Source organism: Streptomyces sp. NPDC000878 (assembly GCF_053599695.1).
This window is the reverse complement of sequence record NZ_JBSFMT010000082.1, coordinates 1-43,877: the sequence shown is the minus strand read 5'-3', so window position 1 is coordinate 43,877 and position 43,877 is coordinate 1. Positions and strand designations below refer to the sequence as shown.

Sequence of the window (43,877 nt, the reverse complement as noted above, 5' to 3'; positions counted from 1 at the left end):
CCGGACGGGCTGGGTATTCAGCCCGTCCGGCGTTTGAGGACGAGCGCGTTCTAGCGCGATACCGGGGTTCGGGGGCGGAGCCCCCGAGGATGGGAACGGGTAGGGGCGGCGGGGGCGAAGAAACCCTCCTAGCTCAGCCCGAACGTCGTCACTACCGCCGCATGGTCCGAAGGCCAGGCGTTGCCGGCCACCTCGGGCCACACCCGCACCGTGCCGCTCACGACCACCCGGGAATCCAGCACCCTCAACCCCCTCCCCCCGTACAGCACGAAGTCGATCCGGTCCTGCGGCTCCGGCCGCCCACTGCCGTCCTCGTGCTCGACATGAACCGGCGACCACGTGTGACCGGGGTCATGGACCGGGTCCGGGTGGACCTCCCGGTACGAGTCGCACAGCCCCGCCTCCTCCGCCGCCTTCGTCACCGGCCACTCCACCCCCGGCCAGTCCAGATGCGAGGGCGTGTTGAAGTCCCCGACGAGCACGACGGGCGTGTCGTCGTCCGCGACGGAGTCGGAGTCGGCGATCCGGCGCAGGATCTCTCGCATCTGTTCCAGCCGCCCGCCTTCGTGGGCGATCAGCTCAGCCGCCGGCAGCCCGCCGAAGCGAGCCTCGTAGGGCCCGTACGGCGCACAGTCGAGGTGGACGCTCCAGACGTCCACCTCCAGCCCTCCGTCCAGCCGGATCCGCGCCCCCGTGGCCCCGTAGAAGCCGACGTCGGGGTCACCGAGACCGGCGGTGATCGGGTACCGGCTGATGACGCCGAGGTTGTCGCCCGCCCGATGGTGGTACCAGCCGAGGGCGTCGGCGAGTTCCGCCGCCGAGTTCCCGTACGTCTCCTGGAGGCCGACCACGTCGGCGCCCGTCTCGGCGATCACCTTGAGCTGCTTCTCGCGGTGGTCGTCGACCTTCGTGCCGCCGTACCAGAGGTTCCAGCTCATCACCCGGAGTTCACGGGTGACCAGGGCGCTCAGCTGCGCCACCGTGACCCCGGCCAGGCTGCTCAGTACCGTCCGGCCGGGCACCGCCTCGATCGGCGCGAGCGACGGCACGGCGAGCACGGCGCAGCCCGCCGCCTCGGCCGAGGTGACGCCGGTCTCGGTGTCCTCGACGGCCACGCAGGCGGCCGGGTCGACACCCAGGGCACGGCAGGCGGCGAGGTACGGATCGGGGGCGGGCTTGGTGTGCTCGGTGTCGTCGGCGGTCACGGAGACCGCGAAGCGGGCGGCTCCCAGCGCTTCGAGCACGGTGTCGGCGACGGCCCGGGGGGAGGCGGTCACCATCGCGGTGGGTACGCCGGCCCGGGCGAGCGCGTCGAGCAGGTCGAGCGCGCCGGGGCGGGGCACGATGCCGGTGCGGACACGGGCCGCGAACTCCCGGTGCAGTTCGGCGGCGAGTCGCCCGGCATCCGTGCCCGTGGCGGCGGCCAGCCAGTCGGCCGTGTGCTCGACGGGCCGGCCGAGCACCTCCGGCTGGTCCGCCACGGTCAGCGGTCTCCCGGCGACCTGCTCCACCGCCTCCCACCACAGCCGTTCGGTGTCGACGAGCGTGCCGTCCATGTCGAACAGAACGGCTTGGAGGGGAAGGTGGGGTGGGTGGGGGATGTGGGGGGTCACGTTTCTCTCTCTCGAAAACTCACAGACTCACGGGCTCACGAATCCACGGCCTCATGGGTTCACGGCCTCATGCGTTCACGGACGGGCGGTTCGCGCGCTCCGCCACCAGCACCGCCCGCTCCGGCAGCGACACGCGTACGGCGGCCCCCGCCCCCAGCGGGCCCGCCTCGTGCGCCGGCAGGTCCGCCTTCACCTCGGTGCCGTCCACGAGCCGTACGGTGATCCGGGTGACCGCGCCGAGGAACGCCGTGGCCACGACCCGCGCGTCGCCCTCGGCATCGGCCTCGACCCGAACAGCCTCGGGCCGGACCAGCACATCGACCTCGACGGCGTCCGGCGCCGCGCCGTCGACCGGGAGCCGCTGCCCGAGCACCTCGACCGAGCCGTCGGACAGACGCCCCGGAATCCGGCTCATCGTGCCGACGAACTCGGCGACGAAGGCGGTGGCGGGCCTGCCGTACAACTCGGCGGGAGCGGCGCACTGTTCGAGTCGCCCGGACCGCATCACGGCGACCCGGTCGGCCATGGACAGCGCCTCCTCCTGATCGTGCGTCACGAACAGGGTGGTGATGCCGAGTTCCTGCTGAAGTCGACGTATCTCCTCGCGCAGGTTCAGCCGTACCTTGGCGTCCAGCGCGGACAGCGGTTCGTCGAGGAGCAGTACGCGCGGGCGCAGGGCGAGCGCGCGGGCCAGGGCGACGCGCTGCTGCTGGCCGCCGGAGAGCTGGTGCGGGAACCGCTCGCCCTTGTCGCCGAGCCCGACCAGGTAGAGCAACTCGTTCGCGCGGAACCGCCGTTCGGCCTTGTTCACCTTACTCATCCGCAGCCCGAAGGCCACGTTGTCAAGGGCGCTGAGGTGCGGGAAGAGGCTGTACGACTGGAAGACCATGCCGGCGTCACGGCGATGGGCCGGGACATGCGTGATGTCCTCGCCGTCGATCAACACCTCGCCGGAGTCGGGGTGTTCGAACCCGGCGAGCATGCGCAGCGCGGTGGTCTTGCCGCAGCCGGACGGGCCGAGCAGGGCGAGGAGTTCACCCGGCTGCACGGTCAGGTCGAGTCCGTCGAGGGCTACGGTCGGGCCGAACTCCCTTCTCAGACCCCGGAATTCGACGGTCGCGGCGTTGTCCGACGTGCTGGCCTTCTCAAGTGTGGTGGCAGTCATGGTTCAACCCCGGGGAGCGGTTCGGGAACGCCCGCCGAGCCCGGCGAGCGCGAGGAGGAGGGCCCAGGTGACGAGCAGGCTGAGCACGGAGACGGCGACGGACAGCTGGGCCTGCGAGCCGCCGACGCTGTAGATCCACACGGCGAACGGCTGGTAGCCGAGGATCTGGGCCACCGTGAACTCGCCCAGCACCAGGGCCAGCGTGAGGAAGGAGGCGTTGAGCAGCGCCCCGCGCAGGTTGGGCAGCACGGCCGTCACCAGTGCCTGCACCGGGCTCGCACCGCAGCTGCGGGCGGCCTCGACCAGGGTGCGGACGTCGATCGCGCGCAGCCCGGCGTCCAGCGCCCGATGGACGAAGGGCAACGCCATCACGACGTACGCGAGGACGAGGACGACCGGGAAGTCGGGGTTCTGGATGGCGACGAAGGTCTGGAACAGGGGCGTACGGGAAAGGTGTTCGGGGCCCCACTTGAGGACGGTCGAGATCCCGGCGACGAACGCGATCGGCGGGACGACCAGCGGCAGCGAGCAGATCACCTCGACGATCGGCCGCAGCCGGGGTGCGCCGAGCCGCAGGGCGACCATCGCGGGCACCATCAGCAGCAGGACCACGGCGATGGTGGCGGCGCCCAGTTCGAGGGAGAGCACCAGGCCGGGGAGGAAGCCGTCGGCGCCGACGATCTCGCCGTACGCGTCGAAGGTGATGCCCTCGCCCGGTACGTCGACCGTGAAGATCACGGACGCGGCGAGCGGGACGAGGAAGTAGACCCCGGCGAAGGCCAGGACCGCCCAGCGCCACAGGTTCAGGCGAGCCATCGCGCGCTCCTCCGTTGCAGGGGCAGGTACACGGCCATGACCAGGCCCGCGATCAGGACCATGTCGAGGCTGAGGGCGAGGGCCACGTTCTCCTGGCCGACCAGCACGTTGCCCGAAATGGCGTCGGCGATCTGGAGGGTGACCAGCGGGACCGAACTGCCCACCATGGCCGCGGCGGTGGCGTACGCGGCGAAGGCGCTGCCGAAGAGCAGCACGAACCCGCCGAGCAGCGAGGGCAACAGCACGGGCAGGCCTACGTGCTGCCAGTACTGGACGTTGGTGGCCCCGTTGTTGCGCGCGGCCTCGCGCCACTGGGAGCGGAGTCCGTCGAGCGCGGGCGTGATCGTGAGGACCATCAGCGGGATGAGGAAGTACAGGTAGACGATCACCAGTCCCCAGAAGCTGTAGAGGCTCCAGCCCTTGTCCGTCAGGCCCAAGTGCCGGGTCAGCACACCGGAGTTGCCGAGGGTGGCGACGAAGGCGAAGGCCAGCGGCACCCCGCCGAAGTTGGCGAGGACCCCGGACGCGGTGAGCACGGCCTCGCGCAACGCCCGGAACCGGGAGGTCACCACGGCCTGGGCGAGCAGCAGTCCGAGGACGGTCGCGAGGAGCGCCGACACCGCGGACAGCTTGACGCTGCCGATCAGCGCGGTGAAATAGGCGCCCTGGAGGGAGTCGGTCAGATTGGCCGTGGTGTACGAAGTGGCGCCGGTGGCCTGGTTCTTGACGGTGAAGGCGCCGTTCAGCATGGCCAGGGCGGGTACCCCGAAGGCGACCGCGACGAAGGCGAGCAGCGGGAGTACGGCGAGCCAGCCGGGGGCGCGGCGCCGCCGCTTCACTGAAGCGGCGGGCGCCACGTCGACCCGCGTGAGGGTGGCGGTCATCCGGAGACGGCCTTGCCCCAGCCCTCGGCCAGTACGGTCTTGGCCTTGGCCTGCTGGGCCTCGGTCGGGAAGGCGGGCGTTCCGGAGACCTCCGGGAGCGCGGCGGCGGCGGTCTTGTCGATCGTGCCGGCCTTCTCCATGGCGGTCATCAGGGCCGGGCGGGCGAAGCCCTTGAGCCACAGGTTCTGGCCCTCGGCGCTGTAGAGGTACTCCTGCCACAGGCGGGCAGCCGCCGGATGCGGGGCGTCCTTGTTGATGGCCTGGGAGTAGTACTGGGAGAACTTGCCGTCCTCCGGGACCGAGACCTGCCAGTCGAGGCCCTTGGACTTGAACTCCTCGGCGTACCCGGCGTTGAGGTAGTCCCAGTCGATGCTGATCGGCGTCTCGCCCTTCTCGACGGTGGCCGGGGTCGACTCGACGGGCGTGTAGTTGCCGTTCTTCTTCAGCTTGGCGAAGAAGTCGAGGCCGGGCTGGATGTCGTCGAAGGAGCCGCCGCTGGCGAGTGCCGCCGCGTACACCCCGCCGAACGCCGAACCGGACTTGGTGGGGTTGCCGTTGAGGGCGACCTGGCCCTTGTACTGCGGCTTGAGCAGATCCGCGAAGGTCTTCGGACAGCTCGTCACGCGCTTGGCGTCGCAGCCGATGGATATGTAGCCGCCGTAGTCGTTGAACCACTGCCCCTCCGGGTCCTTCTGACCCTCGGGAATGTCGGCGAAGGAGGCGACCTTGTAGGGCGCGAGCAGCCCCTGCTGAGCGGCGCTCAACGCGAACGAACTACCCAGGTCGAGAACGTCGGGAGCCCGGTCCTGCCCCTTCCGCGAGGTGACGGCGTTGATCTCGTCCTGGCTCGACCCGTCGGGGCTCTCCACCTCGATCTTGATGCCGTACTTCTTCTGGAAACCGTCGATCAGGGCTCCGTAGTTGGCCCAGTCGCGGGGCAGGGCGATCGCATGCAGCGTGCCCTCCTTCTTGGCGGCGGTGACCAGTTCGGCCATGCCACCGAAGTCGGCGGCGGAGGTCGCGGTGGCGGCGCTCCTGCCGTCCGCGGTGGTCGACGTGTCGTCGGGGGCCGCGCCGCAGGCGCTCAGGGCGAGCGCGGCGACGACGGCGAGGGCGCCGCCGCGGACGGCTGTTCTCGGCAGGGACACGATCACGGTCTCTCCAGGGGTGCGCACGAGGGGTGAGGAAGTGCGGAGAACTTGTCTGAACAAGTTGGCTTCAGTAGGACTTCCGCTGGTGTCACGCCCGTAAACACTGGCGAAACACTGACCACCGACTCCCTGCACGTTTCCGGCGCGCCCGGACCGGTCGTGGATGTCGATTAGGCTGGTCACGCTGTGCACAGCGACGAACCCAGAGGGGAAGCATGACGGCGCGACACGAGGAGATCGCCGATGAGCTGCGCCGGGCGATCGACCGCGAGCAGTACACGGTCGGCAGCCGCCTGCCCCCGGAGACGGAACTCGCCGCCCACTACGGCGTGGCCCGCGGCACGATCCGCCAGGCGGTCGCGGCCCTGACGTCCGAGGGGCTGATCGGTTCCCGTCAGGGCGCCCGCCGGGTGGTCCTGGCCAGCCGCCGCAGCCAGACCTTCGAGGAACTGCGCAGCTTCGCCCAGTGGGCCCGCGCGATGGGCCGGGAGGCAACGGGCCGGGTGGTGCACCAGGAGTACCGCCCGGCGACGACGGAGGACGCGATCCGCCTCCAACTACGCGAGAAGGAGCGGGTGTTGTACGTCCTGCGTGTACGCGGCCTGGACGGCGAACCGGTCCTCCTGGAACGCACGGTCTACGCCGACTGGATCGCCCCGTCCGTGGAGTCCATCGAACCGGACTGCCCCTCGGTCACCCAACGCCTCTTCGAGGACACGGGGTTGGTCTTCGCATACGGCGAACACGTCATCGACGCGGTGGCGGCCGGCGCCCAGGACGCCGAACTCCTGGACATCCGCCGCACGAGCCCCCTCCTACGCGTCCGCCGAGTGACAACAACGCGAGAAGGCCGCCCAGTCGAATGGTCCGACGACCGCTACAGAGGCGACGCGGTCAGCTTCAGCGTCCACAACTCGATAGCGAACAACGCCCTGGCGAGGAGCGCCCCAAAGGGGCGCGGGGAACTGCGCGACAAGCCACAACGAACCCGCACCCGCCACCAAACCCCCGAGGCACCTAAGTAGGCGACCCAGAAGAAAACCTCCGCAGCAAGGGCGACAGCACCAACACAGACTTCGTCCGCTCAACAAACGGCTCCCCCGCAATACGCTCAAGCACCCGCTCGAAGTGCCGCATATCAGAGGCAAAAACCTGCACCACCGCATCCGCCTCCCCCGTCACGGTAGAAGCAGCCACCACCTCCTGATACCGCTCCAGCCCCCGCTGAATCGTCTCCGGCGAGGTGTTCCGCCGGCAGTAGATCTCGACGAACCCCTCCGTCTTCCACCCCAGCGCCGCCGGATCCACCCGCACGGTGAACCCGGTGATCGCCCCGCTCTCCCGCAACCGGTCCACGCGCCGTTTCACCGCGGGCGCGGACAGCCCGACCAGCTGCCCGATGTCCGCGTAGGAGCGACGCGCGTCCTCGGCGAGGGCGTGCACGATGCGTTCGTCGAGATCGTTCAGCACAGCGGGTTCATCACTTTTCAGATGGTGCGGGCACTTCGAATCGGGGGCGGCGGTAGCCGTAAAGGAAGTAGAACACGAGCCCGGCCTGGAGCCACTCGGTCGAGTGAAGACACCGAGAGCGGCGAACCCCCCGCCGACGGCCACGCGTGTTGGCGTACGGATACGGCCGGACGGCTTCGGCCGGGGAGGAGCAGGAACTTGCCGCGGCAGACACCCGAGTCGTTGTTCATGGGCAGAGCGGAAGAACTGAGGAAGATACGAAACCGGCTGGACGCGGCGGCCGAAGGCGCACCCCAGTTCGTCCTCGTCGACGGTCCCGCCGGGATCGGCAAGACCTCATTGGCCCGGCGCTTCCTGTCCGGTGCCGCCACGGACTGCCATGTCGTACAGGCCGGCGGCGACGAACTCGAGACGGAACTCGCGTACGGACTCGTCGCGCAGCTGGTGCCACAACTGCCCGCTGCCGCCGAGGCGTTGCGGGAGCCGGCCCTCGGCACACCCCACAGCCCCGCCGCACAGGACCCGATCGCTGTCGGCGCCCTGTTGCTCGACGCCCTGGGGCAGCTCCAGGGGCGAGCGCCGGTGGTGCTGCTGCTCGACGATCTCCACTGGGCGGACACGCCCTCGCTGCACGCACTCACCTTCGTGCTGCGGCGGCTGCGCAAGGACCGGGTCCTGGCGCTGCTGGTGACGCGCGACGTGAACGATCCTCGGCTCCCGCAGGGCCTGCACCGCATCCTCCACGACGAGGCCACGCTCCAGCTGACGCTGGAGGGCCTCGGCCTCTCGGACATCGTCGCGCTCCATGCGGCCCTGGGCTCGTCGGCCCTTTCCCGCCGGGCGGTCGCCCGGCTGCGGGAGCACACGCACGGAAACCCGCTGCACACGAAGGCACTCCTCCAGCAGTTTCCCGCGGCCGTCCTCGACGGCAACACCGTCCTGCCCGCCCCTCGCAGATACGAGCGGCTGGTCGCGGCGCAGCTGGCGCGGTGCAGTGCTCCGGCGCGCCACCTGGTCGAAGCCGCCAGTGTCCTCGGCATGTCCGGTCCTCTGCATCAGGCCGCCGAGGTGGGCGCCGTACCGGACGCGCTGGGCGCGCTGGTGGAGGCGATGAGACACGAACTGCTGGAAGAGGATCCCGCCGGCGCCATGCCCAGGGTCGGCTTCCCGCATCCGCTGCTGCGGGCGGCCGTGTACCGGGGGCTGGATCCGGCCGAGCGCTCCCGCCTGCACCAGCTGGCCGCCGCCTGCTCGGACGATCCGTACGCCGCGCTCCAGCACCGGGTGCACGCCGCCGTCGCGCCGGACGGGGACCTCGCCGAGGAACTCGTGCGGCTCGCGGCACAGCAGGCGGAGAAGGGAACCTGGGCGGCTGCCGCGTCCGCGTCGACGACCGCTGCCCGGCTGTCCACGCGGGCCGGCCTGCGCGAGCGCTGCCTGATCCAGGCCGTCGAGTACCGTCTGCTCGCCGGTGATGTCAGCCAGGCCGCCGAACTCGAACCGACGCTCCATGACATGCCACCCGGCGCCGAACAGCAGTACGTCCTGGGCCATCTCGCCCTCACCACGGGGCGACTGGACGAAGCGCGCCGCAGGCTCGCCGCCTGCTGGGAGAGCGGCGACGCGACCACGGGAGCCGAGACCCTGCGCAAGGCCGCCGAGCAGATGGCCTGGCTGTGCCTGATCCAGGGCGACGCGGCCGGCATTGTCGGCTGGGCGCGTCGCGGGCTCGATCTCCCACCCGCGAGACGGTCGTCCTTCCTGCGCGACTCCCTCGCCATCGGGCTGGCGATCTCCGGCGACTACGACGAAGGCATGCGGTCCCTCGCCCATCTCCCGCTCTCGGGGCCTCGTACCACCCCGGAGCAACTGGACGGTCTGCTCGCGCGGGGCATGCTCCAGCTGTGGAACGGAGAGCTGAGTGAGGCCCGCCGGGATCTGGAGCAGACGTTCTCCTCGCACCGGCGCGGCGGACTGCCGTACGCGGCTCTCGTGGCACTGGGCTTCCTCACCGACACCGAATACCGGGCCGGGCTCTGGGACGAAGCCATCGCGCACGGCACTCAGGCCGTCTCGCTGGCCGAGGACACCGACCAGATATCCATCCTGGCGGTGGTCCACGCCTGTACGGCGTTCCCCCTGGCCGGCCGGGGCGACTTCGAGGCCGCCGAAGCACACGCCAGGACGGCGATGCGACACGCCCAGGTACTCGGTGACGTCAATGACGCCGCCTTCGCCGCGACGGCACTCGCCCTCGTACACACCGGCCGCGGGGACGACGAGCGCGCGGTCGCCGAACTGACTCCGTTCCTGAGTCCGGAGATCGTCCACCGCAGTGGCCTCGACGAGGTCGGGATCGTCGCCTGGCGGCCTGTTCTGGCCGAGTCCCTGACCCGCCTGGGGCGCACGGACGAGGCTCTCGACGTGCTCGTCCCGTACGAGATCCGCGCTGCCGAGCGGCGCCGCCGGCTGGAACAGGCGTCAGCCTCGCGTTGCCGGGGCCTGCTGGAGGAGGCGTACGGCAACCAGGAGGCGGCGGACCAGGCATTCCGGGCGGGGTTGCGCCACTGCGCGGAGGGAGAGCAGGGCAGGCAGGGAGAACAGTGCTGGGAGGAAGCGCTGCTCCACCTCTCCTACGGAACGTTTCTGCGCCGCGTCGGCCAGCGTGGGAAGGCGGTGGCCGAGCTTCAGGCCGCGCACCGGACCTTCCTTCGGCTGCAGGCCGCATCGCATCTCGAACGGTGCGCCCGGGAGCTGGCGGGCTGTGGCCGCCCGGCAGCGCGCCCCGGCGCCCGTCGGGCCGGGCTCACCGCGCAGGAGCTGACCGTCGCCAGGCTCGCCATGCGGGGCCTGTCGAACCGCGGGATCGCAAGGGAGCTGGTCCTCAGCGTCAAGACGATCGAGTACCACCTCGCCAACGCCTACGCGAAACTCGGCATCACCTCGCGGACGGGGCTGTTCGGCAAGCTGGGCGGTGAGAGCTGACGCCGGGTCCCGCCGCACACCCCAGGGGTGAATCCCCGGGTTTTCACCAGGGTGCCCGCAGCCGTTCCTCCGTAGCGTGCAGAGCAGATGAAACCCGCGCCGAACAGGGCGTTTCTGATCTGTAGGGGGGGATCGTGCGACTTTCCGTGCCGGTCTCGGCATCCAGGTTCTTCGGCGCCTTGATGCTGGGCCTGACCCTAGCGGCGACCAGTGGTTGCTCCTCACCGGAGCCTCCGGAACCGCCCGACCCTCCGGAAACCAGGCAAGCCGAGCCCCTGACGGAGTGGTCCGTTCCCGACAGCGTGGTGGGCGTCTGGTGCGGCGGTGCGAACGACACCCCGGACGGTCACTGGACGTACGCCTTCACCTCGGGGGGCGAAGTCGGGGCGAGGAACGCGACCAACAGCTTCTACGGGCATGTCGTCACCCAGGGAGACGTCATGACCTTCTACGTGGAGGGCAGCGACCCCTTCCAGTCCTCATGGGCCGTGGGCTACGAGGAGGCGCTCGGCGTCAATCTTCTCTACCTCGACGAGTACAGCTACTACCCGGGATCCTGCGACTCCTAGGTCGACGGCAGCAGAACGCCGCCGCGAACGGCCCTTGTTGTCCCGACGGGGGGGACAACAGGGGCCGTGGGCAGGTGAGTCGGCTCAGTTCCAGCTGGCGTGGAGCGGCTTGCCCTCCGCGTAGCCGGCCGCGCTCTGGATGCCGACGATGGCCTTCTCGGCGAACTCCTCCAGGGAGTTGGCGCCGGCATAGGTGCAGGAGGAGCGGACGCCCGCGATGATCGAGTCGATCAGGTCCTCGACGCCCGGGCGGGCCGGGTCGAGGAACATCCGGGACGTCGAGATGCCCTCCTCGAACAGCGCCTTGCGGGCCCGGTCGTACGCGGACTCCTCCGACGTACGGTTGCGCACCGCACGCGCGGACGCCATGCCGAACGACTCCTTGTAGAGGTGCCCGGCGGCGTCCTGCTGGAGGTCGCCCGGGGACTCGTACGTCCCCGCGAACCAGGAGCCGACCATGACGTTGGACGCACCGGCGGCCAGCGCCATCGCGACGTCACGGGGGTGGCGTACACCGCCGTCCGCCCAGACGTGCTTGCCGTACTTCTTCGCCTCGGCCGCGCACTCCAGGACTGCCGAGAACTGCGGCCGGCCCACGCCCGTCATCATGCGGGTGGTACACATGGCGCCCGGTCCGACGCCGACCTTGATGATGTCGGCGCCCGCCTCGATCAGGTCCTTGACGCCCTCGGCGGCGACGATGTTGCCGGCCGCGATCGGGACGTGCGGGTCGAGGTCGCGGACCAGCTTGATGGCGCTGAGCATCGACTCCTGGTGACCGTGCGCGGTGTCGATGACGAGCGTGTCGACGCCCGCGTCGAGCAGTTGCTGCGCCTTGCCGGCCACATCGCCGTTGATGCCGACGGCCGCGGCGATCCGCAGCCTGCCGTTCACATCCGTGGCCGGCGTGTAGAGGGTGGCACGCAGAGCGCCCTTGCGGGTGAGGATGCCGGCGAGCCTGCCGTCGGCGTCGACAGCGGGCGCGTACCGGCGGTTGGCGGCGTCGAGGCGGTTGAAGGCCTCGCGCGGGTCGATGCCGGCGTCGAGGAGGAGCAGGTCCTTCGACATGACCTCGGAGAGCTGGGTGAAGCGGTCCACACCGGACAGGTCGGTGTCGGTGACCACACCGACCGGCCGCTGCTCGGCGTCGACGACCACACCCGCGTTGTGCGCCCGCTTGGGGAGCAGGGCGAGGGCGTCGGCGACGGTCTGGTGGGGGGCCAGCACGATCGGCGTGTCCAGCACGAGGTGACGGCTCTTCACCCAGGAGACGACGTCAGTGACGACCTCGATCGGGATGTCCTGCGGGATGACGACGAGCCCGCCGCGCCGTGCGACCGTCTCGGCCATCCGGCGGCCCGCGATGGCGGTCATGTTGGCGACGACCAGCGGGATCGTCGTGCCCGTGCCGTCCGGGGAGCTGAGGTCCACGGCCTGCCGGGAGCCGACGGAGGAGCGGCTCGGGACCATGAAGACGTCGTCGTACGTCAGGTCGTACGGGGGCTGGATGTCGTTGAGGAAACGCACGTGCTGCACATCCCGGTCGATCAGAGGTGGCCCCCGGACAGGACAGCCAGGGGGAAGAGCACGTACCTCATTGTCCCATGCCGGTGACCTGAAACCGCCTGGTCGGATCGTCCAGACGGTTCGTGGGACCGCTCGTGCCATCCTCCGACGGCCCGTGCCACAGGTGGGTTCACGCGAGCACCATCACCACCGCAAGACCCGTCTCCGTCTCCCGCCAGGTCGCGGCGGCGTCGGCGAAGATCTCCTGGAGCGTCTTCCACTCCTCGGGCCGGGCCGCCGCGTACGCCTGCCAGTTCCGGACGAGGAGGAGCCGGCCGCGGGTCGCCGGCCACCACTCCAGGTCGCCGAGGCAGTCCGCGAGGGCGTCCCAGTTCGCGCCGAAGTGGTCCGGGAACCGCAGCGCGGTGGCGCAGGCCGTCATCAGCCCGGCCTTGTCCGTGACGTCGGCGAGGTCGAGGTCGGCGGTCTCCCAGCCGGCCTCGCGGGCGGCTTCGAGCGCGCCCTCGGCCGGCAGGGCGGCGGGCCAGGACAGGACACCGGCGGGCGTGCTGCCGGCGAGTACCGGAACCAGCGGGTGGTCGGTCATCTCAGCACCGCCATGAGGAGTCGCGAAGGATCGGAGTGATCATCGCTGTAGTAGATCCCACCGCCCCGCCCCATGACAACGAGAACGCCGCCGACACCCGCCCAACAGGACACGTTGATCGCCGGGTCGTTCAATGAAGGTGACCGGCCAGTCTCCGGCGGGAGCCGCGCATGTCAGCACCGACAGCAACGCCAGCAGCAGCATCGGGTGGACGCAAGGACACGCGTGGGAGACTGCGCCGGCTGGGCGAGTGGTGTGCCCGCCACTTCGTGATCGTCATCGTGGCGTGGCTGGTCGTGCTCGCCGCGCTCCAGGTGCTCAACCGTTCCTTCGGCGGCGACTACTCCGACAACTTCTCCCTGTCCGGGGTCCAGTCGCAGGAGGGCCTGGACGTACTGAAGAAGCACGATCCGGCGGCCGGCGGCTACAGCAGCCAGATCGTCCTGCGGGACACGTCCAAACCGCTGACCTCCTACTCCTCACAGATGTCCCAGACGGTCACCGACCTGCAGAAACTCCCGCACGTCCTGTCCGTCCAGAACCCGCTGCCGCCGCCGGGCTCACAACCCCAGTCCACCGGCAAGCAGAACGTCGGCCCGCTCTCCAGCGACGCGAAGACCGGTTACGTCACCATCCGCTTCGACGTCCAGCCGTCCACCCTCCAGGACGACTACCTCGACGGCGTCGACAAATCGGTTCAGCCGCTGCGGTCGGCCGGAGTCGAGGTCGAGTACGGCGGTCCGCTGGGCGAGCTGGCCCGGCCCGCCGCCGACGACCGGGTCAGCGAGCTGATCGGGTTCGCGGTGGCCATCGTCGTCCTGCTGGTCGGCTTCGGCAGCGTGCTCGCCGCCGGCCTCCCCCTGCTGACCGCGCTGATCAGCGTGATCGGGGGCCTCGCCTGCCTCGGGCTGCTCGCCTCGGCGTTCACCTTCGCCACGGTCTCCCCCACGCTGGCCACGATGATCGGCCTCGGCGTGGGCATCGACTACGCGCTGTTCCTGATCACCCGGCACCGGCAGAACCTGATGGACGGCGACGATCCGGTCCGGGCGGCAGGGCGGGCCAACGCCACCAGCGGGCGGGCCGTCCTGGTCTCCGGGTGCACGGTGATCGTCGCGCTGGCCGGGCTGTCCGTCTCCGGTGTCAGTTTCATCGCCAAGCTGGGCGTGGCCGCCGCCGTGACGGTGGTCTCCGCGGTCGCGGGCGCCCTCACGCTGGTCCCGGCACTGCTGGGGCTCATCGGCCGCCGTCTCGACCGCTACCGGGTGCGCCGCCCGGTAGCCGAGGCCTCGGCCGGCGCTGCCGAGGGACAGGGTGTCTGGCACCGCTACGCCCAGCGCGTCGAGCGGCGCCCCTGGTGGTTCCTGGCCGGCGGAGTCGTGACAGTCCTCGTGCTGGCGATCCCGGTGCTGTCCATCCAGCTCGGCCACATCGGGGACGGCGCCGATCCGAAGTCGTTCACGGACCGGCGGGCGTACGACATCATGGCCCAGTCGTTCGGGCCCGGCTCCAACGGCCCGCTGGCCGTCGTCATCGACCAGACGAAGGTCCCCTCCGACCAGCGCTCCGACCTCGCCTCGAAGGCGGGCAAGGCGCTGACGGACGTACAGGGCGCCGCGACCGCCACCCCGCTCACCGCGACCAAGGACGGCGACGTCCTGGTCAGCACGGTCTACTCCAAGTCGTCGCCGCAGAGCGAGACCACCACCGACCTGACCAACCGCCTGGTCGACGAGACCCTCCCGCAGGCCGTCTCCGGAACGGCGGCGCACGGCTACGTCACCGGCACGACCGCCGCCCAGGTCGACTTCCGTGACATCGTCGCGAGCCGTCTCCCACTGATCATCGGCGTGGTCGTCGCCCTCGCCTTCCTGATCATCCTGGTCGTCTTCCGGGGCCTGCTGGTGGCGTTGAAGGCGGCGGCGCTCAACGTCCTGTCGATCGCGGCCTCGTACGGCGTCGTCGTGGCCGTCTTCCAGTGGGGCTGGGGCGGGCCCGCGCTGGGGGTGAACGGCAAGGTGCCCATCGAGAGCTATGTGCCGATGATGATGTTCGCGATCATCTTCGGGCTCAGCATGGACTACGAGATCTTCCTGCTCTCCCGCGTCCACGAGGCCTGGCTGCGCACCGGCGACGCCCGGGCATCGGTGGCCCACGCCCTGGAGATCACCGCCCGGGTGATCACCTGCGCGGCCCTGATCATGGTGAGCGTCTTCGCCGCGTTCGTCGTGAGCGACAACGTCGTGGTGAAGATGCTCGGCCTGGGGCTCGCCGTGAGTGTGCTCATCGACGCGACGGTCGTACGTCTGCTGCTGGTGCCGGCGGTCATGACGCTGCTGGGCAGACACGCCTGGTGGACACCCCGCCGGCTCGACCGGATGCTGCCGCACGTGGACCCGGAGGGCGAGGAACGCGACTGAGGGCGCCCCCTCGGACGGAACAGAGCGGTGCCCGGGCTCCGAAAGGAACCCGGGCACCGCCCACACCTTCACATCCCGTCAGATTCCGTCCGGGTCCGCCCTGTTGAGCGACGGCTTCGGTGTCGGACCCGCCGTCAGCAAGTAGTCCGCAGCCGAGGTGTCCGTCACCAGGCTGGTGACCAGCCCGGAACGCAGCACCGCGTCGATCGCCGGCGCCTTGCGCTGCCCGCCCGCGATGGCGACGACCTCGGGGACCCGGCGGAGCTGGTCGGTCTTGACCGTGATGCACCGCTCCCCCAGATCCCGGCCGACCCGGCGCCCGTCGGCGTCGAAGAGGTGCGCGGACATCTCGGCGGCGACACCGAGGGAGGCGTAGTGGCCGCGTTCCTCGTCGCTGAGCATGTCGTGCACCGTCGAGATACCGGCCTCCCAGGAGCCGATGGAGACACAGGCGACCGTGACCTTGTCGAAGTACTCGAAGGCGCGGGCGATCCCGGTCTGGCTGCGCAGCGCGGCGGCGGTGGCCGCGTCGGGCAGCAGCATCGGGGCGTAGATGGGGTGGGCGTCGCCGCCGGACACCTGGGCGGCGCGCCGGACCGCCTCGACCGAGCCGCGCTCGGCGGTTCCGGCGTCGTACACACCCGTCAACTGGACCACCGTGCAGGGCGGCAGCCGGTCGAGGGCCGCCGCCATGTGAATGGTGGACCGGCCCCAGGCGAGGCCGAGCACATCGCCTTCGTTCACCAGTTCGCCCAGCAGATCGGCGGCCACTTCACCGAGGTTCTCGGGATCGGGCGACTCCTCGGCATCGGCCGGGGACTCGACGACGACCGCGTGCCTGAGGCCGTACCGGGCACGCAACGCGTCCGAGCGCTCCGCGTCCAGTTCGGCGGGGACACGGATCTCGATCCGCACCAGATCCCGTTCGAGAGCGGTCTCCAGGACCCGGGCCACCTTGAAGCGGCTGACGCCGAACTCCTCGGCGATCTGGATCTTGGACTTGCCCTCTAGGTAGAAGCGGCGGGCCATGGCCGCCGCCTGCACCAGCTCAGCGGGTCCCATCCGCATGGCTGACCGGCCCGCCGACATACCCGACACGGCGATCTCCTCACTGCTCTTCACATCGCTGCTGTTCACATTCTCGATTCGCCGTTCATCCTGTCAGATCCCGCGTGCTTGATCTGCCCAGAAGTACGTCGTTCACGTTCCCGTGGCTCAGTGGTCGCACGCCCAGCTCGCACCGGCGGTGGCCGTCTGCGCCTGGGTGCGTAGTGCACGTACCGCCTCGGCCGGGTCCGTGGCGCCGTAGACGGCCGATCCGGCGACGAAGACGTCCGCGCCGGCCTCGGCGCAGCGCTCGATGGTGGAAGCGGAGACTCCGCCGTCGACCTGAAGCCACAGCTCAAGACCGTGCTTGCTGATCAACTCGCGGGTGCGGCGAATCTTGGGGAGCATGATGTCGAGGAACGCCTGGCCGCCGAAACCCGGCTCGACCGTCATGATCAGCAGCATGTCGAGTTCGGGGAGCAGGTCCTCGTACGGCTCGATCGGGGTCGCGGGCTTGAGGGCCATGGAGGCCCGGGCACCCTTGGCCCGGATCTCACGGGCGAGCCGTACCGGAGCGGCGGCGGCCTCGACATGGAAGGTGACGGAACCGGCCCCCGCTTCCACGTACTGCGGCGCCCATCGATCGGGGTCCTCGATCATCAGGTGGCAGTCCAGCGGAGTGTCCGTCGCCCGCGCCAGGGACTCTACGACCGGCACACCGAGCGTGAGGTTCGGTACGAAATGGTTGTCCATCACATCGACATGAAGCCAGTCGGCGCCTTCCACCGCCCTCGCCTCGTCGGCGAGTCGGGCGAAGTCGGCGGACAGGATACTTGGGTTGATCTGCGCGGCCATACCCCAAGCCTGCCATGCCCTCCGGGGGTTGTGCGGTTGGGTCCGTCGTGGGATGGGTTGAGTGGAGTCTGCGGGTGGTCTGTGGCTGGTCGCGCCCACGCGGCGGAGCCGCAAATGTCACAGCCCCGCGCCCCTAGGCAAATCCAGCTGAGGTTGCGATGAATCGGAACCGTGGGATCGCTTATCTCGTTTGTGGGCGGCGGGCCAAGTGGCTCGTGTTGGTGTTGTGGCTCGTGGTGCTGTTTTTGACCGCGCCGTTTGCGCAGAAGCTCACCGATGCCCAGGACAATGACGCTGCCTCCTGGCTGCCGGGGTCGGCGGAGTCGACCCAGGTTCTGCATCTGTCCGAGGATTTCAGGCCGGAACAGATTCCCGCGGTGGTTGTGTATGCGCGGGAGAGTGGCCTTACGGCGGCGGACCGGGTCCGGATCGTCGAGGCCAAGGCGGAGATCGAGCAGCTGCGGGACCACGGGATCCGGGGTGCGGAGACGCGGGGGCCGATGTACGACCGGGCCGTCGATCCGCGGGCCGCGCAGATCTTCGTCCCCATCACGATGGACGAGAAGGGCTGGGAGCGGATCGCGCCCGCCGTCGACTCCATCCGGGACGCCGCCGGTACCGGTGCGGCGGGGCTGGCCGTGCACATCACGGGTCCCGGCGGTACGTCGGCGGACTTCTCGGAGGCCTTCGAGGGCATCGACTCGACGTTGCTGCTCGCGGCGATGGGCGTGGTCGTCGTCATGCTCCTGCTCACCTACCGCAGCCCCACCCTGTTGCTGGTGCCGCTGCTCAGCGTGGTCGTCGCCCTGTTCACCGCGCAGGCACTGATCTACTTCCTCGCCGAACACGCGGGCCTGACGGTGAACGGCCAGAGCGCCGGCATTCTCACCGTGCTGGTGTTCGGCGCGGGGACGGACTACGCCCTGCTCCTGGTCGCCCGTTACCGGGAGGAGCTGCGTCGGCACGAAGACCGCCACGAGGCGATGGCGCTTGCCCTGCACCGCGCGGGCCCCGCCGTCATCGCGTCCGGTGCGACGGTCGTCCTCAGCATGCTGGTGCTGCTGGCCGCCGAGATGAACTCGACGCGCGGCCTCGGCCCGGTGGCGGCGATCGGGGTGGCGGTGGCCCTGCTGGTCATGATCACGCTCTTCCCCGCCCTGCTGGTGATCTGCGGGCGCTGGATCTTCTGGCCGGTGATCCCGCACAACGGCTCGCCCGACCCGACCGAACGCGGTCTGTGGGCCCGGATGGGCCGGGGCATCGCCGTTCGCCCGCGCATGATCTGGGGCATCACGGCGGCGGCGCTGATCGCCTGCTCGTTCGGCCTGATGCAGCTGCGCGCCGAGGGCCTGAGCAACGCCGACGCGTTCACCGACAAGCCGGACTCGATCGTCGGCCAGGAGGTGTCCGCACGCTACTTCCCGGCGGGCAGCGGCGATCCGCTCGTCATCATCAGCAACCAGGACCAGGCCCGTCAGGTGGGCCAGGCGGTCGCCGAGACACGCGGGGTCGTGCCCACCTCTCTCGGCCTGCCCGAGGGCACGAAACCCGCCTTCGAGGGCAAGGTGCTGTTCGAGGCCACGATGACCGCCCCCGCGGACAGCGAGGCCGCGAAACAGACCGTCGAGCGGGTCCGGGACGCCGTGCACGCGGTGCCGGACGCGGACGCCCAGGTGGGCGGCGGTACGGCGGCCCTGCTGGACATGGACAAGGCGACCACGCACGACAACATCCTGATCATCCCGCTGGTCCTGCTGGTGGTCCTGCTGATCCTGTGCGCGCTGCTCCGCGCCCTGGTCGCACCCCTCCTGCTCATCGGCACGGTGGTGCTGTCCTTCGCGGCGGCGCTGGGCATCAGCGCGCTCGCCTTCCGCCACCTGTTCGACTACGCGGGCGAGTCGACGGACTTCCCGCTCTTCGTCTTCGTGTTCCTGGTGGCGCTGGGCATCGACTACAACATCTTCCTGACCACCCGGATCCGCGAGGAGGCGGCCCGCCAGGGCACCCGCAAGGGCGTGGTGACGGGCCTGTCGACGACGGGCGCGGTCATCACCTCGGCGGGCCTGGTCCTGGCCGGCACCTTCGCGGCCCTGGGCACGCTGCCCATGGTGGCGTTCGCGGAGATCGGCTTCGCGGTGGCCCTGGGCGTGGTCCTGGACACGTTCGTGGTCCGGTCGGTGCTGGTCCCGGCCCTGTTCCTGGACGTGGGCCCGAAGGTGTGGTGGCCGCACCGGCTGGCCCGGGAGGACAGCACACCGACGGCACCGGATTCCGCTGTGGATTCATGACTTGATGTCTCAAGTTATGGTGCGTGGATGAGTGACGACGAGCCCCGCTGGCTGAACACGGAGGAAAGCGAGGCGTGGATGGCCCTCGCCCGTGCCCTGGTGCGGCTCCCGACGGCGTTGGACACGCAGCTCCAGCAGGACGCGGGGATCAGTCACTTCGAGTACCAGGTGCTGGCCGGGCTCTCCATGGCGCCGGAGGACAACCTGCGGATGAGCGAACTGGCTCTCTTCGCGGACGGGTCGCTCTCCCGTCTGTCCCATGTGGTCAAGCGGCTGGAGCAGCGGGAGTGGGTCTACCGCGTCCCGGATCCCGACGACGGCCGCTACACCCGCGCGATCCTCACCGACAAGGGCCGACAGAAGGTCGTCGAGGCCGCCCCCGGTCATGTCGCCGAGGTGCGCCGCCTGGTCTTCGAACCGCTGACCAAGGCCCAGCAGCGGCAGCTGCGGGAGATCGGCCGCCGTATCAACAACGCCATCGGCCCCGAGGACACCTGCCCCGACCAGGGCTGAGGGCTGGGGACTGAGAGCTGGGGGGCGAGGCCCGAGACCCGAGGCCCGAGAAGCGATCAGCCGATCTGGACGGATCGTTTCGCCATGCCGAGCCAGAAGCCCTCGATGACGCTGCGCTGGGTCTCCAGTTCGTCGAGTCCGGCTCCGAGGGTGACGAACAGAGGCGCCAGATGGTCGCTGCGCGGGTGGGCGAGCCGGCTCGACGGTGCCTTGCGCTCGAAGTCCAGCAAGCCGTCGATGTCGTGGGCGCCCAGGACCTCGCGGCCCCAGTCGTCGAACTCGGCCATCGCCGAGTGGACCCGGTTCTCCATGCTCATGGCACGCAGATTGTGGGTGAAGAATCCGCTGCCCATGATGAGCACGCCCTCGTCGCGCAGCGGGGCGAGCCTGCGGCCCATGTCCAGCAGCCGGCGCGGGTCGAGAGTGGGCAGGGAGATCTGCAGGACCGGGACGTCGGCGTCGGGGTACATCTCCCTCAGCGGCACATACGCCCCGTGGTCGAGTCCGCGATCGGGAAAGTCCTGCGTCGGCGCGCCCGTGGTGCGCAGCAACTTGCGCACCCTCTCCGCCAGTTCCGGGGCGCCGGGCGAGGGATAGGTGACCTGGTAGTACTGCTCGGGGAAGCCGTAGAAGTCGTAGATCAACGGGACCGTGACGGTGGCGCCGATCGCGAGCGGCGCGTCCTCCCAGTGCGCCGAGATCATCAGAACGGCCTTCGGCTTCGGCAGCTCGTCCGACCACGCGGCCAGCTGGGCGGGCCAGACGGGGTCGTCCGCCAGCAGCGGGGCGCCGTGCGACACATAGATCGCGGGCATTCGTTCGTCGGTCGTGCCGGTCATGAGCTGAAACGTAGAACCAATTACTTGAAGCGTCAAGTGATCCGACTTGACGCTTCAAGTGATCGAGCAGGAGGAGGAAACGTCCATGCATCGGCGGTCCTCGTCCATGGCGGACTGCACCCGACCGGCTGAAGCTGGGGCCCAGACGAGGACCGAGGGGCGGTTCCTCGTCCTTCGACACACATGCGACACCCAGGAGAAAGCCATGGCACACATCACCCGCAGGGGACTCATCGGCGCCGCGGCGGTCGGCGTTCCCGCACTCGCCGTCCCCGCACTCGCCACTCCGGCGGTCGCCGCGTCACCCAGGTCGTCGAGTCGCCGGAGCAGGTTCCAGCTGGAGTTGGCGAACACGAAGGACTTCCACATCGCGGACTTCGTCGCCTGGAACAACAAGGACATGGACATGCAGCGGCACTACCACGCCGCCGATGTCGTCGTGGAGTGGGGCGGGGTACGCACCGAGGGCGTCGAGCCGCACATCGAGGCCATGCACCAGTTCCAGGTGGAGGCCCCCGACGCCCTCGTCGTCACCCACCGGCCCAATGTGGCGCGGGGCGACTGGACTGCCACCATCGGCGGCATTCCCGCCATGGGGGTCCGTATGGCCACCGTCGCCCAGTGGCGGGGCGGCCAGATCGTCCGCGAGATCCTCTTCATGCGGGAGCTGTCCGCCGAGGAGACACCCCGGCCGGCCGCGCGCCCCTCGCTCACTCTCACCAACCCCGACGACGAGGGTCTCCGCCGCGCCGCCGGCGTGTATCCGGGCTGGAGCTGTGTCGTCCACGGCACCGCCCTCGGCGGGCGGACGGTCACCTTCGCCAGGCGGGACAGGGGTCTGGTCGTCGAACAGTACGTCTTCGCGGAGTGAGCCTCGTCGGCACCGACGCGTGGCGCCGTACCGTGGTCGTACCGTCGGCCGCCGCGGCCGACGGCCGATCGCAGGAGCACCCCGTCTTGACCGCCGAGCCGCAGTCCGCCGTACCCTCCTCCGCGCCCTCCATACCCTCCACGCCTTCGCACAGCCGTTCCATCCGTTCCAGCCGTCACGGCCGCCAACTGCCGGTCGACCACATGCCGGTGACCCACCCGACGCTCCACGTGACGCTGTTCGAGAACGCCAGCTTCGTCTGCACGGCGTGTCCCGTCCCCAGCCCGCACCGGCACGCGTTCCACGAGCTGATCTGGACGGAGAGCGGCACCGGCCATCACCTCCTGGACGGCGAGCGCTCGGTCGTCGGCCCGAACACGGTGATGCTCGTCGAGCGCGGCCAGGTCCACCACTTCGAGCAGGGGCAGAACCTGTCCGGCGCGATCGTCTGCTTCGGCGACGAGCTGCTGCACGACGGCCCGGCCTCCTCCGCGAACCTCAAGTGGCTGTTCACAGGGAGCGCCGTCCCGGCCATCGAGGTACCCACGGAGGACGTGGCACGCGTCGGCTCCGTGATCCACGCACTCGCCGAGGAGACCCGACGGCCGACGGACATCCGCAGCGCCGACGTGCACCGCCATCTGCTGTTGTCCCTGCTCCTGTGGGTCGAGCGCTGGCACGAGCACCACCGGCCGCACGAACACGGGCAGGACGAGTCCGACGTCGTGTTCCACCGGCGCTTCCGGAAAGTACTCGAGCGCGACTTCACCCGGCATCACGAAGTCGGCCACTACGCCGACGAGTTGGGGGTCACTCCCGGAGCCCTGTGGCGCACGCTGTCACGCGCCACGGGCAGCCCGCCGCGGGTACTGATCACCGAGCGGGTGATGCTGGAGGCCGCGCGCCTCCTGCGTTTCACCGAGCTGACCGTCGGCGAGATCGCCGCCCGGATCGGCGTCAACGACCCGCTCTATCTGTCCCGCGCCTTCAAACGCCACTACGGCGAATCACCACTCGCCTACCGCGACCGGCTCCCCCGGTAACCCCGCCCTGCCGGGTCACCCGGTCCGGCGGATGAGCGCCAGATACATGGCGTCGGTCCCGTGCAGATGCGGCCACAGCTGTACGTCGGGTCCGTCGCCGAGGTCGGTCACGCCCTCCAACAGGGGCCGGGCGTCGAGGAGTTCGGCGTGCGGGTGCTGCTTGAGCACGTCGTCGACGACGGCCCGGGTCTCGGCGAGGTGCGGCGAGCAGGTGGCGTAGCCGACGACCCCGCCGACGCGGACCGACTCCAGCGCGGTGGTGAGCAGCGCGCGCTGCAGCGGCGCGAAGCCCTCCAGGTCCTCGGGCCGTCGCCGCCAGCGCGCCTCGGGCCGCCTGCGCAGCGCCCCGAGTCCCGTGCACGGCACGTCCATCAGCACCCGGTCGAAACTGCCGGCCCGCCACGGCGGCCGGGTCCCGTCGCCAACAACGACCTGGTACGGCCCGGGATTGCCGGCCAGCGCCTTCGCGACCAGCCCGGCCCGGTGCGGCTGCTTCTCGGAGGCGAGCAGCAGCGCGCCCCGCTCGGCGGCGAGGGCGGCGAGCAGCGCGGCCTTGCCGCCGGGCCCCGCACACCCGTCGAGCCAGGCCTTGTCGGGCCCGTCGAGCGGAGCGTTGGCCAAGGCAAGTGCGACAAGCTGACTGCCCTCGTCCTGCACGCCCGCACGCCCGTCCCGTACGGCGTCGATGGCCCCGGGTTCCCCGCCTTCGGCGAGCCGCACGGCGTACGGCGACCAGGTCCCCGGCACCGCGGCCTCCTCGCGGAGCAGCTCCTCGGTAGTGGACCGTCCGGGCCGGGCGACGAGGGTGACCTCGGGCCGCTCGTTGTCGGCGGCGAGCAGCTCCTCGATCCCGGCGCGGCCACCGCCCAGGGAGTCCCACAGGGCGGAGACGACCCACCGGGGGTGCGAGTGCACGACGGCCAGGTGATCCTCGGGATCCTCGTCGTAGGGCGGCGCGACCCGCTCGATCCAGCTGTCGAGATCGTGCTGGGCGACCTTGCGCAGCACGGCGTTCACGAACTTGGCCCGCCCGTCGCCGAGCACGACCCGGGCCAGTTCGACGGAGGCGGACACGGCGGCGTGCGTGGGAATCCGCGTCCCGAGCAGCTGATGCACCCCGAGGCTCAGTACGTCGAGCACCGGCGGATCAACCTCACGCAGGGGCCGGTCGACGCACTCACTGATGACGGCGTCGTAGGTCCCCTGCCGACGCAGCGTCCCGTACACCAGCTCGGTCGCGAGAGCCGCGTCCCGCCCGTCGAAGTCCCCCTTCGCCCGGGCCGCCCGCAACAGCGGCGGCAGCACCAGGTTGGCGTACGCGTCCCGCTCGTCCACGGCCCTGAGCGCCTCGAAGGCGAGGATGCGGACGGGGTCCTTCTGGGGCCGACGGTAGGGCTTGCCGGGCTTGCCGGACTTCTGAGGCCGACGGGGCTGCTCGCTCACGAAAAAGGTGCTCCGGATATGGGAAAAGGGTGCGGTTTCCAGCGTACGTCGTGCGGGATGGGCCCGGATCTCGCACGCGATGCGTGGGAACGGGCCGCGGGGGCCGGCTCAGGCGCCGCCGAGCACCTCGCCGTCGGCGATCCGCACGCCGCGTGCCCAGTCGGCGGCGCGCATCGGCTTCTTCCCCTGGGCCTGCACCCACAGCAGCTCGACGGCGTACGACCCGGTACCGACGTACACGTTGTTCTTGCCGACGGAGAGCACGCCGGGCGCGAGATCGGTGCGCTCGGGGACGGGCGTGACGTGGATGAGCTTGAGCCGCTCGCCCCGGAACACCGTCCAGGCGCCGGGCGCGGGAGTGCATCCGCGCACGATCCGGTCGGCCCGGAGGGCGGGCACGGACCAGTCGACATGGGCGTCCTCGACGGTGATCTTCGGCGCGAGGGTGATGCCGTCGGCGGGCTGCGGTACGGCCTTCAGGGTGCCGTCCTCGATGCCGTCCATGGTCGCGGCCAGCAGCCCGGAGCCGGCGAAGGCGAGCCGGGTCAGCAGGTCGCCGCTGGTGTCGGTGGGCCGGATCGTCTCGGTCACCGTGCCGTAGACGGGCCCGGAGTCGAGGCCCTCCTCGATGAGGAAGGTGGAGGCACCGGTGATCTCGTCCCCGGCCATGATCGAGTGCTGCACGGGCGCGGCGCCACGCCAGGCGGGCAGCAGCGAGAAGTGCAGGTTGACCCAGCCGTGGGCGGGGATGTCGAGGGCGACGCGGGGCAGCAGGGCTCCGTAGGCGACGACGGGACAGCAGTCGGGCTCGATCTCCCGGAGCCTCGCGAGGAACGCCTCGTCCCTGGGCCTGGCGGGCTTCAGCACCTCGATCCCGGCCTCCTCGGCCCGCTGGGCCACGGGACTGGCGACCAGCCTCCGCCCCCGTCCGGCAGGAGCGTCGGGCCGGGTGACGACGGCGACCACTTCATGCCGTTCCGACCCGATCAGGGCATCCAGAGCGGGAACGGCGACCTCGGGGGTACCAGCGAAGACAAGCTTCATGGGTGGGCGTGGGCCTCTCGGACGGGTTTCTGCGGCAGCGCACCAGTCTATGACCGCACTCCCCAGGGGGCGTACGCATATGCCCCTACGCCCCCGCAGCGTGACCACTCACGCAAAATCGCGTTGGTCAAGAAAGAGTTGACCACAGGGGCCGCGCTTCGGACGGCCCGATCCTTTTCAACGCCGGTTCGAGAGGCTTGTTCATGGCCGACCACGCAACCCACGACGCCCAGGCTCGGGCCAGCCTGCACTTGCTGGTGCGGGACATCGAGCGGGTCCGCCGGCAGGTGGACGCACTGCGCACCCTCACCGCCCAGTTGGGCAATGTCTACCGCCCGCGCCGCTCCGGCCCCTCCACGGGCTTCGTCGTCTACGGACGCGCCCCCGCCCCGACCGTCCGCCTCGCCCAGGAACTGCGGGACAGCGTCGAAACCCTGGTCACGGCCGCCGTGGACTTCGACCGCTCACTCGGTTTCTCGTGGGACGCGGTGGGCTCCGCGCTCGGGGTCACCAAGCAGGCCGTCCACCGCCGTTACGGCGCCCGCCGCGCCGCCGCCCAGGCAGCGGCCGACGCCGAGCGCGCCACGGAGACCTCAGGCACCCGCGCGGTAGGCGTAGCCACGGTCACCGGCGTAGGCACCGCCCTCCCCACGGTCCCGACGGTCCCCGCGGCCCGCTCGATGCCGACCCAGCCGACGGCAGGCAGCCCAACCCTGCGCGACGAGGTACGCCCGACGGCCTTCCCGGGCCCCCGAAACGGCTGACCCGAACCACCACCCCACCCCACACCTCTGCCCTCCCGACCGCACCCGGGAGGGCAGAGGCATGCGAGCGCCACGACGCCCTGATCCGACCCACACCTCATATGACGCCGAGCAACCGCAAGCTTTTCAGGGACGCGGCGAACTGCACGCCCTTCGAGACCCCGGGACCGCGGGCCTTTCAGGGGCACGACGAACCGCACGCCCTTGAAGACCCCGGGACCGCAGGTCTTTCAGGGCCGCGGGGAGCCGCATTTCCTTGAAGACACCGGGACCGCAGATCTTTTAGGGGCGCGGGGAACTGCGCGACAAGCCCCACCGGCCCGCAGCCGAAGGACCCACCCCTCACCCAATATCAGGCGGATCAATCCGCACCCACACACTCTCCTCCCCACCCCGCCCCGCCCGAGCCATCCGTGCAGCCTGTGCCGCCTTCAGGGCAGCTGCCAGGGCAGCCCCGCTACCCGGCGGGACCCGGACCAGCGCCCGCTCCCACTGCTCCCCGGGGGGCGGCGCCCCCGCCCGTCGTGGCCGCCCCACCGCAGTCACAGGCAGCGGCACCGGCCCCAGCACCTCGGCGTCGCCCGGCAGTTCGGCCGCGCCAAGGAAGCCGGCGACAGCCTCCGCAGTCCCGGAAACGGACGCCATCCGGGACACCGGCGGAAACCCCAACTCGGCACGCTCCGCCAGCTCCCGCACCGCATGCCCCACGGGATCCCACCGCACCAGCGCCTGCACCGGCCGCAGGGTGGGCTCGGCGACCACGACGACCGTGCCCCCCGGCGCCCCCTCCCCCCGCAGCCCCTGCCCCCGTACGAGCGCCGCGGCGGCCATCCACCGCCGCAACGCGTCCTCCCCGGCGCGCAGATCGGGCCGCCCGAGCATCGCCCAGCCGTCCAGCAGCAGAGCCGCCGCATACCCGCCCTCGGCGACGGGCTCGGCGCCGGGTGTGCTGACGACCAGCGCGGGCGCCCCCGGCACCGTGTCCAGCACATGTTCACGCCCCGACGTCCGCACCGGCACGGCCGGAAACGCCCGCCCCAGTTCCTCGGCGGTCCGCCGGGCGCCCACGATCTGCGCCCGCAGCCGGAACCCGCCGCACTCCGGACAGTGCCAGCCGGTCTCCTCCCGCCCGCACCACACACACCACGGCGCCCCGGCGTCCCGCGCCTCCAACGGCCCGGCACAGTGCCGGCACCGAGCGGGTTCCCGGCAGCGGGCGCAGGCCAGCCGCGGTACGTATCCCCGCCGTGGCACCTGTACCAGCACCGGCCCGTGCTTCAGCCCGTCCCGCACCACCTGCCAGGCGAGGCTCGGCAGCCGTGCGGCCCGGGCGGCCTCGTCCCGGGCGAGATCCCCGTCCCCCACGGTCCGTACGAGCGGAGCGGCCCCCCGCACCTGCTCCCGCCCGGCGACCAGCGGCCGGGCCCAGCCGCTCTCGACAAGCTGCGCGGCCTCCACCGTGCAGCTCCAACTCCCGAGCAGAAAGGCGCACTTGTCCTGCGCGGCCCGCAGCAACAGCACCTCGCGCGCATGCGGCTGCGGGGCGTGCGGCTCGCTGTGGCTGTCGTCCCCGTCGTCCCAGAGCGCGACGAGCCCCAGATCCCGGACGGGCGCGAACATGGCCGCCCGGGTCCCGACCACGGCCCGTACGGCCCCCCGCCGCACGGCGAGCCACTCCCGGTACCGCTTCTCCGGCCCGGCGTCGGCGGTGAGCACGGCGTGCCGCCCCTCCCCCAGCAGGGCGGTCAGCGCAGCGTCGACCCGCGCGACGGCCCGCCCGTCCGGCAGGACGACGAGCGCCCCGCGCCCGGATGCGAGGGTCGCGCCGACGGCCCGCGCCAACTCCCCGCTCCACTCCGGCCCGGGCAGCGCGTTCCACACCGCACGCGGCGCACCCCCGGAGGCGAGCGCCTCAAGAAACGCACCCCCTCGCTCGTACCGCCCCCAGGACCCGGCATCCGGCGCCCCGCCCACGGGCAGAGCCGCCGGAGAGGCCGCCTTCTCGGCCCTGGCGTTCCTCGGGGGCACAGCCAGTTGCAGCACATCGGCGAGGCTCCCGGCGTACCGGTCGGCAACGGCCCGAGCCAGCGAAAGCAATTCCTCACTCAGCACCACCTCGGGGGACACGACCTGTGCCAGCGCGGCCAGCGGCCCCGAGTAGTCGGACTCGGCAAGCCTCTCGACGAGAAACCCGTCGATGAGCCCCCCGCCCTCGCGCCGCCCGTCCCGCACCCGATGCCGCCCGGCCCCGAACCGGACCCGCACCCGCACCCCGGGCTGTGCCTCGGCGTCCAGCTCCTCGGGCACGGCATAGTCGAAGTACCGGTCGAGATGCAGCACACCCTTGTCGACCAGCACCCGCGCGACGGGCAGCTCCTTGGCCAGAGCGGCCCCCCGCCAGGTCCGCGGCTTGGCCCGCGGCGCCTTGGCCTGCCGCACACTCTCCCGAATCAACGCAAGCTGCTCGGGCGGCGCACCGTCGGCACCCCGGGCCTCGTCGGCCCCGCCACTCCCCTGCCCGTTCTCGCTGCTCACGCTTGCATTTTTACCAAACACCACTGACAACGGGCGGCGCCCGAACTCCCGGTACGAGCCCCACGAACCCGCACCCGGAGACAAACACGCCGAAGCCCGGCGCCCCTACGGGACACCGGGCCTCAACAACCAAGCAGTTACCGGCCCTACAGGCCCACGGCCTTCCGCAGCGCCTCCACCCGGTCCGTCCGCTCCCACGTGAAGTCGGGCAGCTCACGGCCGAAGTGACCGTACGCCGCCGTCTGGGCGTAGATCGGGCGGAGCAGGTCGAGGTCGCGGATGATCGCGGCCGGGCGAAGGTCGAAGACCGTCGTGATCGCGGCCTCGATCTTCTCGGCGTCGACCTTGGCCGTGCCGAAGGTCTCCACGAACAGGCCGACCGGCTCGGCCTTGCCGATCGCGTACGCGACCTGGACCTCGCAGCGCGAGGCGAGGCCCGCGGCGACGACGTTCTTCGCGACCCAGCGCATCGCGTAGGCCGCGGAGCGGTCGACCTTGGACGGGTCCTTGCCGGAGAAGGCACCGCCACCGTGGCGGGCCATGCCGCCGTAGGTGTCGATGATGATCTTGCGGCCGGTGAGGCCCGCGTCGCCCATCGGGCCGCCGATCTCGAAGCGGCCGGTGGGGTTGACCAGCAGGCGGTAGCCCTCGGTCTCCAGCTTGATGCCGTCGTCGAGGAGCGCCTTCAGCTCGACCTCGACCACGAACTCGCGGATGTCGGGGGCGAGCAGGGAGTCCAGGTCGATGTCGCTCGCGTGCTGCGAGGAGACGACGACGGTGTCCAGACGGACCGCCTTGTCGCCGTCGTACTCGATGGTGACCTGGGTCTTGCCGTCGGGGCGCAGGTACGGGATCGTCCCGTTCTTGCGGACCTCGGACAGGCGGCGCGAGAGACGGTGCGCGAGGTGGATCGGGAGCGGCATCAACTCCGGGGTCTCGTCCGTCGCGTAGCCGAACATCAGGCCCTGGTCGCCGGCGCCCTGCTTGTCGAGCTCGTCCTCATCGCCTTCGACGCGGTTCTCGTACGCCGTGTCCACGCCCTGCGCGATGTCCGGCGACTGCGAGCCGATCGACACCGACACACCGCAGGAGGCGCCGTCGAAGCCCTTCTTCGAGGAGTCGTAACCGATCTCCAGGATCTTGTCGCGCACCAGTTGCGGGATGGGCGCGTAGGCCTTGGTGGTGACCTCGCCGGCCACATGTACCAGGCCGGTGGTGATCAGCGTCTCGACGGCGACGCGGGACGTGGGGTCTTCGCGCAGAAGCGCGTCGAGAATGGTGTCGCTGATCTGGTCAGCGATCTTGTCGGGGTGACCTTCGGTCACGGACTCCGAGGTGAAAAGGCGACGGGACACAACGCTCCCTGTGGTTGCAGCGGCTGCTGGCTGATCATTGGCGGACGGCTCGGGAGCTGCGCCCGGTGCCGTCCAAGAACAGTTTATCGGTCGCACTCGGCCAACGGCCCCTCCGTCTCGCCTCTCGGAAGCGCTGTGACCTGCGGCACGGGCATTCTGCCCAATCATGAGGGCTGTACGCCAGGGTCGCCACGTCCCGAAGTGCGAGGTGGGAGGGGCAGTCGAGGGGATACAGGCGGATACGGAGGGACACGAGGGATCTGTGCGATCCGCGCCGCCCGAATGAACCAGTCCCTTGAAGCCAGTCACTTGAACCAGTCACTTCAGGCGACCGGCGACCAGATCCCACACTATGTCGGCCAACGCCTCCTTCGGCCCGTGCGGCACCGGGGTCTCGCTGCCGTCGGCACCCAGCACGACGGCCTCGTTCTCCTCGGAACCGAAGGTTCGGCGCTCCCCCACCTCGTTCACGACCAGCAGGTCGCATCCCTTGCGCCGCAGCTTCGTACGGCCGTTGGCGAGGACGTCGTCCGTCTCGGCCGCGAAGCCGACGACCACCTGGCCGGCTCTGGCGCGGTCGGCCGAGATCTCCGCGAGAATGTCCGGATTCCGGACCAGGACGACGGGCTCCGGGTCCGCACCGTCCTTTTTCTTGATCTTTCCGGCCGCGTAGACCGCCGGGCGGAAGTCGGCGACCGCTGCGGCCATCACCACGGCGTCGGCGTCCCCGACCGCCTTCAGCACGGCCTCGCGCAGTTGGACGGCGGTCCCCACGGGTACGACGTCCACCCCCGCCGGGTCCGGCAGGCCGGTGTTCGCGGCGATCAGGGTGACCCTGGCGCCCCGCGCGGCGGCCGTCCGGGCGAGGGCGTATCCCTGTTTGCCGGAGGAGCGGTTGCCGAGGAAGCGGACGGGGTCGAGGGGTTCGCGGGTGCCGCCGGCGCTGACGACGACGTGTCGGCCGACCAGGTCGGGTTCCGTCACCCCCCGGGCCAGCACACGGCGGCACACCTCGAAGATCTCGGCCGGTTCGGGCAGCCGCCCCTTGCCCGTGTCGACGCCGGTCAGGCGCCCTACGGCCGGTTCGATGACGAGGGCGCCACGGCGGCGCAGTGTCGCCACGTTCTCCTGGGTGGCCGGGTTTTCCCACATCTCCGTGTGCATGGCGGGGGCGAAGACGACGGGACACCGGGCGGTGAGGAGGGTGTTGGTCAGCAGGTCGTCGGCGAGGCCGTGGGCCGCCTTCGCGAGCATGTCGGCCGTCGCCGGGGCCACGATCACCAGGTCGGCCTGCTGGCCGATGCGGACGTGCGGGACCTCCTGGACGTCGTCCCAGACCTCCGTCGAGACGGGGTGGCCGGAGAGCGCGGACCAGGTGGCGGCGCCGACGAAGTGCAGGGCCGAGGCGGTGGGCACGACCCGGACGTCGTGCCCCGACTCCGTCAGTCTCCGCAGCAGCTCACAGGCCTTGTACGCGGCGATACCCCCGCTGACCCCCAGTACGACCTTCGGCTTGCCCACCGGGCCTCCCCTGACTCGATACGCGACTCGACGCACAACTCGGCACCCGTACACCGCGGCTCCCCGGCGTACGCGTCTATGACACACCACAGGCCCGACAGTCGCGCTGTCGGGCCTGTGGATAAGTGAACCGAAAGTTGAAAATACTACTGCGCGGGGCCCTCAACGGCCTCGGACGTCAGCAGACCCGCGTTGATCTCACGCAGGGCGATCGAGAGCGGCTTCTCGTGGACGTGGGTGTCGACCAGCGGACCGACGTACTCAAGGAGGCCCTCGCCGAGCTGCGAGTAGTACGCGTTGATCTGGCGGGCACGCTTGGCCGCGTAGATCACCAGGCTGTACTTCGAGTCGGTGGCTTCGAGGAGCTCGTCGATCGGAGGGTTGATGATGCCCTCGGGCGTGGAGATGGAAGAGGACACGCTCTGCCTTCCGAAAGGTGGGATGGGATCGAAAACGATCACACAACTTCCATCAAGGCTAGCAGCTCGCGCGCTACATCCTCGACGGAGGTGTTGACCAGGGTCTCGTCGAACTCCGGCTCGGCAGCCAGTTCGATCTTGGCCGCGTCCAGGCGGCGTTCGATCACCTCGGGCGGTTCGGTGCCCCGCCCGGTCAGTCGGCGCACCAGCTCCTCCCAGGAGGGAGGAGCCAGGAACACCAGCAGGGCGTCAGCCATGGACTCACGGACCTGCCGGGCGCCCTGGAGGTCGATCTCCAGGAGGACCGACTCGCCGGACTCCAGTCGCTCCAGCACGGCCGCACGCGGCGTGCCGTAACGGTTGCCGGCGAATTCGGCCCACTCGAGAAGCTCGCCATTGGCGATCAGCTTGTCCATCTCCTCGTCGGTGACGAAGAAGTAGTGGACGCCGTGCTTCTCGCCGGGGCGTGGCCTGCGGGTCGTCGCCGACACCGAGAGCCAGACCTCGGGGTGTGCCTTGCGCATATGGGCGACGACCGTGCTCTTGCCGACCCCCGAAGGGCCGGAGAGCACGGTCAGCCGCGGACGTACGTCCGGGGGCTCGGGGGTCGTCCCCCGGAATGTTGCAGCCATGCGGCGATTATTCCAGGAATCCCGGGGTGCCAGGACTCAGGAGCCGGTGCTGCCGAACTCGCGCTCCAGGGAGGCGATCTGGTTGGACCCGAGGCCTCGCACTCGGCGGCTCTCGGAGATACCGAGTCGCTCCATGATCTGCTTGGCGCGGACCTTGCCCACGCCCGGAAGCGATTCGAGCAGGGCGGAGACCTTCATCTTGCCGATGACGTCGTTCTCCTGGCCCGACTTGATGACCTCGTGAAGGGAGGCGCCGGAGTGCTTGAGTCGATTCTTGACCTCGGCCCGCTCCCGGCGAGCCGCGGCGGCCTTTTCGAGCGCGGCTGCGCGCTGTTCAGGGGTAAGGGGCGGAAGAGCCACGCCTACGTCACCTCGGATGTCGAACTGTCGGATACGGACCGGTGAGGAAGCTGGTTGCCCCTCACCTGGTGAGCTACGAACAACACACTCGCTCGTTGGCTCTGGTCGGAGACTAGCGGCCAAGGCCGCCAGAGTCAGCGAGAACAGCGGAAAAGTCCTGGTCAGCCTTCGGCAGGTCGGATATTTCAGGCATACTGCCCCTGATTTGAGAAAGTATTCAGTCTCAAGGCGGCCCGGAGCCACTCATCGGAGGACTCCGCCGAACTGTGCGAATGCTCAGGTCGCGGCCACTGCGGCCCGGATCTCGTCGGCGAACCGGTCCGACGCGTCCCGCAGCGCGACGAGTTCGGGACCGTGACGCAGAACACCTCGGCTGATGTTCGGAACCACGTTGCACAGGGCAGCCCCGAACACCCCGGGAAGGTCGGCCGGGCTCGCCCCCTGGGCACCGACTCCGGGTGCCAGGAGAGGTCCGTTGATGTCGAGGTCGTAGGACGAGAGGTCACCGAGCGTGGCCCCGACGACCGCGCCGAAGGAACCCATGGGCCGCTCCCCCGCGTTCTCCGCGGCGAGGTACGCCAGCATGGTCGCGCCGACGTTCAGCCCGTCCTCGCGGACCGCGTGCTGCACCTGGCCGCCCTCGGGGTTTGAGGTCAGCGCCAGCACGAACAGGCCGGCGCCGCTCTCCCGTGCCAGATCGACGGCCGGCTTCAGCGAGCCGTAGCCGAGATACGGCGAGACGGTGAGCGCGTCCGAGAACAGCGGGGCGCCCTTCTCCAGGAAGGCGGCGGCGTACGCGGCCATGGTGGAGCCGATGTCACCGCGCTTGGCGTCCATCACGACCAGGGCACCGGCCTCCCGCGCCTCCTGGACCGTCTTCTCCAGTACGGCGACCCCGCGCGACCCGAACCGCTCGAAGAACGCGCTCTGCGGCTTGAGCACCGCGACCCGCCCGGCCAGCGCCTCGACGACGGTACGGCTGAACCGCTCCAGGCCGACGACGTCGTCGTTCAGCCCCCAGTCGAGGAGCAGCGAGGAGTGCGGGTCGATGCCGACGCAGAGCGGCCCACGCTCGTCCATGGCGCGCCGCAGCCGGGCGCCGAAGGGTTCCAGAACCGTCATGCCGTCTTCTTCCTGACGTCGGCGCCGACCGCGTCGGCGAGCGTGGCGTACGGGCTCGTACGGAGGCGGGCGGCGAGCCCCTTGTGGATGGCCCGGCCCCAGAAGGGGCCCTCGTAGACGAAGGCGCTGTAGCCCTGTACGAGGGTGGCACCGGCGAGGATGCGCTGCCAGGCGTCCTCGGCGTTCTCGACGCCGCCGACGCCCACCAGGGTGATCCGGTCGCCCACGCGCGCGTAGAGGCGGCGCAGCACCTCCAGGGAGCGCGCCTTCAGGGGTGCGCCGGAGAGGCCGCCGGTCTCCTTCACCAGGGTGGGGTCGGAGGCCAGGCCGAGTCCCTCGCGCGCGATGGTGGTGTTCGTGGCGATGATCCCGTCCAGGCCCAGCTCGACGGCGAGGTCGGCGACTGCGTCCACGTCCTCGTCGGCGAGGTCGGGCGCGATCTTCACCAGCAGCGGGACACGGCGCGAGGTCACCGTACGGTCGGCGGCCTCGCGGACGGCGCTGAGCAGCGGGCGCAGCGCCTCGGTGGCCTGGAGGTTGCGCAGGCCGGGCGTGTTGGGCGAGCTGACGTTGACGACGAGGTAGTCGGCGTACGCGGCGAGCCGCTCGGTCGACTTCACGTAGTCGGCGACGGCCTCGTCCTCGGGGACGACCTTGGTCTTGCCGATGTTGACGCCGACGACGGTCCGGAAGACCGCCTCACGGCTCTCCAGACGGGCCGCCACGGCCAGCGAACCCTCGTTGTTGAACCCCATGCGGTTGATGAGCGCGCGGTCCAGCACAAGGCGGAACAGCCGCTTCTTGGGGTTGCCGGGCTGCGGCTCGCCCGTGACGGTGCCGATCTCGACGTGGTCGAAGCCGAGCATCGACATCCCGTCGATCGCGACCGCGTTCTTGTCGAAGCCGGCCGCGAGCCCGAAGGGCCCGTGCATCCGCAGCCCGAAGGCCTCGGTACGCAGTTCCTCGTACCGGGGCGCGAGGGCGGCGGCGACGAAGGTCCGCAGGACGGGGACGCGCACGGCGAGGCGGATCCAGCGGAAGGCCAGGTAATGGGCCTTTTCGGGGTCCATCCGTGTGAAGACCAGACGGAAGAAAAGCTTGTACATGGGCATGTCCTCGAAACAGCCTCTCTAGGAGGCCTCATGAAGAGGGGGACACCGTTTCCGGTGTCCCCCTCAGGGCTGCTAGTCGCGGGCCGCGGTCAGATGTTCGGCGTGTTCCTGGAGTGAACGCACGCCCACGTCACCGTGGTTGAGGGCGTCGATGCCCTGGACGGCCGCGGCGAGCGCCTGGACGGTCGTCAGGCACGGCACCGAGCGCGCCACGGCCGCCGTACGGATCTCGTAGCCGTCGAGGCGGCCTCCGGTGCCGTACGGGGTGTTGACGATGAGGTCGACCTCGCCGTCGTGGATGAGCTGGACGATGGTCTTCTCACCGTTCGGACCGGTGCCCTCGTTCTGCTTGCGGACGACCTTCGCGTTGAGGCCGTTGCGCCTCAGGACCTCGGCCGTGCCGGAGGTGGCGAGCAGCTCGAAGCCGTGGGCGACCAGTTCACGCGCCGGGAAGATCATCGAACGCTTGTCCCGGTTGGCGACCGAGATGAAGGCGCGCCCCTTGGTCGGCAGCGGGCCGTAGGCCCCCGCCTGCGACTTGGCGTACGCCGTGCCGAAGACGGAGTCGATGCCCATGACCTCGCCGGTGGACCGCATCTCGGGGCCGAGCACGGTGTCGACGCCCCGCCCGGACGTGTCCCGGAAGCGGTTCCAGGGCATGACGGCCTCCTTGACGGAGATCGGCGCGTCCAGCGGCAGTTCGCCGCCGTCACCGGTCGCCGGCAGCAGTCCCTCGGCCCGCAGTTCGGCGACGGTCGCGCCGAGCGAGATCCGGGCGGCAGCCTTCGCGAGCGGCACCGCGGTCGCCTTCGAGGTGAAGGGGACGGTACGGGACGCGCGCGGGTTGGCCTCCAGGACGTAGAGGATGTCGCCGGCCAGCGCGAACTGGATGTTGATCAGACCGCGGACGCCCACCCCGCGCGCGATGGCCTCGGTCGAGGCCCGCAGCCGCTTGATGTCGAAGCCGCCGAGTGTGATCGGGGGCAGGGCGCACGCCGAGTCGCCGGAGTGGATGCCGGCCTCCTCGATGTGCTCCATGACGCCGCCGAGGTACAGCTCCTCGCCGTCGTACAGCGCGTCGACGTCGATCTCGATCGCGTCGTCGAGGAAGCGGTCGACCAGGACCGGCCGGGAGGGGCTGATCTCGGTCGACTCGGCGATGTAGGACGACAGCCGGGTCTCGTCGTACACGATCTCCATGCCGCGTCCGCCGAGGACGTACGACGGGCGTACGAGGACCGGGTAGCCGATCTCGTCGGCGATGGCCTTGGCCTCGGCGAAAGTGGTCGCCGTGCCGTGCTTGGGGGCCGGGAGGCCCGCCTCCGCGAGGACGCGGCCGAAGGCGCCCCGGTCCTCGGCGGCGTGGATGGCCTCGGGCGGGGTGCCCACGACCGGTACGCCGTTGTCCTTGAGGGCCTGCGCGAGGCCCAGCGGGGTCTGGCCGCCGAGCTGGACGATCACGCCCGCGATCGGGCCGGCCAGGGACTCCGCGTGGACGATCTCCAGCACGTCTTCGAGCGTCAGCGGCTCGAAGTACAGGCGGTCGGAGGTGTCGTAGTCCGTGGAGACGGTCTCGGGGTTGCAGTTGACCATCACGGTCTCGTAGCCGGCGTCGCTCAGCGCGAAGGAGGCGTGGACGCAGGAGTAGTCGAACTCGATGCCCTGGCCGATGCGGTTGGGGCCGGAGCCGAGGATGATGACGGCCGGCTTCTCCCGGCTCGCCACCTCGGTCTCCTCGTCGTACGAGGAGTAGAAGTACGGCGTCTTGGCCGCGAACTCGGCGGCGCAGGTGTCGACCGTCTTGTACACGGGGCGCACGCCCAGCGCGTGCCGCACCTCGCGCACGACGTCCTCGCGCAGGCCCCGGATCTCGCCGATCTGCTGGTCGGAGAAGCCGTGCCGCTTGGCCTCGGCCAGGAGTTCGGGGTTCAGCCGCTCCGCCTCGGCCAGCTCGTCCGCGATCTCCTTGATCAGGAACAGCTGGTCGACGAACCACGGGTCGATCTTCGTGGCGTCGAAGACCTCCTCGGGCGTGGCGCCCGCGCGGATGGCCTGCATGACGGTGTTGATGCGCCCGTCGGTCGGCCGGACGGCCTCGGCCAGCAGCTCGGCCTTGTCGCCGGGCTCGCCGACGAAGGTGAACTGGCTGCCCTTCTTCTCCAGCGACCGCAGCGCCTTCTGGAGGGCCTCGGTGAAGTTGCGGCCGATGGCCATGGCCTCGCCGACCGACTTCATGGTGGTCGTCAGCGTGGAGTCGGCGCTCGGGAACTTCTCGAAGGCGAACCGCGGGGCCTTCACGACGACGTAGTCGAGCGTCGGTTCGAAGGAGGCCGGGGTCTTCTCCGTGATGTCGTTCGGGATCTCGTCGAGGGTGTAGCCGACGGCCAGCTTGGCGGCGATCTTGGCGATCGGGAAGCCGGTCGCCTTCGACGCGAGGGCCGAGGAACGCGACACACGCGGGTTCATCTCGATGACGATGATGCGGCCGTCGTCCGGGTTGACCGCGAACTGGATGTTGCAGCCACCGGTGTCGACGCCGACCTCGCGGATGATCGCGATGCCGATGTCGCGCAGGCGCTGGTACTCGCGGTCGGTCAGCGTCATCGAGGGCGCCACGGTGATCGAGTCACCGGTGTGCACGCCCATGGGGTCGAAGTTCTCGATGGAACAGACGACGACGACGTTGTCGTTCTTGTCGCGCATCAGCTCCAGCTCGTACTCCTTCCAGCCGAGGATGGACTCCTCCAGGAGCACCTCGGTGGTGGGAGACAGGGTCAGGCCCTGGCCGGCGATGCGGCGCAGCTCCTCCTCGTCGTGCGCGAAGCCGGAGCCGGCGCCGCCCATGGTGAAGGAGGGCCGGACGACGACGGGGTAGCCGCCGAGCGTCTCGACGCCCGCGATGACGTCGTCCATGGTGTGGCAGATGACCGAGCGGGCGGACTCGCCGTGCCCGATCTTCGCGCGGACGGCCTCGACGACGCCCTTGAAGAGGTCGCGGTCCTCGCCCTTGTTGATCGCCTCGACGTTGGCGCCGATCAGCTCGACGCCGTACTTCTCCAGCACACCCTGCTCGTGCATGGAGATCGCGGTGTTCAGGGCCGTCTGGCCGCCCAGGGTGGGCAGGAGGGCGTCCGGGCGCTCCTTGGCGATGATCTTCTCGACGAACTCCGGGGTGATCGGCTCGACGTAGGTGGCGTCGGCGATCTCCGGGTCGGTCATGATCGTCGCCGGGTTGGAGTTGACCAGGATGACCCTGAGCCCCTCGGCGCGCAGGATGCGGCACGCCTGGGTGCCGGAGTAGTCGAACTCGGCGGCCTGCCCGATGACGATCGGGCCGGAGCCGATGACCAGGACGGACTGGATATCGGTGCGCTTAGGCACGCTGGCCCTCCATCAGGACTGTGTCCATCAAGGACGTGAAGCGGTCGAACAGGTAGGCGGCGTCATGCGGACCCGCTGCCGCTTCGGGGTGGTACTGGACACTGAACGCGGGCCGGTCGAGCAGTTGGAGCCCTTCCACGACCTGGTCGTTCAGACAGACGTGCGAGACCTCGGCGCGCCCGAACGGCGTCTCGGAGACCTTGTCGAGCGGCGCGTCCACGGCGAAGCCGTGGTTGTGTGCGGTGACCTCGACCTTGCCGGTCGTACGGTCCTGCACGGGCTGGTTGATGCCCCGGTGGCCGTACTTCAGCTTGTACGTGCCGAAGCCGAGCGCCCGTCCCAGGATCTGGTTGCCGAAGCAGATGCCGAAGAGCGGCGTACCGCGCTCCAGGACGGCTTGCATGACGGAGACAGGGTGGTCGGCGGTCGCGGGGTCACCGGGTCCGTTGGAGAAGAAGACTCCGTCGGGATTGACGGCGTACACGTCCTCCACGGTCGCCGTGGCGGGCAGCACGTGCACCTCGATGCCGCGCTCGGCCATCCGGTGCGGGGTCATGCCCTTGATGCCGAGGTCGACGGCGGCGACGGTGTACTTCTTGGTGCCGATCGCGGGGACGACGTACGCCTCCTTGGTGGCGACTTCGGCGGAGAGGTCGGCACCCGTCATCTCGGGGGCCTGGCGCACCTCGGCGAGCATGGTGCCCTCGTCGGGCAGCGCGTTGCCGGAGAAGATGCCGACGCGCATGGCACCGCGCTCGCGCAGATGACGCGTCAACGCGCGCGTGTCGATGCCGGAGATGCCGACGACGCCCTGCGCCCGGAGCTCGTCGTCCAGGGAGCGCCGGGAGCGCCAGTTGGAGGGCACGCGCGCGGGGTCCCGTACGACATAGCCCGCGACCCAGATGCGCTGCGACTCGGGGTCCTCGTCGTTGACGCCGGTGTTGCCGATGTGCGGAGCGGTCATCACGACCACCTGACGGTGGTACGACGGGTCGGTGAGGGTCTCCTGGTAGCCGGTCATACCGGTCGAGAAGACGGCCTCTCCGAAGGTCACCCCCACGGCCCCGTAGGCACGGCCGCGGAAGATCCGGCCGTCCTCCAGGACGAGTACGGCGGGAGCCGCCTTGTGCCTCTGTGAGGCGGCTCCCTTGATGGAGGTCGTCATCGTGCGCCTTCCGTTTCCGTCTTGTTGATCATCTGGTTCAGGGTGCGGACCCATTCGTTGTGCTCGGCCGCGGTGTCGGAGCGGAACCCGGAGTCGATCAGCCGTTGGCCGTGCGCCCAGGTGACGACCAGCAGGCCGCCCTCGGTGAGGACCTTGCCCGCGATGCCCTTGTCGAGCCGGGCCTCGCGCAGGGCCTCCAGGGGGACGAAGAAGTCGGCCGCCCCGGGGCGTACGACGTCCAGTCCCGCGTCCGTCAGCGTCAGCTCGACCCGGCTGCGGCTGCCGAGGCCGTGCGCCACGATGCGGTCCAGCCACTGCCCCGCGGTGGTGGAGCCGTGGTAGCGCCCGCTCATCGTCAGTCTCGCCTCGCCGGGCTCATCGGGCGCGGCGGGCAGCTCGGGCAGGTCGCCCTGGAGCGTGCCGCGCCACTTCCAGCCCTCGCGCATCAGCCAGTAGATGAGCGCGACGAAGAGCGCGAGCCCGACCAGCCAGCCCACGCGGGCGGCCCAGTCGGTCACCTCGGCCGACTTCTGTTCGGCGGCGATGTAGGTCAAATCCGGCAGTGATGTCACGCGAGCTTCCCGTCGACGAGCGTGGCCTTGCCCCGGAGCCACGTGTGCGTGACACGGCCCGGCAGCTCACGGCCCTCGTACGGGGTGTTGCGGCTGCGGGAGGCGAAGCCCGCGGGGTCCACGGACCCACGGTATGCCGTGTCGACGAGCGTGAGGTTGGCGGGCTCACCTGCCGAGACGGGGCGGCCGTGGCCCGTCGCCCGCCCGATGCGCGCGGGGGCGAAGGACATACGGTCGGCGACGGTCGCCCAGTCCAGCAGTCCGGTGTCCACCATCGTCTCCTGGACCACTGACAACGCGGTCTCCAGACCGACCATGCCCATGGCGGCGGCGGCCCACTCGCAGTCCTTGTCCTCGTGCGGGTGCGGGGCGTGGTCGGTGGCGACGATGTCGATCGTGCCGTCGGCGAGCGCCTCGCGCAGGGCCAGCACATCGCGCTCGGTGCGCAGCGGCGGGTTGACCTTGTAGACCGGGTTGTACGTCCGGGCCAGCTCGTCGGTGAGGAGGAGGTGGTGCGGGGTGACCTCGGCGGTGACGTCAATGCCGCGGGACTTGGCCCAGCGGACGATCTCGACGGACCCGGCGGTCGAGAGGTGGCAGATGTGGACGCGGGAGCCGACGTGCTCGGCGAGCAGGACGTCCCGGGCGATGATCGACTCCTCGGCGACGGCGGGCCAGCCCCCGAGCCCCAGCTCGGCCGAGACGACACCCTCGTTCATCTGGGCGCCCTCGGTCAGCCGCGGCTCCTGCGCGTGCTGGGCGACGACCCCGCCGAAGGCCTTCACGTACTCCAGCGCCCGGCGCATGATCACGGCGTCGTCGACGCACTTGCCGTCGTCGGAGAAGACGGTGACACCGGCGGCCGACTCGTGCATGGCGCCCAGTTCGGCGAGCTTCTTGCCCTCCAGGCCGACGGTGACGGCCCCGATGGGCTGGACGTCGCAGTAGCCGTGCTCCTGCCCGAGCCGGTAGACCTGCTCGACCACACCGGCGGTGTCGGCGACCGGGAAGGTGTTGGCCATGGCGAACACGGCCGTGAAACCGCCGCTCGCCGCCGCCCGGGTCCCGGTCAGCACGGTCTCGGAGTCCTCGCGCCCCGGCTCCCGCAGATGCGTGTGCAGGTCGACGAGCCCCGGCAGCAGCACCTTGCCCTCGGCCTCGACGACCTCGGCGCCCTCCTCGGACAGCCCGGCACCGACCGCGGCGATGGTCTCGCCGTCGATCAGCACGTCCTGCGGCTCGCCGCCGAGCACCCGCGCACCACGAATAAGGATCTTGCCCATGTGTCTTACTTCTCCTCGGTACGGGTGTGGGTGACGGCGGGTTCGTTGCCGCCGAGCAGCAGATAGAGCACGGCCATCCGGATGGAGACACCATTGGCGACCTGCTCGATCGCCGTGCAGCGCTCGGAGTCGGCGACCTCGGCGGTGATCTCCATACCGCGGACCATCGGCCCGGGGTGCATCACGATGGCGTGCTCGGGCATCTTGGCCATGCGGTCGCCGTCTAGGCCGTAGCGCCGCGAGTACTCGCGCTCGGTCGGGAAGAACGCGGCGTTCATACGCTCGCGCTGCACGCGCAGCAGCATCACCGCGTCGGACTTCGGAAGGGTGCTGTCCAGGTCGTACGAGACCTCGCAGGGCCAGTTCTCGACGCCGACCGGCACCAGGGTCGGCGGGGCGACCAGGGTGACCTCGGCGCCGAGGGTGTGCAGCAGGTCGACGTTGGAGCGGGCGACACGGCTGTGCAGGATGTCGCCGACCAGGGTGATCCGCTTGCCGGCGAGGTCCTGGCCGATGCCCGCGTCCCGGCCGACGAGCCGGCGGCGCATGGTGAAGGCGTCGAGCAGGGCCTGCGTGGGGTGCTGGTGGGTGCCGTCACCGGCGTTGATGACGACCGCGTCGATCCAGCCGGAGGTGGCGAGCCGGTACGGGGCCCCGGAGGCGCCGTGCCGGATGACGACCGCGTCGACGCCCATGGCTTCGAGGGTCTGGGCGGTGTCCTTCAGGGACTCTCCCTTGGAGACGCTCGACCCCTTGGCGGTGAAGTTGATGACGTCCGCGGAGAGGCGCTTCTCGGCGGCCTCGAAGGAGATCCGGGTCCGCGTCGAGTCCTCGAAGAAGAGGTTGACGACGGTACGGCCGCGCAGGGTCGGCAGTTTCTTGATCGGCCGGTCGGCGACCCGGGCCATCTCCTCGGCGGTGTCGAGGATCAGGACGGCGTCGTCGCGGGTGAGGTCGGCGGCCGAGATGAGATGACGCTGCATCTTTCAGGCTCCGTAAGGAAGTTCAGGAGATTCCGGGCAGGCAGGGGCATCGCGAAGGTGCGTACGGCGCGGGGCCGCACGCGCGCGTGCTACTGCTGGGCGGTCCGCTTCACACCGAGCAGCACGGTGTCCCGACCGTCCTCCTCGGCGAGCTGGACCTTGACCGTCTCCCGCAACGACGTGGGGAGGTTCTTGCCGACGTAGTCGGCGCGGATGGGCAGTTCGCGGTGGCCTCGGTCGACGAGGACCGCGAGCTGCACCGCGCGCGGGCGCCCGATGTCGTTCAGGGCGTCGAGGGCGGCGCGGATGGTGCGGCCGGAGAAGAGCACGTCGTCGACGAGGACGACCAGTCTGCCGTCGAGGCCGTCGCCGGGGATGTCGGTGCGGGCCAGCGCGCGCGGCGGGTGCATGCGCAGGTCGTCGCGGTACATGGTGATGTCGAGGGAGCCGACCGGGATCTTGCGGTCGGTGATCTCCGCGAGCTTGGCGGCGAGCCGCTGGGCGAGGAAGACGCCCCGGGTCGGGATGCCGAGGAGCACCACGTCGTCGGCGCCCTTGGCGCGTTCGACGATCTCGTGGGCGATGCGGGTCAGCACCCGCGCGATGTCGGGGGCTTCCAGAACGGGCCGTGCGTCGGCCTCGTACTGCTGCTTGTCCTGCTCAGAGTCCATAGGAAACGGACCTCCTTCTCCGCCTCACAGGACGGATCATTAAAGGACGTCGGAATTGCGCCAACCACGGTACCAGTCCGCGCAACATCCCTGTTCACCCCACTGGCGCCATACGTCACCCGTCTGCCGTAACCGCATGTCGCCCACCGTGGAAGACCCGGGCCGGACCGTTCGGCTTGACGGGGAAGAGTAACGCTGCGTAACCTCACAGTGAGTCACCAGCCGCGCGGCTCGTCCGCACGTCGACACTGTGTCCGGGAGCTATATGTCCAGCGAATACGCCAAACAGCTCGGGGCCAAGCTCCGGGCGATCCGCACCCAGCAGGGCCTTTCCCTCCACGGTGTCGAGGAGAAGTCCCAGGGACGCTGGAAGGCGGTCGTGGTCGGTTCGTACGAGCGCGGCGATCGTGCCGTGACCGTACAGCGCCTCGCCGAGCTGGCGGATTTCTACGGGGTTCCGGTGCAGGAGCTGCTGCCGGGCACCACGCCGGGCGGGGCCGCCGAGCCGCCGCCGAAGCTCGTCCTCGACCTTGAGCGGCTGGCCCATGTGCCGGCCGAGAAGGCGGGGCCCCTGCAGCGCTACGCCGCGACGATCCAGTCCCAGCGCGGCGACTACAACGGCAAGGTGCTGTCGATCCGCCAGGACGACCTGCGCACCCTCGCCGTCATCTACGACCAGTCGCCCTCGGTCCTGACCGAGCAGTTGATCAGCTGGGGCGTCCTGGACGCGGACGCGCGCCGCGCCGTCTCCCACGAGGAGAGCTGACCCGACGGCTTTCAGCCGTTGAGCAGAAACGTGCCGCCGGGGTGGCCGGAACCTATGGGTTCGAGATCAGCGAGGTCACCAACACCCCGAGCGCGGTGGTCAACAAC

The 43,877-nt window shown here is 70.3% G+C and carries 37 protein-coding genes; 10 read left to right on the top strand and 27 right to left on the bottom strand.

What is annotated here, in order from left to right:
• Positions 1 to 128: 128 nt before the first annotated feature.
• The 5 genes from ACWDR4_RS42570 to ACWDR4_RS42550 all read right to left on the bottom strand — a co-directional run bounded on the left by ACWDR4_RS42570 (position 129) and on the right by ACWDR4_RS42550 (position 5,632).
• Positions 129 to 1,613, bottom strand: coding sequence for an HAD-IA family hydrolase (locus ACWDR4_RS42570; RefSeq protein WP_450416602.1), 1,485 nt, complete (start codon positions 1,611 to 1,613; stop codon positions 129 to 131).
• A 67-nt stretch (positions 1,614 to 1,680) separates the two neighbouring features.
• Positions 1,681 to 2,778 (bottom strand): ABC transporter ATP-binding protein, encoded by a 1,098-nt coding sequence (locus ACWDR4_RS42565; protein WP_450416601.1) that lies wholly within the window; start codon positions 2,776 to 2,778, stop codon positions 1,681 to 1,683.
• 3 nt (positions 2,779 to 2,781) lie between these two features.
• On the bottom strand, positions 2,782 to 3,594 hold the full coding sequence (locus ACWDR4_RS42560) for an ABC transporter permease (protein WP_450416599.1): 813 nt from the start codon (positions 3,592 to 3,594) through the stop codon (positions 2,782 to 2,784).
• Entirely contained in the window at positions 3,582 to 4,478 is an 897-nt protein-coding gene (locus ACWDR4_RS42555) for an ABC transporter permease (protein WP_450416597.1), read from the bottom strand. The genes ACWDR4_RS42560 and ACWDR4_RS42555 overlap by 13 nt, the downstream gene beginning before the upstream one ends.
• Complete coding sequence (locus tag ACWDR4_RS42550; protein ID WP_450416595.1) at positions 4,475 to 5,632, bottom strand: ABC transporter substrate-binding protein; 1,158 nt, start codon at positions 5,630 to 5,632, stop codon at positions 4,475 to 4,477. Before ACWDR4_RS42550 ends, ACWDR4_RS42555 begins: the two co-directional genes overlap by 4 nt.
• 212 nt (positions 5,633 to 5,844) lie before the next feature.
• Between ACWDR4_RS42550 and ACWDR4_RS42545 the strand changes: the two genes are divergently transcribed.
• Complete coding sequence (locus tag ACWDR4_RS42545) at positions 5,845 to 6,654, top strand: GntR family transcriptional regulator (protein WP_450416593.1); 810 nt, start codon at positions 5,845 to 5,847, stop codon at positions 6,652 to 6,654.
• Here the strand turns inward: ACWDR4_RS42545 and ACWDR4_RS42540 are convergent.
• The gene (locus tag ACWDR4_RS42540) at positions 6,647 to 7,099 is read right to left on the bottom strand and encodes an Lrp/AsnC family transcriptional regulator (protein ID WP_450416591.1); all 453 of its coding nucleotides are present in this window, start codon (positions 7,097 to 7,099) and stop codon (positions 6,647 to 6,649) included. The two genes, ACWDR4_RS42545 and ACWDR4_RS42540, sit on opposite strands and share 8 nt — an antisense overlap.
• A 198-nt stretch (positions 7,100 to 7,297) precedes the next feature.
• Here ACWDR4_RS42540 and ACWDR4_RS42535 point away from each other — a divergent pair, with 198 nt between their 5' ends.
• Positions 7,298 to 10,084: an AAA family ATPase gene (locus ACWDR4_RS42535; RefSeq protein WP_450416589.1), complete on the top strand. Its 2,787-nt coding sequence runs from the start codon at positions 7,298 to 7,300 to the stop codon at positions 10,082 to 10,084.
• A 134-nt stretch (positions 10,085 to 10,218) separates the two neighbouring features.
• Positions 10,219 to 10,653: a hypothetical protein gene (locus ACWDR4_RS42530; protein WP_450416588.1), complete on the top strand. Its 435-nt coding sequence runs from the start codon at positions 10,219 to 10,221 to the stop codon at positions 10,651 to 10,653.
• Between the two features lie 84 nt (positions 10,654 to 10,737).
• Here the strand turns inward: ACWDR4_RS42530 and ACWDR4_RS42525 are convergent, their stop codons facing one another.
• Complete coding sequence (locus ACWDR4_RS42525; protein WP_450416605.1) at positions 10,738 to 12,180, bottom strand: GuaB1 family IMP dehydrogenase-related protein; 1,443 nt, start codon at positions 12,178 to 12,180, stop codon at positions 10,738 to 10,740.
• Positions 12,181 to 12,349: 169 nt separating this feature from the next.
• A complete protein-coding gene (locus tag ACWDR4_RS42520) occupies positions 12,350 to 12,766 on the bottom strand; it encodes a barstar family protein (protein WP_450416586.1) in 417 nt (138 codons plus the stop codon).
• Positions 12,767 to 12,936: 170 nt separating this feature from the next.
• Here ACWDR4_RS42520 and ACWDR4_RS42515 point away from each other — a divergent pair, with 170 nt between their 5' ends.
• Complete coding sequence (locus ACWDR4_RS42515) at positions 12,937 to 15,186, top strand: MMPL family transporter (protein WP_450416584.1); 2,250 nt, start codon at positions 12,937 to 12,939, stop codon at positions 15,184 to 15,186.
• A 78-nt stretch (positions 15,187 to 15,264) separates the two neighbouring features.
• Here the strand turns inward: ACWDR4_RS42515 and ACWDR4_RS42510 are convergent, their stop codons facing one another.
• Entirely contained in the window at positions 15,265 to 16,308 is a 1,044-nt protein-coding gene (locus ACWDR4_RS42510) for a sugar-binding transcriptional regulator (RefSeq protein ID WP_450416603.1), read from the bottom strand.
• Between the two features lie 93 nt (positions 16,309 to 16,401).
• Entirely contained in the window at positions 16,402 to 17,088 is a 687-nt protein-coding gene (gene rpe / locus ACWDR4_RS42505; RefSeq protein WP_450416582.1) for a ribulose-phosphate 3-epimerase, read from the bottom strand.
• 158 nt (positions 17,089 to 17,246) lie between these two features.
• Between rpe and ACWDR4_RS42500 the strand changes: the two genes are divergently transcribed.
• Entirely contained in the window at positions 17,247 to 19,376 is a 2,130-nt protein-coding gene (locus ACWDR4_RS42500; RefSeq protein ID WP_450416580.1) for an MMPL family transporter, read from the top strand.
• Positions 19,377 to 19,403: 27 nt separating this feature from the next.
• Positions 19,404 to 19,889: a MarR family winged helix-turn-helix transcriptional regulator gene (locus tag ACWDR4_RS42495; protein WP_450416578.1), complete on the top strand. Its 486-nt coding sequence runs from the start codon at positions 19,404 to 19,406 to the stop codon at positions 19,887 to 19,889.
• Between the two features lie 56 nt (positions 19,890 to 19,945).
• Here ACWDR4_RS42495 and ACWDR4_RS42490 read toward each other — a convergent pair whose 3' ends face one another.
• Complete coding sequence (locus tag ACWDR4_RS42490) at positions 19,946 to 20,728, bottom strand: dioxygenase family protein (RefSeq protein WP_450416576.1); 783 nt, start codon at positions 20,726 to 20,728, stop codon at positions 19,946 to 19,948.
• Positions 20,729 to 20,933: 205 nt separating this feature from the next.
• On the opposite strand from ACWDR4_RS42490, the gene ACWDR4_RS42485 reads away from it, so the two are divergent.
• Together ACWDR4_RS42485 and ACWDR4_RS42480 are read left to right on the top strand one after the other, a co-directional pair.
• The gene (locus ACWDR4_RS42485) at positions 20,934 to 21,599 is read left to right on the top strand and encodes a hypothetical protein (protein ID WP_450416574.1); all 666 of its coding nucleotides are present in this window, start codon (positions 20,934 to 20,936) and stop codon (positions 21,597 to 21,599) included.
• A complete protein-coding gene (locus tag ACWDR4_RS42480) occupies positions 21,596 to 22,642 on the top strand; it encodes an AraC family transcriptional regulator (protein WP_450416573.1) in 1,047 nt (348 codons plus the stop codon). Before ACWDR4_RS42485 ends, ACWDR4_RS42480 begins: the two co-directional genes overlap by 4 nt.
• 15 nt (positions 22,643 to 22,657) lie before the next feature.
• Here the strand turns inward: ACWDR4_RS42480 and ACWDR4_RS42475 are convergent, their stop codons facing one another.
• Together ACWDR4_RS42475 and fmt are read right to left on the bottom strand one after the other, a co-directional pair.
• A complete protein-coding gene (locus ACWDR4_RS42475; RefSeq protein WP_450416571.1) occupies positions 22,658 to 24,085 on the bottom strand; it encodes an RsmB/NOP family class I SAM-dependent RNA methyltransferase in 1,428 nt (475 codons plus the stop codon).
• A gap of 108 nt (positions 24,086 to 24,193) precedes the next feature.
• Positions 24,194 to 25,129, bottom strand: coding sequence for a methionyl-tRNA formyltransferase (gene fmt, locus ACWDR4_RS42470; RefSeq protein WP_450416570.1), 936 nt, complete (start codon positions 25,127 to 25,129; stop codon positions 24,194 to 24,196).
• A gap of 203 nt (positions 25,130 to 25,332) precedes the next feature.
• Here fmt and ACWDR4_RS42465 point away from each other — a divergent pair, with 203 nt between their 5' ends.
• Positions 25,333 to 25,893, top strand: coding sequence for a hypothetical protein (locus tag ACWDR4_RS42465; RefSeq protein ID WP_450416569.1), 561 nt, complete (start codon positions 25,333 to 25,335; stop codon positions 25,891 to 25,893).
• 342 nt (positions 25,894 to 26,235) lie between these two features.
• Here the strand turns inward: ACWDR4_RS42465 and ACWDR4_RS42460 are convergent, their stop codons facing one another.
• The 14 genes from ACWDR4_RS42460 to pyrR all read right to left on the bottom strand — a co-directional run bounded on the left by ACWDR4_RS42460 (position 26,236) and on the right by pyrR (position 43,004).
• On the bottom strand, positions 26,236 to 28,428 hold the full coding sequence (locus tag ACWDR4_RS42460; RefSeq protein WP_450416568.1) for a primosomal protein N': 2,193 nt from the start codon (positions 28,426 to 28,428) through the stop codon (positions 26,236 to 26,238).
• A 146-nt stretch (positions 28,429 to 28,574) separates the two neighbouring features.
• The gene (gene metK / locus ACWDR4_RS42455; RefSeq protein ID WP_389359268.1) at positions 28,575 to 29,783 is read right to left on the bottom strand and encodes a methionine adenosyltransferase; all 1,209 of its coding nucleotides are present in this window, start codon (positions 29,781 to 29,783) and stop codon (positions 28,575 to 28,577) included.
• A 318-nt stretch (positions 29,784 to 30,101) separates the two neighbouring features.
• Positions 30,102 to 31,304 carry a bifunctional phosphopantothenoylcysteine decarboxylase/phosphopantothenate--cysteine ligase CoaBC gene (gene coaBC / locus ACWDR4_RS42450; protein WP_450416567.1) on the bottom strand — a complete coding sequence of 401 codons (1,203 nt, stop codon included), beginning with the start codon at positions 31,302 to 31,304 and terminating at the stop codon, positions 30,102 to 30,104.
• Positions 31,305 to 31,450: 146 nt separating this feature from the next.
• Positions 31,451 to 31,723, bottom strand: a complete 273-nt coding sequence (gene rpoZ, locus ACWDR4_RS42445) for a DNA-directed RNA polymerase subunit omega (protein ID WP_006382157.1) — start codon at positions 31,721 to 31,723, stop codon at positions 31,451 to 31,453.
• Positions 31,724 to 31,761: 38 nt separating this feature from the next.
• The gene (gene gmk / locus ACWDR4_RS42440) at positions 31,762 to 32,355 is read right to left on the bottom strand and encodes a guanylate kinase (RefSeq protein ID WP_450416565.1); all 594 of its coding nucleotides are present in this window, start codon (positions 32,353 to 32,355) and stop codon (positions 31,762 to 31,764) included.
• A gap of 36 nt (positions 32,356 to 32,391) precedes the next feature.
• A complete protein-coding gene (locus ACWDR4_RS42435) occupies positions 32,392 to 32,715 on the bottom strand; it encodes an integration host factor (RefSeq protein ID WP_386139248.1) in 324 nt (107 codons plus the stop codon).
• A 276-nt stretch (positions 32,716 to 32,991) separates the two neighbouring features.
• Positions 32,992 to 33,837 carry an orotidine-5'-phosphate decarboxylase gene (gene pyrF, locus ACWDR4_RS42430; RefSeq protein WP_450416563.1) on the bottom strand — a complete coding sequence of 282 codons (846 nt, stop codon included), beginning with the start codon at positions 33,835 to 33,837 and terminating at the stop codon, positions 32,992 to 32,994.
• Positions 33,834 to 34,943 carry a quinone-dependent dihydroorotate dehydrogenase gene (locus ACWDR4_RS42425; protein WP_450416562.1) on the bottom strand — a complete coding sequence of 370 codons (1,110 nt, stop codon included), beginning with the start codon at positions 34,941 to 34,943 and terminating at the stop codon, positions 33,834 to 33,836. Before ACWDR4_RS42425 ends, pyrF begins: the two co-directional genes overlap by 4 nt.
• A gap of 78 nt (positions 34,944 to 35,021) precedes the next feature.
• Complete coding sequence (gene carB, locus ACWDR4_RS42420) at positions 35,022 to 38,330, bottom strand: carbamoyl-phosphate synthase large subunit (protein ID WP_450416560.1); 3,309 nt, start codon at positions 38,328 to 38,330, stop codon at positions 35,022 to 35,024.
• On the bottom strand, positions 38,323 to 39,495 hold the full coding sequence (carA, locus tag ACWDR4_RS42415; protein ID WP_450416558.1) for a glutamine-hydrolyzing carbamoyl-phosphate synthase small subunit: 1,173 nt from the start codon (positions 39,493 to 39,495) through the stop codon (positions 38,323 to 38,325). Before carA ends, carB begins: the two co-directional genes overlap by 8 nt.
• Positions 39,492 to 40,067, bottom strand: coding sequence for a PH-like domain-containing protein (locus ACWDR4_RS42410; RefSeq protein ID WP_450416556.1), 576 nt, complete (start codon positions 40,065 to 40,067; stop codon positions 39,492 to 39,494). The genes carA and ACWDR4_RS42410 overlap by 4 nt, the downstream gene beginning before the upstream one ends.
• Entirely contained in the window at positions 40,064 to 41,350 is a 1,287-nt protein-coding gene (locus ACWDR4_RS42405; protein ID WP_450416554.1) for a dihydroorotase, read from the bottom strand. The genes ACWDR4_RS42410 and ACWDR4_RS42405 overlap by 4 nt, the downstream gene beginning before the upstream one ends.
• A 5-nt stretch (positions 41,351 to 41,355) precedes the next feature.
• Positions 41,356 to 42,333, bottom strand: coding sequence for an aspartate carbamoyltransferase catalytic subunit (locus tag ACWDR4_RS42400; RefSeq protein ID WP_450416553.1), 978 nt, complete (start codon positions 42,331 to 42,333; stop codon positions 41,356 to 41,358).
• An 89-nt stretch (positions 42,334 to 42,422) separates the two neighbouring features.
• Positions 42,423 to 43,004, bottom strand: coding sequence for a bifunctional pyr operon transcriptional regulator/uracil phosphoribosyltransferase PyrR (gene pyrR, locus ACWDR4_RS42395; protein ID WP_389359249.1), 582 nt, complete (start codon positions 43,002 to 43,004; stop codon positions 42,423 to 42,425).
• A gap of 265 nt (positions 43,005 to 43,269) precedes the next feature.
• On the opposite strand from pyrR, the gene bldD reads away from it, so the two are divergent.
• The gene (bldD, locus tag ACWDR4_RS42390; protein ID WP_003956405.1) at positions 43,270 to 43,770 is read left to right on the top strand and encodes a transcriptional regulator BldD; all 501 of its coding nucleotides are present in this window, start codon (positions 43,270 to 43,272) and stop codon (positions 43,768 to 43,770) included.
• Positions 43,771 to 43,877: the final 107 nt, after the last annotated feature.

Coding starts and splice junctions, on each gene's coding strand:
- ACWDR4_RS42565 (WP_450416601.1), bottom strand. CDS start 2,778: ATGACTGCCACCACACTTGAGAAGGCCAGCACGTCGGACAACGCCGCG.
- ACWDR4_RS42560 (WP_450416599.1), bottom strand. CDS start 3,594: ATGGCTCGCCTGAACCTGTGGCGCTGGGCGGTCCTGGCCTTCGCCGGG.
- ACWDR4_RS42555 (WP_450416597.1), bottom strand. CDS start 4,478: ATGACCGCCACCCTCACGCGGGTCGACGTGGCGCCCGCCGCTTCAGTG.
- ACWDR4_RS42545 (WP_450416593.1), top strand. CDS start 5,845: ATGACGGCGCGACACGAGGAGATCGCCGATGAGCTGCGCCGGGCGATC.
- ACWDR4_RS42520 (WP_450416586.1), bottom strand. CDS start 12,766: ATGACCGACCACCCGCTGGTTCCGGTACTCGCCGGCAGCACGCCCGCC.
- ACWDR4_RS42515 (WP_450416584.1), top strand. CDS start 12,937: ATGTCAGCACCGACAGCAACGCCAGCAGCAGCATCGGGTGGACGCAAG.
- rpe (WP_450416582.1), bottom strand. CDS start 17,088: ATGGCCGCGCAGATCAACCCAAGTATCCTGTCCGCCGACTTCGCCCGA.
- ACWDR4_RS42500 (WP_450416580.1), top strand. CDS start 17,247: ATGAATCGGAACCGTGGGATCGCTTATCTCGTTTGTGGGCGGCGGGCC.
- ACWDR4_RS42495 (WP_450416578.1), top strand. CDS start 19,404: ATGAGTGACGACGAGCCCCGCTGGCTGAACACGGAGGAAAGCGAGGCG.
- ACWDR4_RS42490 (WP_450416576.1), bottom strand. CDS start 20,728: ATGACCGGCACGACCGACGAACGAATGCCCGCGATCTATGTGTCGCAC.
- ACWDR4_RS42485 (WP_450416574.1), top strand. CDS start 20,934: ATGGCACACATCACCCGCAGGGGACTCATCGGCGCCGCGGCGGTCGGC.
- fmt (WP_450416570.1), bottom strand. CDS start 25,129: ATGAAGCTTGTCTTCGCTGGTACCCCCGAGGTCGCCGTTCCCGCTCTG.
- ACWDR4_RS42465 (WP_450416569.1), top strand. CDS start 25,333: ATGGCCGACCACGCAACCCACGACGCCCAGGCTCGGGCCAGCCTGCAC.
- gmk (WP_450416565.1), bottom strand. CDS start 32,355: ATGGCTGCAACATTCCGGGGGACGACCCCCGAGCCCCCGGACGTACGT.
- pyrF (WP_450416563.1), bottom strand. CDS start 33,837: ATGACGGTTCTGGAACCCTTCGGCGCCCGGCTGCGGCGCGCCATGGAC.
- ACWDR4_RS42425 (WP_450416562.1), bottom strand. CDS start 34,943: ATGTACAAGCTTTTCTTCCGTCTGGTCTTCACACGGATGGACCCCGAA.
- carA (WP_450416558.1), bottom strand. CDS start 39,495: ATGACGACCTCCATCAAGGGAGCCGCCTCACAGAGGCACAAGGCGGCT.
- ACWDR4_RS42405 (WP_450416554.1), bottom strand. CDS start 41,350: ATGGGCAAGATCCTTATTCGTGGTGCGCGGGTGCTCGGCGGCGAGCCG.
- ACWDR4_RS42400 (WP_450416553.1), bottom strand. CDS start 42,333: ATGCAGCGTCATCTCATCTCGGCCGCCGACCTCACCCGCGACGACGCC.
- pyrR (WP_389359249.1), bottom strand. CDS start 43,004: ATGGACTCTGAGCAGGACAAGCAGCAGTACGAGGCCGACGCACGGCCC.
- bldD (WP_003956405.1), top strand. CDS start 43,270: ATGTCCAGCGAATACGCCAAACAGCTCGGGGCCAAGCTCCGGGCGATC.